The organism is Aneurinibacillus sp. XH2, assembly GCF_001439585.2.
Classification (GTDB): Bacteria; Bacillota; Bacilli; order Aneurinibacillales; family Aneurinibacillaceae; genus Aneurinibacillus; species Aneurinibacillus thermoaerophilus.
This window is the reverse complement of sequence record NZ_CP014140.1, coordinates 1793340-1851010: the sequence shown is the minus strand read 5'-3', so window position 1 is coordinate 1851010 and position 57671 is coordinate 1793340. Positions and strand designations below refer to the sequence as shown.

Genomic DNA, 57671 nt, shown 5'->3' with positions numbered 1-57671 from the left:
GCTCCATATTCTTCAATAAATACCCCTGTGCACCGAATTGAATAGCCGTAAACAAATCCTTTACATCATCCGAAACCGTCAGCATGACAACATGGATTCTTGGATAAGCCATTCTGATCTTCCGAACCACTTCCAGCCCATTTAACCGCGGCATATTAATATCGAGCAAAAGTAAATGAGGCTGAAGCTCACCACAAAGCTTAAGAGCTTCCTGTCCGTCGGCAGCTTCTCCAACAATAAAAAAGACTTCGTCGCTCTCCAATACACTGCGGATGCCTGCTCGTGCTAGCGGATGATCATCTGCAATAACTACTCGATATTGCTTCATTTTTTACTTCTCCTTTGTCACAATTAGTTCTGTTCCCCGCGTCTCTCGCTTAAAGAGACGAAAGCTTGCTCCTAGCTGTTCTGCTCGTTCCTTCATCATGAAAACACCATAGTTCTTTACAGATATTGCAGCGCTATCAAACCCACACCCATCATCGATAATTTTCAATTGCCATCCCCCATCTCCCCCTTTAAATTCAATGATTACATGAGAAGCTCCAGAGTGCTTCCGAATATTAGCAAATGCTTCTTGAATAATAGCAAAAAGCTGTATTTCTTCTTTTGGCGTAAATAATTTATGAGGAAGCTCAATGTCTTCCTTTACATCAATTCCTGTTAACGCACTCCACTCCGAAAGCCACTTTGCCAGTCGAGAGGTAAGTACATCTCCCTCCTCAGGTAAAGAACGCAGATTAAAAATCGCCTGTCGCACATGATTATCGATCATTGAGACAGCATGCATTGCCTCAGCAATGTGTCCTTGCTTGAGCTTAATATTGAGAAAGAAAAGAGTTTGCGCAATTCCATCATGAAGTTCAGAAGCGAGCCTTTCTCTTTCCTCATACACAGCCCTTTTCGCTTGTTCCTGTGCTAATCGTTCATTTGTTGCACGAATAATACGAAACATCCATACAGAAAATAAAAGGGAAAGAATAAATGTAAGAATTGTGATATATAGATTTCCCGTTTCCATAGATAAATACTCCAAAAGAAATTCATGACGTATATATTCAAATCCACCTATCAGCAACGTAGGCAAAACAACGGCAAGTACTTGTAAAAGACGATAAGACATAAAGCGTATTCTCCTTTTAACGTTAATCTTAAGTATCCATTTTTATAATAACTTAGTCCTTCACAGATTAAGATAGCTCATCTGGGCTATCACTTTTACTGTAAGAGATGCTATCATTTGCTGCCCGCCAAAGTAAAAACTTCAGGTATCTCCAAAACAAAAAAACACCATCCTTCGTCCCGTTGATTAGAAAAAGAATCGTGTTTTAATATGCGGCCTTTCATCAACCCATCAAAAGACCTTGTTTCTTGGTTCTGTATCTTGGACAAAAAATAACATGGTTATCCAACAGGAACCCCCTTCTATTTCATCATCATATAATACGCACGAAATGATGAAGGATAAAAAAATGTGAACACTTCATAGATAAATTACGTTTATTTAAAGGAGGAGCTTTATGCAACGACTTATCATTTTTGCCATCATTGGATTTTTTGCCCAGTTAGTGGATGGCTCATTAGGGATGGCATATGGAGTCACTTCCAGTTCATTGTTACTTCTATTCGGCATTTCCCCTGCGGTTGCATCTGCTTCTGTTCACATGGCCGAAGTGGTCACTACTGCCGCTTCAGGTGTTTCCCACATTCGTTTTGGCAACGTGGATAAGCGAACCGTTTATCGCCTTATTCTTCCTGGCTCCCTTGGTGCGTTCATCGGTGCTTGCTTTTTAAGTAACTTGCCTGGAAATATGGTTAAGCCTTATATCGCGATTTTCTTGTTTTCTCTGGGTGTTTATGTTCTCTTTCGATTTTTGCTCGCCGGGGTTAAGAAGATTCCCGCCGCTCAAACTAATCGCACTCCAAGTAAAAAATTACTGGTTCCGCTCGGCTTCATTGCGGGATTTGCTGATTCTACAGGAGGAGGTGGCTGGGGGCCTCTTGCTACGCCTGTCTTGCTGTCACGCAATGAACTTGAACCTCGCAAAGTAATCGGTTCTGTAGACACCAGTGAATTTGTTATCGCCTCTTCTGCTACTCTTGGCTTCCTCATATCATTAGGCTTGGAGCAATTCCATTTGGGATGGGTATTCGCATTGATGATTGGAGGGGTGGTAGCTGCTCCAATCGCTGCTTGGCTAGTCCGCAAGATTCCATCTGCTATTCTTGGAGTATTAGTCGGGGGACTCATCATGATTACCAACCTCAAAACATTATTCGAAACCTTTGGTATAAGTTCCAATCATGTTCAAAATTTGATTTATCTTTTTTTCACCTTCATTTGGGCAGGTACTGTAGCATATAACATTTTACGCCACCGAAAACAGATTCAGCAATCAGAGCAAACGGAATGTTTGGCAACCTGTGAGAAGTAATGGAACAAAAAACCGGAATAAGGATTACACGTAAAGAAAGCATTGACAGATAATGAATAACCTGTTATGCTACGAGTAATTTCATAAGAAAAGAATGTCCACTAGGGGTGCCGTTTACGGCTGAGATAAGGTTTTCCTTGATCCCTTTGAACCTGATCTGGATAATACCAGCGTAGGGAAGTGGCAGCGACGAATCATAAGCCGGAATATGCCTTCCGGTTTGTCTGTCTTTGTCTCGCGTGCCGCTCTGCTACCAGGGCGGCTTTTTTAGTCGAGAAATGGCGTCCACAGTTGGGCTTTCTACATTTTTCATATTGTTCAGGGAGGAATGATTATGTCATTTACACAACAATTACGCGAGGCGGCCGATCCGATTTTTGAAGCGATTTTCCAGCACCCGTTCGTACAAGGACTAGCAAACGGCGATCTCAAAAAAGAAGCGCTCATTCATTACGTTAAACAAGACTTTGAATATTTGAACGCGTTTGCCAGAATTTATGGTATCGCCATTTCCAAATGCGAATCGCGCGAAGATATGCAGATGTTCTGCGACCAGCTTCCTGTCGTACTGCACGGAGAAGCGCATCCGCACAACAATCTCTGCCGCGTCGCTGGCGTGCGTTACGAAGATTTGCAAGGGTATCCACTTGCGCCAACGGCCAGCCACTACATCCGTCATATGCTCACGGTAGCGCATGAGGGGACGCTCGGCGAAATTTTGGCCGTGCTGCTTCCCTGCCCGTGGACATACTTAGAAATCGGGCAAAAACTGATGCGCGAAGTAAATCCAGACTCTTCCCATCCATTCTACGAATGGATTACGTTTTACGGCAAGTCAGTTGAAATGACCGTAACCGACAAATTTCGAGCACGACTTGATGAATGGGCATTGAATGCATCCGATAAAGAAAAAGAAAAAATGAAACAGCATTTCCTGACCAGTTGTCAACTGGAATACGCGTTTTGGGAAATGGCATACACGGAAGAAGCATGGCCGGTGAAAATCGGGGAGGCAGCGCGCCGATGAACTGGAAGATGCGTGAAATTGTGCTGGCCGTCGTTCTCTCGATCGCCTGTGGTGTATTATATCTTGGCTGGTCCACCCTCTGGTTGCCCATCTCGGCGCTGGTAGGCCCGGTCGGTGCGGAATTTATGTTCGGCGTATGGGTCGTGGCCAGCCCTCTTGTCGCTTTTATCGTACGCAAACCGGGAGCCGCACTCATCGCCGAAGTGGCCGCAGCTGCTGTTGAAGTGTTCACCGGCAGCCACTTCGGCCTCTCTTCCCTGCTTATCGGCATCCTGCAGGGGCTTGGCGCCGAAATCGCGTTTTTCATGTTCCGTTATAAAAAATATTCGGTGCCTGTGTTAATGCTGTCCGGGGTATTGGCCGCGATCGGAAGCATGGTATATAGCTTACTGGCTAACGGGTTTGCCTATTATACAACCGGTGTGCTGCTCGCCACATTCGGCCTCCGCGTCATAAGCGGTGCCATTCTCGGAGGCCTGCTTGCAAAGATCATTGCCGAATCGCTCGCAAAAACCGGCATTCTTTCTTCCTATGAAATGATGAAACAACGCAGACACCACGGTGGTGACCCGTATGACTCCGCATCTGGCGTGTAAGGATGTCTCCGTCCGATTCTTTGATTCTCGCTTTTTTACGTTAAAGGATGTTACCCTCTCCATTGAGAAGGGAGAAAAAGTTCTCTTCCTCGGACCGAGCGGTTGCGGCAAGTCGACGCTTCTTGCCGCGCTGGCCGGCCTTATTCCTGGCTCTATCGAGGCGGAAATAACAGGCGAAATCGTCCGTCCGGACAGAATTGGCATCATGTTTCAGGACCCTGACGCACAGTTTTGCATGCTAACGGTCGGAGACGAAATCGCATTTAGTTTGGAAAACCGCTGTGTGCCCCGGAACCAGATGGATTCACTCATCGAAAAGGCGATGGCACAAGCTGGGCTATCTTTGCCGAAAGATACTCCCATCGCCACGCTATCTGGCGGAATGAAACAGCGGCTCGCGCTCGCCTGCCTGCTCGCTTTGGACGCGGACACGTTATTTTTCGACGAACCAACCGCCCAGCTCGATCCGCAAGGAAGACAGGAGATTTTCGAGTTATTGCGATCTTTTTCCGATAGCGACGTTACAATGGTATTTGTTGAACACGTGCTGGACGGATTAATTGACTGGATGGATCGCGTCGTTCTGTTCGATGCTGGCGGCCGCCTTATCGGCGAAGGTACGCCAGAGGACGTGCTGTCCTTATATGGGAAAGAAATGGAAGAGGCCGGAATTTGGAAGCCGCGCCTCTTTCCTCATACAATGGAAGAAGTATGCGCCGACCCTTCCCACCCTTTACAAACAGAGTGGTCGTCCCAACTCCAGCGAAGCAAGGCGAAGCATACAACTTCCTCTCTGAGAACGAATGAACCGGTTTATACGGTGCATGATCTGTCGATTTCCTATGGAAAAAAACAAGTGCTCACTTCCATCAACTTCTCGCTGCATGCGGGGGAATGGGTGGCCATCGTCGGAAAAAATGGGGCCGGAAAGAGCACATTGCTCAAAGTGTTGGTTGGCTTGGAAAAATGGAAGCAGGGCGACATTCTGTTTGCAGGCCGGTCGCTAAAAAAATGGCCAACTAAGGCATTGTTCGAACAAGTCGGCTTTGTTTTTCAAAATCCAGAGTTGCAGTTTGTAACCGATCGGGTATATGACGAAGTAGCATTCGGCGGGAAAGTAAGGGGCTGGAATGAAACAGCGCTGCATGAGAAAACGATACGGTTGCTTCAGGAGTTTGCGCTTGAACCGTTCAGCGAAAAACATCCATTTACATTAAGCCAGGGACAAAAGCGCCGGTTAAGCGTGGCTACTATGCTTTTGTTTGACCAAAAAGTACTATTGCTGGACGAGCCTACGTTTGGTCAGGATGCAGGCACGTGTGCGCAGCTTCTTTCCCGCCTCCAACAACGCAAGGAACAGGGTACATCGATTATCATGGTTACCCATGATATGGATCTGGTAGATCAGTATGCGGATCGGGTGCTGTTGCTTGACAATGGAACCATACAATTCGACGGTACACCGTACGAGTTGTTTTCTTCTCAGCTTCCCCTTCCCGGCCTGATTCGTCCGCTGCCGTACGAATGGGAAAGGAGGATAAAAGATGACACACGATTCGGGCTCGTTTCTTACGCGCGTGAATCCATCCGTTAAGCTAACCGCACATCTTCTAATTATGATGTTTCTAATGACCATCGGCGATCCAGGTACATCTGCCTTACTCTGGCTACTTTCGCTTATCATCGGTGTCGCGCTCGGAGGCTGGACATGGCAGTATATAAAACGACGCATCCTGCCATATCTCGGCTTCTTTGTTCTCGTATTCTGGATGCTGGCTGCTTTCGGCAAAGGCGAGGCAGTACTGTGGCAGTTCGCCTGGTTTCGGATCACGGAAGAGGGCGTCTATCATGGTTTGGTCATCGCGTTCCGAATGCTCGGTTTCGTAACATACGGTCTACTATTTACATCCACGACCGATACAACGCAACTTGTCATGAGCCTAATTCAACAGTACAAACTTTCTCCAAAATGGGGATACGGACTGATGGCAGGGATGCGGTTCATTCCGCTATTTGAAAGCGAGCTGAAACAAATGAAAGCCGCGCATAAAATCCGCGGTTTTCATACGCAGGGAAAGCTGAAGGCTTTTGCACGCTATACGCTACCTTTATTCGCGCAAGGCATCCGTAAAGCAGAACGGGTGGCTGTGGCAATGGAAGCAAGAGGATTCAACGGTTCCCGCAAGCGGACGTATTATCATACGCCGATCGTGGCGAACCTGGACTATCTGTATTGTACTTTTCTCTTTTTGGCCGTATTGGTTATTACATTTTCCTCTTATTTATTTGGATGGTTCACCTGGGTATGGGATTCATAACATGCACACAAACCAGCTCGATCATTGGGCTGGTTTGTGTGCTCAGCTTCCTTTCTTTTGTAAAAGATAAAACCGTTTATCTTTGTACGTTCTCATAGACAAAATCCCCGAATCCGGCAGACAATAGTAGAATTCGAGGATTTTTGCTTTATAGTTGGCGAAAAAAATGAGGCAGGCTACCCTATTAGAGAAAAATCAAACGTTAATAGTTTCTTAATCTCCCGTGACGAACGAAGCGCATACTTTTCCATCCACTTGGCGATAAATCCGGTCATATGAGCGGCAGCGAAGCTATGCCCCTGCAAATTAAATTTTTGCAGGGGTCCTTCCAGACGCTTGGGAAGTCCAAGAGCGGAAAATGACACCGGCTCATCTGCATGATAATAAAACTCATCGGCCCGGCAATCTTCACTTGCTTGCACCGCGAATACAGACGGATAATAACCGGGCCACAACAATCCCCGCCCTTTATCACAAGCGGAAACAATCACGATTCCCGCCCGCTCTGCTTTCTCGCACACATCCCGCAACTCCTTAACATCGCGGCGGACACCAAGACTCAAGTTAATGATATGCATTCGCGCGTCGATACACCATTCGATCGCGGCACATAGTACCTCAATGTGCGCGCTCAGTGTCTCGTGAAAAATTTTGACCGCCCAAATCTCAGCATCCGGTACATGTTCGTACAACACACCAGCCACCGCCGTTCCATGTCCTAGCCGATCGTGATAAGCATCCGATATTCGGATCATCCCTTCGTCCGACACATGGAACGCAAGACCACCGGCGACCTTTCCGATATGGGAATGATGCGCGTTCACTCCGCTGTCAATCTGGGCAATACGTATGTTTTCGCCTCTTCCCCAAACCTGTTTAGCCATGTCGCCTTTCCAACGCCGCATTCTCATTCCCCCCTATAGACGAATGAACACGTTCAAGCAAACCCCCATCCTCCATGAACCAAATCCGATCCGCCCATCCAATATGTTGCATACGATGGGTAATCATCAACACCGTCTTGTGCCATAAATGCCGGCGAATAAATGAAACAATGTCCTGTTCCATCTTCTCGTCAAGATGGCACATCGCCTCATCGAAAATAAAAATATCGGGGTCTCGCAAAAATGCCCGGGCCAGCGCCAGACGCTGCTTCTGTCCCGTCGACAATGCCCTGCCGCGTTCTCCTAATTTGCTATTCAGTCCCTCCGGCATCTCCATGATTTCCTGCCATAATCCTACCGCCACAAGCGCCTGCTTGATTTCTTGTTGTGAAAACGAATATGCGCCCATTTGCAAATAATCGACTACCGTTTCATGCCATACCGGCGTGTCATGTGTGACAAGACATACGCGACGATTCCAGGAGTCGCGCGTAAAGGTTCGGATATCGATACCGTCGCAATAAATCGCGCCGGACACCGGAGTATACAGTCGCGCCAGCAAATCAGCAAGCGTGCTTTTTCCAGCCCCGTTCGGCCCGACAATCGCTACCTTCTCTCCTTTTTTTACGGAACAAGTAATCTCTTGTAAAATATCGCGTTCCTCTTCATGGCGAAAACGCACCCGGCGAAACTCTAAAACGGAGCGAAATTCAGGCATGACTTGCGTCCCATCTTCTTGCACAGGCAAATTCAGAAGCTCCTGAACCCGCACGATCGCGGCTTTTCCTTTTTGAAAACGAATGTACAATTGGGCAAACCCCTGAACAGAACTGAAAAATTTCGCCTGGTATGCGCTAAACGCCAGCAACGCGCCAAGAGTCGTCTCGCCCGCCAGCACTTTTCCCCCCAGTACACTGACCGTACCGATGGTCGAAAGCAAAATCACCAACTGTGGAATGCCCTGCGCGCAACCGGAAAAAAACGTAAGCTTCATATGTTGGCGGTTTATCGTTTGCAACTCGTTCCTGTATTTTTCGGCGCACCACATTTCCAAACTTCCGGCCTGGATAAAGCGCAGCGAAGACAGCGTATCGAATAAAAAGCTTTGATTGCCGGCGGACAGCTTGCGCAACTGTAAATTCTCCATATACAATAAATGGCGAAATTTTTGTAAGCCGACCAGCAAAACGGGCAAGAGCAAAAAACAGCACAGCGCCATCGACCAGTCAAGATAAAGCAGGAAACCAACTTCCAAAACAACATTCAGGCTGACAATCACCGTCTGCAATATCCAATCGGTATACATACGCTGCGCTTCTCCCGCATCTTCATTCAACCGGGAAATGGCATCTCCCGCTCTTTTTTTGGAAAAAGCGCATAAAGTCGTACTCAACAGCCGCTCATACAATGCGCCTCTTATGTTTGCTGCCATATGCAAATGAACGCGCAGATGATAATACTTCGTCGCCAGGAAAAAGACATACATTAGCAAAATACACCCGATCCCCCACGCCAGCGCAAGCGAAAACGGATACGCGCGCTGGATAAACACCCGGTCAACGATAAACTTTCCTATCATTGGCTGCAACGCCAATAAGACGGTGGCGATCATATTCAGCCATAACATCAACAACAGCGATTTCCAATATGGAACAATAAAAGCGGACAGCTTTTGCGGCATCCTGCACCTCCTATCTGTAGTAGCACATCAGCCCTGACTCGCAGAAAGAAGGCTGGTTTCTCACCTTTTTGGCAAAGCGCTGCACGTCTTCCGCTTCTTCCTGCGCCCGCACGCGGTCTACTACCGCTTTTACCAGCTGTACGCTCGCCAGTTTCCGATAAGGAGAGCCTTCCCTTCCGACAATTTTCAACGAATCCACTCCGGCCCGATACAAAGCGGGAAGCGCGCACAGACCGCACGGGCCGAGGGGAAGCCCGTCTTCCGCGAGCTGGCAGCCGCAATCATTCACAAACCAGACAAACTCACGGTAATCCTGCACTTGTCTTGTCAGCATCTCTACCTCGGCGGGTTCCAGTATCCGATCGCCGTCCGTCGGTATGCCGATATATTCCCACTGGCTCTGGGAGCAAAAGGCGCCGACCCGGTTATGGGTTGTATGGCAAAAACTTTCTTCATATACACACCCATCGTTTAAAATAAACATTTCGAGCTCGATCTCACCGGCGGCCTGCTTCAGTCTTAAAACTTCATCTACCTGTACCGTACGCGGCAGTACAATCCTGCTTGCTCCAAGCTCTCTGTACAGTTCGATACTTCCGACATTCAGCGGCGCTGCCAGGCTGCTCACATGAAGATTGGCCCGCGGCACATGATGCTTGATGGCCATCATGAAACCAATATCGCTTACAATGAAAGCATCCACCCCGATGCTCTCCGCGCAATGCGTAACCAAATCCAGCAACATCGGGTATTGTTCCTCTACGTAATATGGGGCGTTCAGCGTAATATAAACCGGAATCCCGTACCGATGCGAAACATCAACAATACGTCGCAATTCCTGAAAAGACAGGACGCCCGCAAACGGATTCCGCCGATTTATCCACACGCCGGCTGAATATTTCTCCATCCATTCCAGCGGAGTAATTCCACAATAAAATTCTTCGGCACCGTTTTCCGCCAGCATTTCCACTTCCTGCGCCGAGCCTAATGGAGCTAGTATTTTCATATGTCTGTCCCCTTCCTCCATCTTTTGGATTTCACACGGGAATCCGCGGGCTGTATACCACTCTCCCACTCTCCACTTTGGCCATGTTCGCTAATCCCCGCTTTACGATATCCCGGTTATGGGTATAAAAAGCGGTGTTGCCTTTTTGGAAAATGCGATGCCTCATATCCGGGATGTGCCTGTTTTTCAGCTCAAACGTATAGCGTTGACATTGCTGTCGGCAGTTCGGATCACCGCGAAACTTATCTTTTTTTTCCGCTTCCATAAATCCCACCATACAGGCGCTCCCGCTGGCCACGCAGCCGAACGGAAAATGAAAGGACAGCATGTACGGCGATGAATATTCAAGCAGCGCATGTTCCTGAATCAGTTCATCAAACTCAAGTCCTGCCACATTCCCCTCCTGCAAAAAACGTCCAAACCATTCCGACAACAACCCGCTCCCTGCAAACACACGGCGAGCGTCTGTTGGCGCGTTCTCATCCGCATAATAATCCGCTACCCGCGGATCCCGAATCGTCCTGTTTAACAATCGTCCTATCACAATACGCAAAACGGGAAAATGCTTGCGGATATGGTGATATACCCCCCAGTCATTAACTACAACTTCAAGCGGCCGCTCTTCCTTTACAGCCATTGTCTGCAAGTAAACAAGAATTTCAGGCAGCGCCTCAAATTTCACGGTATGGACATACGGGATGACAAACGTAAACGCCAGACCGTGCTCCTGACTATATGCAAGTGCTTGCTTTACAGCAGTGAGAGAAGGAAGGCGATACTGGCAAAATTCAGATCCAAAGTACAAGCGATCAGGCTGCCGCCTAGCCCCGCACATTTGCTCCCATACCGAAAAAAACATCGTCTGCATATTTCTCTCTATTTCATTTAAATGCGTGCAAGCCGACCACGGTTGCCTCGAAAGCTCCAAATCCCGCAGCGATTGGATCGCGACCGCAAATTCTTTCATGATATATGCACCTTCCTTCCGTTTCATCGGCGGCGCCGCCATATGAACCGTAAACAAAACAGTTAGTTACGAATCGCCTTTACTTTAATATCCATTCCGTCTGTTGGTGTTTTTAAAATTTTCTCTACATTCAAATCTGTATCCGCGATAATAAAGTCATTACCGCCACCGCCTAAATAAATCTTCTTTCCATCTGTGCTCATGTTAATGCCGTAAATCGTACCTGTAGGTGCTTTTACGTCTTTTATCACATGCCCGGTTTTTGCGTCTACTTTATACCAATGGTTCATAATGGAATATCCGTAACGTTCGTCCGGATCGATAATGGCAGAAAACATACCGACAGGCTCTTTGTCAAAGTCTTTCTTTTTGACTTCTCCGGTTTCCAAATTAGTCCAGCTCATTCCTTCTTTCACCGTTCCATCCGGATAGGTGGTCACCGTCGGGAAAGAATTAAACTTGCTGTTATCCCCCCGCGGAAAAAGCAGCAAAACATTCGTAGAACCATCCTTGCCGTTTTTGATTCCTTCCTTTTCTTTTAGCTGCCATTGCTTCGTATCCAACGTGTAAAGATCATATCCCCATACAAACAATGTGTGCGGATCATTCTTTTTAAATACCATGGCGTGAATGCCGTAAGGAGCTTCCAAATCGCGCGTAACCTTTTTGGTTTGCAAATCGATCTCGATAATTTTGCTTGGAAGCGCCTTGAAAATATTGGTTCGTTTTTCCCCTTGTGTCACAAACGCATACGCTTTAGAGCCATCCGGAGATATCGCCGAACCCCATACCCGGCGATCCAGCATGCCCTGATCCGTTCTTCCTGTCAGATTGATTTCATCCATCACTTTGTTTTGCAATGTGTCAATCACATACAACGTCGTTCGCCCATTTGCGAGCAACAACGCCTTTGTCCCATCTTCCGTAAAACTCAAATCCCGGGTCGGTCCTTTGACTTTAACACTGGCGATAACTTTCGGAATCGCAGGATCGATCACCGTCAGTTCGCCGTATCCTGTCACAAATACCCGTTCGGTGTACCCCTGAGCTGTTGTTGTATGTGCGCCGGAAAAGCTGAACATAAGCAATGTCAACCATATGCTAAGAACAGCGATTACTTTTTTCATCACGAATGACTCACGCACCCTTCTTTCCCGATGCCGGAAATCCGATCAAGAAACGCTGGATTTGCCTTGGCAATTTTGACATATGCTTTCAATCCGATCACCATCCATTCGTGCATCCATTCACAGTAGTGTGCGTTCGGGCGACGAAAATCCCCCTGCCGCTCCATCGCTTCATAATAACAGCCTCCTGAGCAAATATGCTTCAGGGCACACATCGTACATGATTCTTTCCGCTCTACATGCAGCTGCTCCAACATCTCCCGTTGACGTTCGCGCTGAATGCCCGAATAAATATCGCCCATTTTAAAACGTTCATCCTCATTAAAACGATGGCACAAATACAGTCCCCCGTCGGGACTAACAGCAAAAAAGCCCAGCCCTGCCCCGCACCCGTACGCTTTATTTGTTCCGATATGGAGTTCTTTTAGCAAATTGGTTAAGTTGGAAAATCCGAGGTAACGTCCGTTGACCGCATGCTCCACATATAAGTCGGCAATGTCTGCGAATTGCCGGAGCAATTCTCGCAACTCTTCACCGTTTAATAGCAGGTTTGCATCTGTTTCGGTAACAGGAGCGAATCCTACTTCATAAAACCCTTTGGCCAGCAAATGTGAAAGCGACGTTTCCACCGCCTCAAATCCTCTGGATACGGTCACCCGCGCACCAACCGGAGCGGTGCGGTGGCCTTCCACCAGCCGCTCCACATTTTGGCTCACTCGCTCATACGATCCTTGTCCTCCAGCGAAGAGACGATGCTTGTCATGCGCTTCTTGCGTACCGTCCATGCTGACCGACACCCCTATGGAATACCTATTTAAAAACGCAATGCGCTCAGGTGAAAGCAGCGTCCCGTTCGTGGTCAACGAATAACTAATTTTTTTGCCATAGAGTTCGGCTTGTTCCGTGCCGTACTCAACCAAATGCTGTAGTACATCCCAGTTTAGAAAAGGTTCGCCGCCAAACAATACAATGGTCACTTCCTGTTCATGAAAACTGTTTTCCATCAGAAAATGAACAGCCTGCTCGGCTACTTCTTTGGATAAATATTTTTTCGGGGCACCGTATTCCCCATCTCCTGCATAGCAATACGTACACCGCAAATTGCATTCATTGACCAGATGAACGACAAGCGTTTTTACAGGCATATTATCTGTTTGGCGGGGAGCAGAAGGGGTGCGGGAAAACACCCCCTCACCCTCCGCGCCTTCATCGTGCACGATTTCCATTTTTGCCAGCTCTCTTATGGCTTCCTGCCATTTTTCGTCCCTTTGCATTTGAACGGCATACACATCTTCTGCCAGAACCGTACAATCCCCTATGGGTTGCCCATGCTGTTTAGCGAAGGAAAGAAATGAAGAGGCCGCCTCATCCAATTCCATAATATTCCCTGTTAAACCATGAAATAAGTAATGATGTCCATCAACGAAAAAGTCAATATAATTGCGAATCTGCATCGTTCCCATAATATCCCCCCTTTTTTCGTTAATTTACAATATTATTGTAGTCAGGCACCGTTACGATAAGGTGCGTTTTTCCGATGAGTGTTTTTCCACCGCTTTCATATTTTGCGATAACGGTTGCACTTCCTACATTTTCTGCGGTAAACACCCGTTTCGCATTGGTTCCTTCCGTTCCCGGAGTAAACAAGCCGCTTTGATCTATCTTTCCGATATAAGTCAGATCCTCGCCCTTGTTTCCTTCCGGATACGGAGCAAGCGACCATTTAGCTTTGACCGGCATCAGTTGCATATCATCCGCCGTTCCTTTCTTTCTGTCCGGGCCATTGCTATAAGCGTATGCCACGAATTGGGTGCTTACTTTATGCATCGGTCCAGCCCCTCCTACCCGCGAAACGGCGTATGAAGGCGTCACCTTGACATAATCCACACGGTGATACACCGTAAGCTTTTTATGGCTGATTACCTGTCCAGATCCGATAGCAAACGAGCCTTCGGCAACGTTTTTGCCCACCGCTACCGTGACTTTTATTTCTTCATTTGATACGGGCGTTATTTTTTGCACGGAAACACCCGCCGGAAGCCGCATATCTTTTGCCGTAAGTTGCTGCAAATTCATCCCGTATAATGTAATGTCCTGCGTTTTTCCCCGCTCGATCGCCTGCGGTTCCATATGAATAATCTCCGGCTTTTCCGTCTGCACCTTATAATATATCTCTTCCCCCGTAATGCCCGGATCACTTGCATCAGACCAATCTCCCTTAATGACCGTTCCACCTTCCAGCACATTAAACGTACCGGTGAGCTTCTTTTTGTCCTGCTGATACTGCGTCCTTAGCGCATAACCTGTATACAGGCGCGCCTGTCCGCGCATAGTAAGTGAACCCGGTTCATGAAGATATCGGATGGTTTTTGTTTCCACAAAACCGTCTTTGTCTTTCACGAATTCACTATCCCCAATGTATGTCCCTTTTGTGCCTCTAAATCCGACGACTTTCCATTTTCCCTGCACATCATAACCTTTTCCTTTCCACTGCCTCCACTCTTCTGTTTCCAGCGGATATTGCTCAGCAAGATAGCGAATGGCCGCATCCGCCACCACCGGCCAGTCCATATGACGATGGTTCAAATAAATAGAAGGAAGCATGACGAGATGGAAATCTTTCAAATTTTTCCATTCTTCTTCGGTCCGTCGCTGGGCCATGAAACGCCCACCCGCATGACAGGTCATACATGCGTTTTGTACATTTTCATTCTTTACAGATTCCGTATAGGATGGTTTATTTGCCGTCCAATACTGCACAGCTTCGGCTTCCTCAGGAGCAAGGCCACGCTCCGCGCTTAAATCTTGAATCAATTGCCGCCGCTGCTCATCGGTCAACTTCAACCCGTGAATCCGTTCCATTCTGGCGATCGTTTGCGACCATCCTTCCGGCGTTTTCCGCATGTACTCGATGCGTGCCAGCTTTCCGTTTTCATCTACCGCATGGCAGCCCATACACGACGCTTCGACTTGTTTACTGACATGGACGGCGCCTTCAACCTTCATAACTGAAGCGCTTTCTTTTACGTCCGACTGATTTTGAAACCAAATAAAAAGAATTCCTAGGCAACCTACCACAAGTAACAGTAAAATCACGCGCATGCTTGTTTTCTTCATCGCCTCTCCCCTCGCACTACGGCTTTACATACTGCAATTTTCGCCAATCGTTCGCCGCAACCGGGCAAACATCAGAGTATGTGCTATAATTTGTAAGACCATCAGGCACTTGCGCCGCCCACCAGCAATCGCCATAACATCCGTAAATATCGCGATAATGCGGCTGGCAAAGGCCATCAAGCACCATCCCCGAGAAATCCGTCTCCCATCCCGGGTCAAACAACGTGGAGCATCCCATCGGCAGCAAAGCCAGCCCTTCCACTTCCGGCTCTTTTTTGAGATCAATACGTTTTTCCAGTTGTTTTCCTTTCCAGTTCAACGGTTTGATATGTTTCACTTTACACTCCCCTTCCAGTTTAAACTTTTTAAATAGTTTAAACTTTATAAGACAAATTAGCGTCACACTTTCATCAAAAAACGATAAACTTTTTATCAACTTCTTTTGATAGTTCTCCTATAAAACCTTTATATTTTTCAAAAAAATTTAAGCAATAGTTGACTTATGAGGTATAATTATAAGAAAATTTCGATAAAGAGATGTACATCTCAGAAAGCGATGTCGCTATATGGATACATCAAGTCAAATGTATAAAGAGGTGAACGAAATGGAGCCTATACTCATTGTAGAAGACGATAAGGATATTCAAAAACTGCTCTCTACTTGCTTTGAACAAGAAGCCTTGCCGTACTCCATTACTTCGTCAGGCCTCGAAGCGGTGGAAAAAGTTAAAAAAAGCTCCCCTTCCCTTATCCTTCTTGATATTATGCTGCCGGATTCGGATGGTATTGAAATCTGCCAGCAACTCCGTATGCTCACTTCTTGCCCGATTATTTTTTTAAGCTGCAAGAATAAGGATACCGATAAAGTGTTGGGATTAAGCATCGGCGCGGACGATTATGTGGAAAAGCCTTTTAACATTAGCGTACTAATGGCCCGTGTGCGCGCCCATCTTAGGCGAAACCGCATTTTGCAAAAGTTTCAAAAACAACAGACAAAACAGCATATTCAATTCGATAATATTTGCATTAATCTTCACGCAAGAGAAGTTTACCGCGACGGAAAAAGCATTCCTCTTACCGCTAAAGAATTCGATTTGCTCGCATTTCTGGCGCAACATCCGAATCGGGTCTTCTCTGCTGAGCAACTGCTTGATCATGTGTGGGGAATGAATACGTTAAGCGAGAAACGAACCGTCGTCGTCCATATCTCAAGTCTCAGGAAAAATATTGAAGAAAACGCTCTTCAGCCAAGATATATTCTGACGGTCAGAGGAGTTGGATATAAATTTGCGGCTTTTTAACATCATACGTAAATCTTTTTTTCTTAAAATCGTCTGTTTTACGACCTTGCTTTCCTTTATTCCGTATGTCCTGCTCGGTTGTTATAGTTTGATCCAGGTTCATTCGCTGTCGAGCACAATGGCAAACGAACAAATTCAGAAAACGATTACCAATGTGCTCATGCAAAAATTGGCGTTACTAGAAAAGGAAACAGAGATCAATAATGCTGAATTTACCAAAATCGAACACAATTTAAAACTGATTCGCAAGCAAGCCGAATATTTATTTGCGAAAAAGTCCGATTTTATAGCTTTGCGCAAGCCAACGATCACGTTACAACGGGATCCGAAAGGGTATTTCTTTTATCCTGATAGGCAAAACTCCCGTTTTTTTCTCAGCGCTTTGACCCCTATAACGAAAAATGTGCAAAGCGATTTGGAGATCGTATCTCAGTTGGAACCATTATTAAAAGAAACGGTGCAAAACGAACCAGGATTAAAAGCCGCCTTTTTCGGCTTTGCTGAATTCGGATTTTTTATCTATCCACCGATAAACGCTGAATATGAAGTGTCCACGGGCCGACTTCCTCCTGATATTCGGATCCAACAGTATGAGTTTTATTATATTGCGGATGCCGAGCATAATCCGGAACGGGCGGTAAAATGGACCCGCCCGTATGAAGATGTTACGCATTGGAAATGGGTAGTAACAGCTGTCATTCCTGTATATTCGCCAAACGGAGTATTACAAGGAGTTATTGGGGTGGACTTTCCGCTTGACCGTATGGTACGCAAATTTCTCGATTTCACTTTCACTGAACCGAATGCTTTCGCCTTTATCGTAGACGAGAATGGCCATATGATCGCCAGCAATCAGCCATCCGGGCGGAAGTTGTCCACCCCTCTTCCCGGTTTTGGAAGCTCTTCGGACGCCTTCAAACCATACATAGAAAAGATGAAACAAAAGAAAAAAGGCATCGTGAAGATGGCTACAGCAGAGGGAAACGCGTATCTTTTGTTTGCCAACATTCCCAGCAGCAGATGGATGATGAGCTTTTATATCCCCGAAGCGGATATTGCGAATCCTATTATCGCCGAAACGAAAGTGCAAATATCTTCGCAAATGAAACAATTCGTCATTCCGTTTTTGTTCTTTTTGTTCGTCGGCGCGTTCCTTCTCATTTTCTTTTCTTATCGTTTTTCGCGAACGGTAACCGAGCCTGTGAAAAATTTGGCCATAGCGCTAAAACAAAGCGGGAAAGGTCATTATCATCAGGAAATACCGATTACCTCACAGGATGAAATCGGCAATTTGACGAAAACGTTCAACAGGATGAGCCAAACGATTGAACAGCTCATCGCAGAACTGAAGAAGCGGGCAAATGAACTTGAAGAAAAAGTAGGGGAACGAACAAAAGAGTTGCAGGAAGCGAATACAAAACTAACGGAAATGTATGAGAAGTTGAAGGGAGCAGAACAGGCGCGGGCGGAACTTATTGCACAGGTATCCCATGATTTAAAAACGCCGCTGACAACCATTAAGGGATATTTGCAAGCTTTGCATAAGTACGAATTTCCGCCGGAGAAAGAACGAGAATTTATTCGCACGATTCTCACCCGAATTAATCATACGATTCAATTGATTGACGATTTGTTTGAACTTTCTGCTTTGCACATGGATCAGCTGTCTTTTCAAAAAGAATGGATAAACCTCGATTTCTTAATCGACTATGCCCTGGAAATGGTCATCGCAGAGTTCGCGGAACCGAACATCGACGTTTATACTTCATACGAACCTGAATTGCCGCTCGTATTTGTTGATCCTGCGAAAATCAACCGCGCGCTCGTAAACATTTTGAGCAATGCGGTGAAATATTCGCGGGAAAAAGAAAAAATCCGCATCGAGATTGCGTGCTATCAAAAAGGAGAGTTTATTATAACGGAAATTAAAGACAATGGCATGGGGATATCAGAAGAAAACATGGAAAAAATTTTTACGATGTTTTATCGCGAACCGAAAGTGAAAGAAGCGAAAATAACCGGGAGCGGGCTGGGAACCAGCATCGCGAAAGGTATCATCGAAAAGCATAACGGTACCATTTCGATTACGACAAATTCCGATGTTGGCACTACAATTATTATCTCTCTTCCAGTTATGCATATGGAGAAGGAAGATAGCAGGAGTTAAGAAAAACTTGCGGGCAATGCCCGCAAGTTTTTCTTAAACTATTAATAATTAATGTACTGATCGCGTTCCCACGAGTGAACAGTGGTACGGAACATATCCCATTCGATCTCTTTTGCTTCAATGAAGTGCTCAAGTGCGTGTTCACCGAGCGCCTTGCAAATCACTTCGTCGGCTTTCAGTTCTTCAATCGCTTCTTTCAACGTAGCCGGCAGACTTGCGATGCCCGCTTCTTGGCGTTCCGTTTCATTCATTACATAGATATTGCGGTCAATCGCCGGAGGTGCCTGCAATTTGTTTTTAATGCCATCCAGACCGGCAGCCAGCAATGCCGTTAATGCCAGATACGGATTTGCGGCCGGGTCCGGATTGCGTACTTCAATCCGGGTACTCAAGCCACGGGAAGCCGGAATACGAATTAACGGGCTGCGGTTTTTTGCAGACCATGCTACATAGCAAGGTGCTTCATAACCAGGAACAAGACGTTTATAGGAGTTTACAGTCGGGTTTGTGATGGCTGCAAAGCCACGGGCATGCTTGATGATGCCAGCCAAGAAATGCATAGCTGTTTCGCTTAGTCCCAGTTCAGTTGACGGATCTTCAAACGCGTTCTTGTTGCCTGCGAATAGAGACAGGTTGCAATGCATACCGGAACCGTTAATACCGAACAACGGTTTCGGCATGAAGGTCGCGTGCAGACCGTGTTTACGTGCGATCGTTTTGACTACCAGCTTAAATGTTTGGATCTGGTCAGCCGCCTCTACAGCATTCGCATATTTGAAGTCGATTTCGTGCTGACCAGGTGCTACTTCATGATGAGACGCTTCAACTTGGAAGCCCATTTGCTCGAGCGTCAGCACGATGTCACGCCGACAGTTTTCACCAAGATCCAGCGGGGCAAAGTCAAAATATCCGCCTTGGTCGTTCAACTCGTTTGTCGGCTGACCGTGTTCATCCAGCTTGAATAGAAAGAACTCCGGCTCCGGTCCGAGATTAAACGAAGTGAAGCCGAATGATTCCATTTCTTGCAGCGCCGCTTTCAGGATTTGGCGCGGATCCCCCATGAACGGTTTGCCATCTGGTGTGTATACATCGCAAATGAAGCGAGCCACTTTGCCATCTTCCGTCGTCCACGGAAAGACAACGAATGTGTCAAGATCCGGATACAGGTACATGTCGGATTCTTCGATGCGTACAAAACCTTCGATGGAAGAACCGTCAAACATCATCTTGTTATTGAGCGCCTTTTCGAGCTGGCTTACCGGAATTTCTACGTTTTTAATCGTTCCAAGTAGATCCGTGAACTGCAAGCGGATATATTTTACATTCTCTTCCTTGACTAAGCGATAAATATCCTCTTTCGTGTACTTTGCTGCCATCTCAAACTACCTCCTTAAAAATCTCTCCTCATAAGCAAGGAGACTCCCTTATTTTTGCTTTTATTTTTTTTAATGGAAGAAGCGGGAAAGCTCCCCCCAGTTAAGCGGCGTCTGTCCCGGCCGATTCGCGTGCATAATCTGCTGCTTGAGCAGTTCATGCAGCTCGCGGTCGGTAAGTTCCCTGCGTTTCTGCTCTGTTTTTTCATCAATCATGTTCTCGTTGCGCTTTTCCTCGTGTTTCATTTCCAGCACTTGTTTGATGCCAGCAATGTTTAATCCTTTCTCCAGCAACGCTTTAATCTCCAGCAGGCGGTCGACATCGTTGAATGAAAACAGGCGTTGGTTTCCTTTCGTCCGCGCCGGGGAAATAAGCTGTTGCTGTTCATAATAACGGATTTGACGGGCCGATAATTCAGTCAGCTGCATCACAATCCCTATCGGAAAAAGAGCCATATTACGGCGAATTTTGTCTTTCACGTTTTTATCTCCTTTCGCCGGCGAATCTCCTTGCTTCCTTAGTTCTTATTCTACACATGTCAGGTTTTATCGTCAATACATGTAAGATAATTTTACATATATTTTTTGAAAGATACCGCCTCTTTTTAAATTTGTAACAAATTCTTTTTTAACATTTCGTCGAGCGCGGTCAGTACACCAACTTTAACATGGGAAGCAGTCAGGCCACCCTGGACGAACCCCAGGTACGGCGAGCGGATCGGGCCATCCGCGGACAACTCGATGCTGGCACCTTGAATAAACGTGCCGGCCGCCATAATGACCGGATCGGCGTATCCCGGCATCGCACCCGGCTGCGGTACAACGTGCGAATCGACTGGCGAGGCTTTCTGGATTCCTTGGCAGAATGTCACCAGCCCTTCTGCCGTGCCGAATTCGACAGATTGGATCAAATCGGTACGTGGCGCGTCCCAGCGCGGGTTCGTTTTGAATCCGAGCTTTTCCAAAAGGCCTGCGGTAAATACCGCTCCCTTCAGCGCTTCACCAACGACATGCGGCGCTAAGAAAAAGCCCTGGAACATTTCCAGCGTCCCATACTGCGTCGAACCGACCTCGGCGCCGAGCCCCGGTGCGGTCATCCGGTAGGACGCCATCTCCACAAGATCCGCCCGACCAACGATATATCCCCCACTCTTGGCAAGACCGCCGCCAGGGTTCTTAATAAGCGACCCGGCCATAATGTCAGCACCAACTTCCAACGGCTCCTTGCTCTCGGTGAACTCTCCGTAACAATTATCCACAAAGACAATGATGTCCGGACGAATTGCTTTTACGAAATCAATCATTTCCTTTATTTTTTCGATCGTAAAAGAAGGACGGTCAGCATAGCCGCGAGAGCGCTGAATGCCGATCACTTTTGTCCGACTGTTGATGGCACGAGCCACCGCTTCTTTGTCGATCTCTCCCGCTTCCGTCAGCGGTACGGCGGCATAGCTCACCCCGAACTCTTTGAGCGAACCTTTGCCGTGACCTCTTACGCCGACGATTTCTTCCAGCGTATCATACGGTGCGCCGGTAATATACAAAAGCTCATCTCCCGGACGAAGAAGGCCGAACAAGGTGATCGCAATGGCATGTGTACCGCTCAAAATATGCGTGCGCACGAGCGCCGTTTCCCCGCCGAATACTTCGGCATACACTTTTTCCAATGTTTCCCGTCCCATATCGTCGTATCCATATCCGGTCGACGGAGCAAAGTGAAAATCGCTGACTTGGTGTTTTTGAAACGCCCTCAGCACTTTGAACTGGTTGTAATCTGCTATTTTTTCAATCTCGCGCAGGCGTGGATAAATCTCCGCTTCTACCTGCTCTACATAAGGGGCCAGTTTATCTCCATGCATCAAGTACGAAAACACGCTATCTTCCCTCTCTACCTCTACTTTTTTATATGATAAACTGCAAAAGTTCCGGGGAAAGTTGTGTAACATTTCGACCTTCCACTTGCAGTTCATAGTACATGCCGTCCTCGCTAATATTTTCGTGGACGATATGCAAGTTACGGCGCACAAGCGCGTATAAATCGCCACGTATGGTCGGCAGGCGCAGCGTATACCGGGCATACCGACTCTTTATGTGTGCTTCGATGACCATAAGTAGACGCTTTATATCCTCCGGACGGTGTGCGGATATGTACAAGACTTCGCCTGTTACCGGCGCAATCGGTGCTTCGGCAACCACATCCATCTTATTGAATACTGTCAAGCGCGGGATCATGCCCGCCCCAAGTTCGGTAAGCACGCTGTCTACCACTTCCATGTGGATTTGGTGGTCTGGATGGGATGCATCGACGATCTGAACGATAACATCCGCTTCTGCCGCTTCTTCCAGCGTGGAACGGAACGCGGCTACCAACTGGTGCGGCAAGTCCTGAATAAATCCCACCGTGTCGGTCATGATAATTTCTTCGCCTCCAGGCAACCGTACGCGGCGCGATGTCGGATCAAGCGTAGCGAATAGCTTGTCCTCTTCCAGAACGCCCGCCCCGGTGAGACGGTTCAAAATGGTCGATTTTCCTGCGTTCGTGTAACCGACAAGTGCTGCCTGAAACACTTCGTTCTTTTTACGACGTTCACGGTACAACAGACGGTGCCTTTTTACTTCTGCCAACTGGTGTTCGATTTCGCTGATACGGCGGCGGATGTGGCGCCGATCCGTCTCCAGCTTGGTTTCCCCCGGCCCCCGGGTTCCGATGCCGGCTCCAAGTCGCGACAGCCCCGCCCCTTTCCCTGTCAAACGCGGTAATCTATACTGTAATTGGGCCAGCTCAACCTGCAATTTTCCTTCGCGCGAATGGGCACGTTGGGCAAAAATGTCGAGGATGAGCTGGGTGCGGTCAATCACTTTGCATTCAATGGCCTGCTCAAGGTTGCGGATTTGCATCGGAGTCAGCTCATCATTGAAAATGACGAGATCGGCTTTCAGCTCAAGCGCAAGCTGATTGATTTCTTCGACTTTGCCCTTGCCTACATACAAGCGTGCATCTATTTGATTCCGCTCTTGTGTCAGCGAAGCGATAACCTCCGCCTGCGCCGTCCGGGTTAGCTCCGCCAATTCCTCCATAGACAGCTCGAATCGGCGCTGGTCACCGTGTTTCTTATAGCAGCCGATGAGGATCGCCTGCTCGGTTTTTTGTTCATCGACAATGTGTATAAAAAACGCCTCCTTTCACACACGTAATATGCAAGCTTCTATGTTAGCCACAGAACGTGCTTGCGTTGTAGAAGTTTCTTTATTATCTTACCAAATCTCTATCACATAAACACGAAGATTCCAGCAGAAAGGAGGAAGAAGATGGCTTTCGGCGTGAAACGTGCAGAGCTTGAAGCATGGAAAGAACAAGTTCGCAGAGGAGAAGTGGCGTTCATTACCCATTTCTGGCTCCATCCGCGCTGCCCCGATATTACGACGGTCACAAAAGCAGGATGCGCCGATCTCGCTGCTTTACTCGCATGGGGGGAAAAATATGGCCTGGGCAGCCAACATCTTCATCACCGCGAAGAATTCCCTCATTTTGACTTGATTGGCGACAAGCAAAAAGAAGTGTTGGTAGGCGAAGCGCTCTGGGACCAGATCAAACGTTTTCGTATTAAAATATAGGGAAAGGTAAACATTCCTTCCCTCTAAACGCAACCTATTTTATAAAAGAATCGTCTATACAGTAAAACATGGACATAGGAGAGATAAATATGAAGAATATACCTACTGTTAGAACATTATCTTGTGCTCTACTTCTCGGGATGTCTATTATTTCCGGATGGGTGCCTGCCGCCTATGCCCAAACATCCGTGCAAAGTTCAGAAGTTGTTGCCCCCGCCGCGCTGCGCACAATCACCGTGACCGGTCATGGAGAAGTTACGGTACAACCAGATATCGCCTACATTCAGCTCGGGTTATATACAACAGGAAAAACAGCCCGGGAAGCACAGGAAAAGAATGCCCAGCAATTCAAGACGATTCATAACGCGCTCATCCGCCTGCAAATCGCCGAAAAAGACATACAAACCGTGCGTTTTTCCACCATGCCGGAGTATACGTGGGAAAACAACAAGCAGCAATTTAAAGGGTATCAAGTCGAACAAATCGTCCAGATCAAATACCGTAATCTGGAGAAGATCGGACAGGTGATGGATACCGCTGTCGCTGTCGGAGCCAACCGGATTGAAAATGTCTGGTTTAGTTCGGAAAAAATCGAGGAGCACAAACTCGCAGCCATGGATAAAGCGATGGATAATGCCCGTCTAAAGGCGGAACGCATAGCGAAACATGCCGGCGTGAAAATTAAAGACATCGTGCAGATCACTGACAACATTACCCCTCAGCCTATTCCTATGTACCGCCAGTCAGTGGTTGCCGACTATAGCGCACAAGAAAAGAGCAACGCGAGCAGCCAGGTGTATCCGGGCGAATTGAAGATCGAAAGCACTGTAACAGCAACCTATTCATACTAACTTCACGTTCTTCACAAAAGGAGCTAGAAAGACGAAGAAAATGCCCCGCAGGTTTACTTGTGGGGCATTTTCTCCTATTCCTCTTCTCTTTCGGCTTCCGTCATAGAAATGAACCGCGGCGGCTCCTGCCCAGTAATCGGAATTTGTCCGTCCCGGCCAAACTGATCCAAACGCGACGGGTGGCTGCGCGGATGTACCCGCTCCATCGCCTGGCGTTTATTTTCGTCAGTCATGAAAGCTCCCCCTTTTTATAAACGCTATTTTTAGTATGGCCGAATCGCAAAAAATTATCGAAGACAAAAGCCAAGTTACAAAATTAAACCGTCAATCACTTTCACAAGATTTACAATTTCCGGCTTACTTACCTGTGCATCTGCACCCACTTTCTCTCCTTTATGGCGCAAATCATCCGTAATCAGCGACGAAAAAATGACAACCGGTAGCTTCTGCAACTCCGGATGTTCTTTAATGCGTTTTGTCAGATGATGCCCGTCCATTCCCGGCATTTCGATATCTGTAATTACCAGTTGAATATGCTCGGTTACATCCTGCCCTGTGCCGACAAGGTGTTCAAGATAGCGCCATGCCTCGTTTCCGTCCTCGCATGCTTCAACGTGCGTATATCCTGCCTTATGAAGCGTCTCTTCGATCAGCTTGCGCAGAATGGCAGAATCTTCCGCCAGCAAAATGCGCTTGGCCGAAATGGGCCGCTCGCCAAGCTCCCGCATCTGTCCGCTTTGGAATCCCGCTTCCGGGCTAATGTCCACCACGATCTTTTCAAAATCAAGCAACAAAATAAAGCGATCTTCCATTTTCACCACACCGGTTGTACTGCTTTCAAGGCCGCGTGTGAGCTCGGATGGTTTCTCGATTTGTTCCCAAGAAATCCGATGAATGCGCGAAACTGAATGCACATGAAAGGCCACCTTCATCTGATTGAGTTCCGCAATGATAAATTTGTCCTGTTCCGGATGCTCAGATGGCGGAAAGCCGAGCGCTTTTGCCAAATCAATGACTGGAAGCACTTCTCCACGCAACTGAATAATGCCCATTACATGAGGATGGGATTTCGGCGTGCGCGTCACCGGCAGTGGATTAATGACTTCACGTACTTTAATGACGTTAATGCCAAACACTTCCCCAGCAATGCCAAACTCGATAATCTCCAGTTCATTTGTACCACTTTCCAGAAGAATTCCTTTGTTATTTTCTATGTCCATGTTCCTGTCTCCTTTCGACTTGCTCCATAAGCAAACTATGATTTATAAGACATTATTTCTAGTAATAGAGTACCTTATAAATTTAGGTTTTTTCTACATAAATATTGATATATTTTTAGAAATTTGTTTGTTTTTTCTTGTTGTACGCAGTATTTTAATACTATTCCTGGCCTTTCCATACTGCGACATTTACGACATTGACATTGTGGACAAAAATAACGATAGTCCGGTACCCTGTCATGGGGCCCGGACTGTCTGCCATTTAAGATTGCCTTCTAACCGCATTCAGCACGTATAGTATTCCGTCTTATTTTATTTATCTTAAGGATTGTAATCGCTCCGTTTTCTCTCTCGTCAGAATCCCTTTTTGTCATTTTTTAATATCCAGAAGACTGGGCAATAAATTTCCTTCGCCCAATCATCATAACAGCGCTGTTCAAATTCACTCAAATGCATACAATCTTTATTGAATCACACCATGAGCTTTGATTTGTATCATTGGTGCTACTCTAACAGTCGCCCTTGAAAATTCATCCATCCAGTGAGTATCAATCTTTTTCCATTGCTGATATTGGTAAGCACGTGCATACCATCCAAATCCAAACGGATCGAGATGGTGCTTCTGCACTTTTTTAACCAACCTATTTAATTCTTTTTCGAGTTGATCCGTGATGAGAAGAGTTAATTGTTCTTTCTCCTTCTCATTTTCCATATCGATATGAAACGTACGTTCCACTAATGTAACATCAAGTTTCATCTTTACATCAAATGAAAAATGGTTTTTTCTATAATTTGTCGAAATACGACGGTTAATTTTATTTACATTTATTGTTACAAAGTTAGTCCCTTTTACGTTTTCACGAAAATTCAGGGTTTTAAATGATCCTGGAGGCATACGGATTGTAAGGGATACCGGCAACTTTGCTTCGTCCTGCAAAATAAGAAGTAACGCACTTTCTCGACGAGTTAGCGACAGTTTATACATTCCTCTATCATTTAAAAGCGCAGACCCAGTGACAACAATCCCCGTCTTATCTGCTTTTATTTCTGAAATCGCAGGCGTAATCCCTTTATCAAAAAACATTTTATGGAATTTTTGCAGCGTGGTAAAAACCGTTTCATTGGACTGATTTGCCACATCAATTACATTATTTATATACACAGGAAAGCGAGGCTTATCGCTAAACTTACTGTTCAAAACAGAAGAAACTGGCCCCTTCACAGCAACCATACGCATATTTCCCGTGTTTTTCGGATCTCGATAAGCCACGTCCAGATAAGGTACGCTGCCCTCTTTTTTCAATATTTTGTCACCCAATAGAAATACTTGCACTTTTCCGGTAGCAATTTGACCGTTCGCTGTACTGTTAAACCTCTCCCTTGCCTGCCTGACTGTGTTCACTTTGGATCCATACACTTCGTATTTCTTTTTTGTATCTTTACTAAAAACCGGACTTATTTGATAAACCATTAGCTCATTATCTTTATCTAAATCAATCCCATACGCTAAAGATAGCGTTAAGTCCTCCACATCAAGCCGATCGCCACAGCCCGACATAAAAAATAGCCATAAACATACCACAATAAATTTTGCCCGCTTTCTCATCGATCTTCTCTTCCTTCCAATAACGTATAACCCATTACATCTAAAAACACACAACGAGAAAAGCAGAGAAGTTCTGAAGCATACAATAACTACAAAAAGCAGAAATGAAAAACACGATAGTTGCCAGTCTTTTTACTATACAGGCAAGAAAGGTTATACGTCACAAAAAGTGTAAGGGATACCCGATGTTAAGAAATAAAAATATAAATTGACTTCTTTGGCGTAGTATATTCTTAGGAGTAGTATGGACAAGATCTCCGTCAATTACCCAAAGATTACAGAAGAAAAATCCTCTTCGTTGCTATTTTAAGTTAGCACTTGGTAACAGCTTCGCTGATACGACTCCGAATACTAGCGAAGAAACGGAAGATCATGGTTAGCCAGCGCATCTTCCAGCCATTTTGGATGCATTGGCAAAAGCTCTGAAGGCAGACGATCGTGCGGAAAATAAGCCAGTTCAAGCGTCTCGGCGCAGCGGGGAGATAATTTTCCCCCTATAACCTGCGCTTGAAAACATGTGGTAACAAACTGTACGACGCGACCATCCGGATAATAAAACGTTTGCGAAACAGGATCAGAATAAATCCCAATTAACCGTGTTATCGCAACTCGTAAGCCTGTCTCCTCCCATGCTTCACGGACAGCAGCCTGCAACACCGTCTCACCAGGTTCTACATGTCCTGATGGAATTCCCCACAACCCGACATCCGCCCTTTTTTGAAGTAACACCCGATTTTGTTCGTCGAAAATAATAATGGCCACCCCGGGACGAATTTGTGTCGCTTTTTTCATTACGTATTCAACCTCCTTAAAAAATAAAAAAGCCCAAAGAAGGAAAGCAGCGCAAATACGCTGAACTTTCCCCCTCGGGCTTTTTGTGCCAATAGGTGCCTCTTGCACAAAGCAAGATCTGTAGCGCTCGGTCGCAGTCCTTCATATCAAATATAAAGCGGAACCCTAGCTACCTATTCCCAGTTCAGTCAAAGGAAACCCATCGCTTTTTTATTTTTTATTATACCTGCACAAGATCAATCATTTCAATAAAAACTTACGCTTTATAATCATCATTCAAAATTCAATGCAAAAAAAATAGCAAAATATACGCCATTTTTTTTGCATTTGCTATTTTTCTTGCAGGAAAAATTCCCCTTCCATCCTGCTTCTTGCACCGGACACAACGAATAAAGCTTGTTCTTCTCTATTGTTTTGTCAATAAAAGAGCTTAAGCCTGAAATTTTTTCTACGAGCTTCCCATTTTTGTGCCCAAATTGGCGAAATAATTGCAATAAAATTTAGTAAATTGAAAAACAAATTATATACTTTATTCTTTTTATTTTGTGCGAAGGTGAATGCTAAAAATTCGCATATCGGTTCATCTCCAAAACTTTTCTTCTCTATACTACAAATCAAAAAATGAGGTGGTTACATGAGCCAATCTCCATTGCAAGTAAACGAAATGATCGAACCGGTAACCGATACTTCCAGCCAGTTGCATCGCGGATTAAGAGCGCGGCATTTGACCATGATTGCCATCGGTGGTTCAATCGGAACCGGCCTCTTCTTGGCAAGCGGTGCAACCATTCACTCAGCCGGCCCCGGCGGCGCGCTCGTCGCGTACCTAGCTATTAGCATTATGGTCTACTTTTTAATGACAAGCCTTGGTGAGATGGCTACATTTTTACCAGTATCTGGTTCTTTTAGCAGCTATGCATCCAGATTTGTCGATCCGGCGCTTGGCTTCGCACTTGGTTGGAACTACTGGTATAACTGGGCCGTGACCATCGCGGTAGAAATCTCGGCCGGGGCTCTTATCATGAAGTTCTGGTTTCCTGATAGCTCTTCGCTTCTCTGGAGCGTCCTCTTCCTCGGTATCATGTTTGGCCTTAACTATTTATCGGTCAAAGGATACGGGGAAGGCGAATACTGGTTCGCATTAATCAAAGTTATTTCCATTCTCGCTTTTATTATTGTCGGTATCAGTATGATTTTCGGCATTATGGGAGGGGAAGCGGTCGGATTCAAAAACTTCACCGTAGGGGACGCCCCGTTCCACGGCGGATTTATGGCCATATTCAGCGTCTTTATAATCGCGGGCTTCTCTTTCCAGGGCACCGAGCTGGTCGGCATCGCGGCAGGGGAAAGCGAAAAACCAGGGAAAAACGTACCAAGAGCCATCAAACAAGTATTTTGGCGAATTCTTTTATTTTACATTTTGGCTATTCTGATCATTGGCCTGATGATTCCATACACGGATGAACGTCTCATCAATTCTGATATTGAAAATATTGCTGTAAGCCCTTTCACTCTAGTGTTTGAAAAGGCGGGACTGGCATTTGCGGCTTCAGTTATGAACGCCATTATTCTGACCGCCGTCCTTTCAGCGGGCAACTCCGGCATGTACGCCTGTACGAGGATGCTATGGATGCTGGCCAAGGAAGGAAAGGCACCGAAATTCCTTGGCAAAGTAAATAAACGCGGCATTCCTGTCAATGCTCTCTACATAACGTCGCTTGTGGGCATGTTAGCGTTCTTGTCCTCGCTGTTTGGTGACGGTACCGTGTACATCTGGTTGCTGAACGCGAGCGGTATGTCCGGATTTATCGCCTGGGTTGGCATCGCAATCTGTCATTACCGCTTTCGCAGGGCATACGTGGCTCAGGGAGGAGATATAAACGCGCTTCCTTACAAAGCGAAATGGTTCCCGTTCGGTCCGCTCTTCGCCCTTGTGCTCTGTATTATCATCATTCTCGGCCAGAACTACGGCGCGTTTATGGAGGAGAAAATCGACTGGAATGGCGTGCTCGTTTCCTATATCGGTCTGCCATTGTTTCTCATTCTCTGGCTGGGATATAAGTTTATTAAGAAAACAAAAGTCATTCCTTTGCATGAGTGCGATTTTAGCCGCGATCAATAAGCTTGACGTACAAAAAGATAGCCCGGCACATAGCCGGGCTTTGTACTAGCGCAAAAAAGCGACAATATGCCTCTTCCTCCTGTGTGGTCTCGCGGAAAGTCAACATAAGCACAGGAAGAAGAGGGATATTTGTCAACAGACCGAAGTTATGTAGCCGGAGCATTCGGCCCCTCCAGCTTCTTATCCCCGTAACCCGGTGCTCTTTCCGTATCCTTTTCTTTATCCGCCTGCTTCATTCTCTGTTCTGTGCTTTGATTTTTCGTTTCTTGATCCTTCATAACTTTGTAACCCTTTCCTTATTATCAATTATGATTTGCATGTATATTTTTTGTTAGAAGCAGAGAAAGAAACACGGAAAATTTTTACGTTAGATTGTACAACGCGGGAAAACACTTCTTAAATTATGCTATTACAACATCGGCCTCCACAAGCACTTCCACATTTCCTTGGACAGCTTTGGAAACCATGCACGCTTTTTCGGCGCGTTCAGCCAGCACAACTACGGTCTCGATCTGCTCTTCTGCAGCTTCCGCTTCCAACGTAATGCGGGGACGGTGGATAATTTTTTGAAAACGCGGGCTGCTGCCCTCCATGATCACGATTCCTTCTGACTCCAAATGCAAATCCGATACGCCAATTCCCCTGTTTTGGAGAATGGCTGCCAGCGTAATCAAATAGCAGGTCGCCGCCGCGCCGATCAGCATCTCATCAGGATTCGTGCCAACGCCTGGACCGTTCATCTCTTTTGGAACGGAAATCGGCGCTTGCAGGTTGCCCACGGAAATGCGCCCTTCTCCGTCCCGTCCTCCTTTCCAATCTGCCGTCAAATAAAAATGGTGTTCCGCCATAGTCCCATCCCCCCTTTAAAAATAAACCAGCGATTTTTTTTGCCTATTCGCTTTCACATCCACAATCCGCATATAAAAAGTATTAATTATGATATTCATTCGCTGTGGTAGTCAAAATTCCTTTTTCTTTCTATTTTTTATTTATGTGGCCTGGCGCTGTAAAATAAAAGCCTCATCAGCGGATCAACCGTAAAATCCAATCCTTCATATCCACAATCCGCAAATGTTTTGGGGAAAGATCCGTACCGCTGACAATAAGGGGCACAAGGGAATCCTGTTCGTGCAACGAACCATGCCCGGCCCCATTAATGTGCGTATGAATACTCGGCCCCGTCAATTCGCACCCTGGTCTAGCTGTTAGTATAAGATAGCGCCCCGGATGTGAATGCAGGGCACCATATAATCTAGCCAGGCCATCAGGATAGCTGCCATATGCGATTCGGTTTCCTGTTACAGATAGATCCAGAACGGAAGCATCTCCTTGCATAGACCACGTCTGTCCATACGTATCAATGTACCGACCGTTCCGCCGGTAGAAAAAATCCCCTTCTTTTCCTCCGTTTACGATCCGAATGAAAGAACCTTCTTTCCAGGCAATCACATCGATCCGTTTATCCTTTTGCAGGGAACGGGCAATTTCGGACAGGGACAACCGCTCATCCAGCGCATAAACATACGCCATTCTCTCATTAAAACCAAGCACGATTTGATCCGTTTTCCGAGCTGGCTTCCCTTCCTCTGCAATCCGATAAGAAGACAAAAGGGAAGGCAAATCGATCAATGCCTCTTTCCGTTCGCCGCCGATCGACGTTTGTCCACTGTCGCCCATAACAATCCAAATCGCCTCTTTGAGCGCTGTCTCCCACGATCCATACGCCGCAAATATCTCCTGTATCTGTCGATCAGCCCTCTCAATCTCTCTGGTAACTGTGATTCCCTTTTTATGGATGGCCTGATCCAACTCAGGAAAATAAGCGATGGTAAAAGCGGGAAGCTTTCTCTTTTGAATTAGGTACTTGATCTCATCAGCAGCGAATTTGTTATTAAATCCGAACTTTTTCCAAGCATGATGGTAGCGACTATCCGGCTCAATTTGCGATAGCACGCCTAGCGAGAACCATTCCGGCCCAAACGTTTTCAAACGGGCAGGAAATGTTTTATCTACCGGAATCATTGCAGATGTATGTAATATATGAGGCGTCTTGCCTCTATAAATAAGCGCATTAACAGAGGCGGACGCTTTTCCTTTGGCAGCCAGCTCTTCATGGATCGTTTTAACATTGCGGCTTAGATGAACATTATTTAAATTATACAGGCTGTCATACAACATTTGTCCAAGCCCCGTCTTCAACGTTTCCCTTATTCCCCCGCTACCGTAATTGACGATACGGTTCTCGGCTGCGTCATACCAGACAAGTCCGGGCACGCGATGCAGGTCAGGATATGTTCCGGTTAAAAGCGTCGCGTCAATCGTAACGGACATGGTGGGAAAAGAACTTACCATTTTGGGAAAATACCGTCCATGCTTGAGCAAAAACGCGAGCGCAGGAGCGCGTCCGTCCCTGATCACTTCCTGTAGCGGCTTGTGCATCAATGAATCAATCATGAGCAGAATGACAGGTTTCTCCACAGGCGAAGAGGATTTCATTTTTATATCGATTGGGTTCGGAAGACGAAAAAAAAGATTCCATCCTCCTGCAAGCGCAGTCAGCATGACAACAATAGCAATGGTCAAATATCGTTTACCCTTCATTGCTTATCCCCTATTCCAGCGCCGCCTCGGTTTGAGGAAACCGTCCAGCCGTTCATATTCCGGTTTTGCTGTCGCGGCATTTCTTTATTCCTTTGGTTCGCTTCTGGCAATGGATAATCTTAAGCTTCCACAGAAAAACGATATTATACATTCACCCGCTCATCGCCAGCTGAATGACTTTGTATTACATCTTCGTTCCTCTCGTTCCGAATTCGCTGATTTGCACTTTCACGTTAATATCTACAGGTATTTTGCTAAAATGTTTATCCCAGTCTTTTTTGACTTCCTTCCAAACTTTGGGGTAGTAGATACTGAGCTGTTTGCCAAATCCGGCCACATCAACTTTAAACTTCTTCTGTGTTTTTGTCAGCGCCTTCTGAGTTAAACGTTTAATTTCCATCTCTGCTGCCTTCTCGGCTCTTTTTATTAAGTTTTCTTTGAAAGCATTTCCCGGCTCCAACCAGTCTTCACGAAGTGACCCTTCCGTCTCGATGTCTACGGTGAAAGAGATGTTATTTCCCTGCACTTTCGGCTTAATCCTGCTTCTCATTTTTCCTACTTCATACACCATGGTTTTTCCTGTTTTTTGGTCTGTTCCTTTCACAATGCCTGCTTTTCCTTTTCCGCTCATCCAGTTTAGCCCTTCCATTTCGTCCTCACCCAGCCAACCGACCATTTTGTGGGTTTTTCCGTTTATTACGGTGGCTCCGGCTACTTTTGTTCCCGTTTTGGAGGTGACTACACGCTGCATAACAAAGCTGGTTTCCGACGTTAGTTTTTCCGACATGTCACCCAGTGTCATTTCGGGTGCCATCCGCAGGGTTTTCTTGGTGTTTTCAATCATTTTCGCCATTTTTAAGGCTGGATTAGCCATAATCGGTGGCTTTTTTTCGAACGTTTCCCGTGCTTTTCCTTTCGCGATAAGCATTTTGATCGTCCGTCTTGATTCAGGATTGCGAAGGAAAAAATTGATAATATCGCGTAAATCAGTAGAACGAGCTATCTCTTCGCTAATGACGATCACTTTTAGATGCTCATAGTTTGGGGGACGTGCTACGCGGGTTGACAGCTCTCGGACAATTTCAAAGATGGTTTCGCCTTCATTGACAACGTTGGAATACGGCTTATTCTTTCCCGTTATGGTTTTTCCTTCCACTTCTTGTGGTATGATAAAATGGTGAACCATCAAAATATGCTTACGTTCCTTTGCTTGTCCCTTTAACTCTTCCTTTTCCTGTTTTTTCGCTGCTTTCGTTGCAGATTCGTCAATAGCGACTCCAAGCACGATACCAATGTCTTCAAGTTCTACCCGATCCCAGCAACCTGTTATCATGATGAGGGAGAGGAGAAGAGAGAACATGAATGTCCTTTTAGTTTTTTTCATGATTCCCCCTCCTTGCTTTAGCCACAAGCCATAAGAAGATTGGAATAATCATAGTAAAGAATATTGCTAAATATCCCATAAACTCGCCCAGTTTAAAAGTGGCGTTTAAATCTTTCGGATACATAGCGATAATGTAGATGGCCGGTAACACTCCAAAAACAAAATAATACATGTTTTTTTGGAAAAGTTGTCCCAAACCCAGACTGGCTGCATAATGATAAGGGACAAAAGTTGTATAGATGGCCATAATCCAGACAATCACCAGAAAAGAGTCAAAACGTTCGAAAAAAGCGCCGGGAAACTCGATATCTTTCGCCAGCGTCATGGTCGGCCATGTCAGCGTCTTCAGCTCCTCTACCGTAAAGATACCAATGGCCACCACGACCACCGATATATATAAAACGATTATCGTACTAATTGCCGTAATAGTTGATCTTACGGCCTTGTTTGGCTCTGTCATGAATGCGGTCACAATGAACATGATTTCAAATCCCGTGAAAGAAAAGGCGGTATTTTTTACCCCTTCCCATACAGGCGTGAACCCTTCACTTAGCAGTGGACGAAGATTGTCCAGTTCAAAATGGCTAAAACTTAACGTCAAAGTTAAAAAAAGAATCAGGACGATAGGGAGGGTAAACAATTCGCACAGCCGTGCGATCGGATTGATGCCCCCCACTGTTAGATAAGTGGCTACACTCATAAATACAATGATTACCACTTCAATCGGTGTTTTTTCTAACACAAAGACATGGATGACTTCCCCTAAAATCCGCACTACGTATCCACAGACAAAAATACAATAGACAATCAGGAGCACGTTAAGAATCGTACCAATAAACTTTCCGGTAAGAGCTTGACTGTACTGATAGAAAGTGTACTCGGGAAATAGGAGGCTTACTTTTGTGATCATATACCCGGCAAACAAGGAAATAAGGCCACCTAAAAGCAGAGAAATCCAGGCATCCGCTGTTCCGGCAGCATCCAATACTCTGCGGGGCAGCGTAAGAATGCCTGTTGCTAACATGGTATTGGCTACGACGATAGTAGCCTGTGTCTGCGTGATTCGATCTTTCGGATGGCTAATCATGAAAGGCCTCCTTCTCCTGTTTATTGCCGTTTGCGATCTTGCGTTTTGTTCATTTCCGGTCGCTGCTTCATCATCATCAGAGGGGCTCTAATCACCATATCTTTCCAATCCTTTGGCCGATAAGGGGTAAAAGAAGCCGTGTAATGAACGCCAAAGCTTTTCAATTTTACAAGATGAGCATTAATCAGAATGAAAAACAAAATAACACCGTACAGACCAAGCACAGCAGCCGACATCATCATTCCGAAGCGGAGCATCCGAATCGCAATCCCAGCCCCATATTGGGGAAAAGCGAAGGATGAGATGGCGGTTAAGGCAACGACAATAACCATGATCGGGCTTACAATTCCGGCTTCCACCGCTGCTTGACCAATAACGAGCCCTCCTACGATGCCGACAGCCTGTCCTACCGGTTTGGGTAGGCGAACCCCGGCTTCCCGCAAAATTTCAATGATAACTTCCATCATCAACGCTTCAATAAGAGAAGGAAAGGGAACCCCCTCTCTTGTTGCAGCAATGGAGATCGCTAACTTTGTTGGAATAAGCCCCTGGTTATATGAAATTAAAGAAATGTATAAGGCAGGGAGAAACAAGGCAGTAAAAGTGGCACCATATCGCATAGCCCGAATTAAAGAGCCAGGCAACCAGCGCTCATAGTAATCTTCTGGTGAACTCATAAGCATAGAAAATGTAACTGGTACGATAAGAGCGAAGGGAGTACCGTCCAATAGAAGAGCTACACGTCCTTCCATTAATGCACTCATCACCCGATCGGGTCTTTCCGTGTTTTGTACTTGAGGAAAAGGGGAAAGGTAATTATCCTCAATTAATTGTTCAACATACCCTGATTCCGGAACATCATCAATATTGATCCTTTCCACCCTTCTTTTTACTTCCGCTACTAACTCCTCATTAGCGATTCCTTTTATATAAACAATCGCTAAATCTTTTTTTGCACGTTGGCCTACTTTGTAAACAACCATTGTGAAATTTGGATCTTTGATTCGCCGCCGAAGCATCGCCGTATTGTTGCGAAGCGTTTCCACAAAACCGTCCCGCGGTCCCCGTACAAGCGATTCGGTAACCGGTTCATCGATGGAACGACCCTCCCAGCCGGTTATGCCGAGAATGAAACCACTGTCTATTCCATCAATGAACAAAAGCGCATTTCCGGAAAGTACCTCAAGAATACAATCGTTCAGGTTATGTGCCTCTTTTATTTCCGCTATCGGAATGCCAGAATTTATCACCCAATTTTTTATGTGTGCTGCTCCATCAGAAAGTTGTTTTGCCTTTTCTGCTGCTGTAGGCTCTTGCATTAAAGGTTTCATGATTTGTTCGTGCAAAGCTGTCTTATCTACTAAACCATCAATATAAACAATAGCTGATTTCCATAATGTGCCACAAAAGGAAAACTGGCGAAAAATTACATCAGGACTATGTCCAATTTGCTCTCTTACTACTTGTAGGTTGCGCTGTAAACTGCTTGTCAACGGACGTACCTCGCTCGGATGACTGGCAGCAGAAGAAGTTTGGCTTTTTTTTTACGTGAATTCAACCACTTAAACATAACAAAATCCTCCGTTTTTTATCCGCGTAGCCACTTAAATAGGCTAAAGATACCGAATGGGACAAGAAAAGATACCAGGGCTCCGATCAATATATCCCAAGTTGGTAAATAAGAAAGAATGGTTTTTAACACTGTTGATAATCCTTTACCACTTTTTTTGTATTTTGCTGTATTTATGATTTTTTTATTCTTCAAACAATCAATCCCACAAAAAAAGACTGCCACCCCCGTACAGCTGACAGTCCTCATTTGTTTCTATCGGTTTTCTACCACGATATATGTGGCTTTTATCGGTCCGTGTACGCCGACAATCAAATTCATCTCAATATCCGCACTGTTGCTCGGACCGGAAATGAAATTGATGCATGAAGGAAACGTGCCTTTTTCTTGCGCCATCTCATGGATGCGCCGGGTCGCCTGCGTCATGCGCGGCACAATCGTACTCTTCGGAATAACCGCGATATAATACTTGGGCAAAAGGCTTACGACCCGCCCTTTCTCCCCGCTGTCAAATAGTACGACCGTTCCCGACTCGGCCAGTGTCATATCACTAAACGTAATTCCGATATCCGCTTTTTCCGCGGCGCGTATATTTTCCTCTCCTCGTTCCGGATTCCATACATACACATCAAGGTTTTTGTCTGCTTTCTGGCGATCGAAACATACATCGAGTCCGTACTCTGCAAACCGTTGATCTTCCCATCTGATGATGGATTTCGCCCTGTAAAACGCAATCGTTTCTTCCATCACACGCGGAAGCGTTGCGCTTGTCGCCAGCTTCAGATCCGTGTGGATCCGAAGACACTGCTCTTTAAGTACATCAACAAGTTCTTCCATGGAACGATCCTTATATTTGCGCAACTGCGGACCATGCGTCCGGTCGGGCCGCACGACGCCGTCCGTCCGTCGTTCGCGTCCGAGTCTTACCGCAATCTGATTCAAAAACGCTTCACGGTTTCGGATGGTCATAACTTTTTCCCTTCTTTCTGCCGTTTTTCAAACCACTCTCTGAACGATTCGCGCGCCGGTGCCGGGAAATCCCGGATATCCGTCCATGGTTTGACCGGTTTCGGGCCTTCTTTGATAGTATCACCGTTCATGAACGGCCCCAAGACGAACGGCGCCGCTTTTTCGCCCATTGCAAACAACTTTGGCGAGCGCGCCGCCAGCCCGAATCCTTTCATGGCCAACTTTTCTCCAAACGATGAACGCCCCTCGTCCTCTACAATTTTGCGACGGTGTTTAATCAACAGTTCATGAAGTGGAATCCGCACCGGACATGCTTCCGTACAAGCCACGCACAAACTGGACGCATACGGAAGTTCCTTGTAATCATCGTATCCACCCAGCAAAGGGGAAAGCACGGCACCGATCGGGCCTGGGTAGATCGAACCGTACGAATGACCACCGATATGCCGGTATACGGGACAAACGTTAATGCAGGCAGCGCAGCGGATACAATGCAACACGCTCTGAAACTCCGTGCCCAAAATGTTAGAACGGCCATTATCAATAATGACCAAATGAAATTCCTCCGGACCGTCCACCGCTTTTTCGCTTCGTGGGCCAGTTAATCCCGTCACATAGCTCGTTAATTTCTGTCCGACAGCGCTACGGCACAGAAGCGATACGAGAATGTCAAGCTCTTCCCATGTCGGTACGATACGTTCCATGCCCATTACGGTAATTTGCGTCTTCGGTAGCGCTGTCACAAGCCGGGCATTGCCTTCATTCGTCACAAGCGTAATCGAACCTGACTCCGCCACCGCGAAATTACATCCGGTAATCCCAATATCTGCTGTCAAAAACTCTTTGCGCAACTGTTCGCGCGCAAACCAGGCAAGCTCCTCCGGTTTCTCCGTCCGATCGTAGCCCCGCTTTTTCGCAAAAACATCCCGGATTTGTTCTTTGTTTTTATGAAGGGACGGAACGACGATATGAGACGGAGCATCATGGTCGTCCAACTGCAAAATGTATTCCGCTAGATCAGTCTCGATCACCTCGCAACCGATCGCCTCCAATGCAGCATTCATACTGATTTCTTCCGTCACCATCGATTTTGCTTTGACAACTTTTTTGCCGTTGCGCTTTTTGACCACATCAGTAATGTATTCGTTCGCTTCTTCAGCTGTCTGGGCGAAAAACACGTGGCCACCAGCCTTCTCGACGTTTTCGCTGAGCTGGTACAAATAATAATCCAGATTCTCCAGCGTATGGCGGCGAATATCTTCACCAAGCTTTCGCCACTCTTCCCAATCTCCCAATTCTTCGGCCGCCGTTAACCTCCGGCCGCGCAGCCGTTCCTGCGCGGAACTGACCGCACCACGCATGAATCCGTTTTCAATCCCCTGAGCAACCCGGCTAAAAAATTTGTCATTCCCGATTTTCATCGGCATAGCTTCCGCCCCCTTCACGTTTTGAATGGTTTAACACCTGAGCAATGTGCATCACTTTAATCGGCTTTCCTTTGCGGTTGATTCGGCCGCCTATATTCATCAGGCATCCGCAATCGGCTCCGATCAGTACCTCCGCATCCGTTTCCTCGATATGTCGTATTTTTTCATCCACCATTTGTTCGGATATTGGCACCATCTTAACGGAGAACGTACCACCGAACCCACAGCAGTCATGAGCGTTCGGCAACGGAGTAACACGAAGACCTTCCACATGCTCCAGAAGCTTCATCGGCGCTTCCTTTACACCCAACAGACGAGTCATATGGCAGGAACGGTGATAAGTGGCGTTTGCCCGAAAGGCGGCGCCCACATCCTCCACGCGTAACACTTCGACGATAAATTGGGTAAACTCATACGTTTTTGCCGCCAATACCCGCGCTTTCTCCAGCCATTCCGGCTCATCTTCAAACAATTTGACGTAATCGTGAAGCATTGCGGCGCATGAACCGGACGGTGTCACCACATATTCGGCACCGGCAAACGTTTCGATCATGTGCCTCGCAATGTTTTTCGTTTCTTTATGGTATCCGCTATTGTACGCAGGCTGTCCGCAACATGTTTGCGCCTGCGGAAACTCCACTTCGCAGCCAAGTCGCTCCAACACTTCTACCGCATCCTTTGCCACACCCGGATAAAATACATCAGCGAGACATGTAACAAAAAACGAAATTTTCATAAATTCATCATCCTTTCTGATGATCGAGTCATCTGATGATATGATATTAAAAAACGCACCTACTACTCGTTCCATTTCAGTATACAAACATCTCGCCAAATGTTCAACGTGTTATATTGCTTTTCACGTGTGTCACACAACAACCGAATGTGGCATGTGGAGGAAGAAGACTTCTCGCGTGTTGTGAAAGAGGCGGTAAACAAACAAGTTTCATCCATATAGCGCCGGCTATATAATAAACAGCCGACGCTTTCAACTTAGTACTTTTCTCACTCTTATTGATTTTCCACAGAAATAATCAGGCTATCTATCTTAGACAAGATGTTGCTTTGTATCACCTTCACCTTTCCGAAATCCGTCGCTTCTGCATAAATGTTTTTACGTTCATCATGAATCGCTTTCGCTTCCGCAAGATAAGCGGTGCCTTCTTTCATAACAGCAGAATATTTTGCTTTGATTTCTTGCAATTCAGCAGCATACTTTTCATCCGTTCCCGGAGCGATAAGCCGAGTATACATGTCAATGATCTCATCACTGTCTCTAGTCGGGAAATGTTCGTGAGGTGCGGTACTATCAAAAATGGCAATGCTTTTTTCAGGGATGATCACCATATCAAGGCTGTGCGGATCTAAGCCGCAATGGTATATTTCCACATTATATCCGCGCTGTTCCGCTACAGCCGCCAGTTTTTTCAGCATTGTCGATTTGCCTGAACCCGGACGACCCTTAATGAAATATCTCTTCGCTATGTCTTCGGTAAGATTTTGAATATGATCGACCGGCCCTTCCGGTGTAGCTGCTCCTAAAAACATTCGGCGCACCGTTGCCGCCTTCGGGAGTACCTGCTCTCCGATAATACGTTCAATCACCTCATCCGTAACCTTATTCGCCTCAACAACATTCATGTTTTCAATATAAAACCGCTCCCACTCGTCATGTATGCGCAAAGCTTGAGCAAAAGCATCATACGCTTTCTGAAAGGCGCGCCCTACCGCATCATTCAACTGCATAATATTCACCTTATGCGCACGCAAATAACTGACATCCCACGCTGTTCCTATATCAACGTACTCTTCAACCGCCCCCGGAGCGTTCGACTTAATGACCCGGGGAGCCGTTCCATCTACGATACCTACTTTCAATCCTGCAATGATGACGCCATCAACGGAATGATTGTCAGAGGGGCAATGGATCCACTCAATCTCATAGCCCCGTTCCATCATTTCTTCACCTATGGCTTTTATCAAAGACGATTTACCTGTTCCCGGCCCTCCTTGAAGAATGAAGAGACGCTCAAGGTTCTGGAGGACGGATTCATAAAAATGATAATAACCTCGAGCAGTATTTCCCGCAGCGTAAATATTTCGCACCTTTCCCATCTACAATCACCTCTTAGAGTAAGTGGATAACTTTAGTATATTCACCACGTGACTCTGAGATGTTTGCCTACTTTGTATTCGTTTCTATTCGCATATTTATCTTTTTGCGAAATAAGCTATATAGTATGACTATCATATCCTCACTCTTTGCCGGTTCAAAAGACTTAAAGAAACGGGAGATAAACGCACCTTTTATGTTGGTGTGTGTAAATTATCATCCGTGCCCAGAATCCCTCTAATTTCGTTAACAGCCGATATGACTTCATGATTCTGCGTATTTTGAACGTTTTTTTCTATCTCGGGAAAAACTTCGTTTAATAAGAACCGAACACTCTGATCAGGATAAGGATGTTCTCCTGCTGGTGAAGTGGTCGCCATACTCATATTGCTTTCGAACTGTTCATCTGACATCCCCACTACTTTTTCTTTTATATTTCTTATTCTACTGGAAAGCTCGGCGGCAGATGGAAGAAATGTGTTCTCTAATGTTTCAAGCGCCTGAGTCAGAATGGATTGTTTATTATTCATAAAACCAATTTCTCTCCTTTTACGATTTCTTTTATTTACGCTTTCCCCCATCATGATTTTTCATACATCCCGTTTGCTGATTCACTGGCGTTTCTCTTCATTCTTGCTTACAGTACGCATGAATTCCGAGCATTTCGCTCCCGAATCACTTGGCCATACATATGAGAGGGAGGAAACAGAATGGAGATTCAAACCGTACAAACCGTTGCGGCCATTCGCCCCGAGCAAATGGCCGGACGAACGGTAATTGTGATTGATGTGCTCAGGGCGTCAAGTACGATTGTAACTGCCTTCAACTGCGGCTTTGCCTCTGTGATTCCGGTTGAAACAAGCGAGCAGGCGTATGCTTTACGCTCTTCTGATACTGTTTTGGCCGGAGAACGGCATTGTAAAAAGATCGCCGATTTTGATTACAATAACTCTCCTGCTGCCGTGCGTGCAGGCAAGCATACAGGAAAGCACCTCGTTCTAACAACGACAAATGGCACAAGAGCTATTCAAAAGACAAAAAAAGCAAAACATGTATTAATTGGATGTTTTCTTAATGCCCTCGCATGCATCGAAGAAGCGCTGAATAAAAATTGTAATATTACGCTGTACTGCGCGGGTACTCGTGGAGAATTTGCTTTGGAGGACGGCCTTGCCGCGGGATTGATGGTTCATTTGGCCAAAAAGCGTGCCGCTGCCATCCATACCTGTGATGTATCCGAGGCACTGGAAGCCTGTTACCTTCAAATGGCTCCCCAGCTTCCCGAGCGCCTCCTTACCACTACCACAGGCAGGCGTTTGGTTCAGCATCAATACACAGAGGACATTCTATACTGTGGCCAAATCGATCTTTTAAAAATTGTCCCTATTGTCCGAGAAAAAAGAATACTTTCCTCCGTTTCTTCATAGAAGTGAAGAAAAGGACAGGGGTTGGATGCGGATGCACGTATCTTCAGGCGAAGCAGCACTTGTTATTCTGATTATTGTCGGCCTAATCGGTCGCTCGCCGATCATCGCTACGGCGGCAAGCATGCTGTTAATGCTCAAGCTTACCTCTCTGGAGCGCTTTTTTCCGGCGGTAGAACGGCGTGGAATGGAACTGGGTCTCCTCTTTTTAACCATATCCGTTTTAGTGCCGTTTGCCAGCGAACGAATCACCGCCAAGGATCTTCTCCCGCTCTTTACTACGCTTATGGGGGTTATCGCGCTGACAGGAGGGGCGCTCGCCACTTATTTGAATGGAAAAGGATTGGATATGCTCCGAGCTCAACCGCACCTAATCGTCGGTCTTGTCGTCGGCTCCATTATCGGCATTGTCTTTCTGCGCGGTATTCCGGTTGGCCCGTTGATGGCGGCCGCGATTACCGCCCTCTTATTGAAATTTATTTATTTTGTTTCAAAATTTTTCTAGACCATTACGTAGGCGCTTTTTCTCTTTTTCTGAAAAGGGTGGTTGGGCCATGCTCTTCCGTTGTATCCCCCTTGTTTTTTATGCCGGGTTTAATGAAAAAAAGAGACAGCATCAACGTTGCAAGGCTTACTCCCGTCATGCTCAAAAAAACTGTCTTATGCGAAATTTTCATTAACCAACTGAAAAGAGGAGGGCCAAACGCGACACCAAGAAAACGAACGCTCCCGTATAAGGATGTAATCATGCCTCTTTCCGCCTTTTCCACAGCTCCTGTGATCAGCGTATTTAAACAAGGCAACAAAAGACCCGTTCCGATGCTTCCTAACGTCAGCAATCCAATCATAAGATAAATCTGTTTAAAAAAAGCGACACCAAACATAGAACCGGTTAAAATCACAAGCCCGGCTACCATTACTTTTCGAATAAGCGGCTTATTCTGCTTAATTTTTGCTCCCGTAATGTATGCGGTAACAACCATTCCGAACAACGGAATCGCAAGAATACTTCCTTTAAGAACCCCATCGATTTTAAAGGTTTCTTCCAATACATCGGACAGATAAAATAAAACGCCGAAAAGAATAAATAGCCCAGCAGAACCAACAAAAAAAGCGGGAATAAGCCATCTTCCTTTATTTTTAAAAATTTGCTTTAATGCTTTAAGATATTGAAAAAAAGACTTTTCTTCCATCTTTTTCTTTTCCTTCACTCCAAACCATACATAGGCAGCCACAGCAAAGCAGAGGACGGGAAACGTAAAAAATACGGCATACCACGTAACGAGAGCAATCAGCGAGCCAATAATTGGCGATAAAATTTTCCCTAATCCGTTAGATGATTCAATAATCCCCAGCGCTTTGCTTTCCTGAGCTCCCGAATACAAGTCGCCGATAAGCGCCATAGCGACATACGCTGTTCCTGCTGCTCCGATTCCCTGAACGATCCGCCCGATCAGAATCATCGTATAGGAATTTTCCATCAGCCAAGCGGCCAGTCCCGACATAATTCCTCCGATTCCATACAAGATTAATGAGGGAACAATCACCCACTTACGGCTAAAGCGATCAGACAAATAACCGACCACAGGAATAATGATACCTGCCGCAAGGGAGAACAGCGTAATCATGAGACTTGTCTGAAACTGGGATAAACCCAGTTTTGCCTTCATCGTGGGAAGAACGGGTACTAACATCGAGTTCCCCAATACCATTACTAAAGGGATAAAGGCAATCGCAATCATGGCTGATGTCCCTTGTTTTGCCTCCATTCGACTTCCTCCAATTTTTTGCTTCTTTAATTTCGGCTCTTTATTTACCCTTTCCTTTACGATTATTTTTGATACCAATCCACTTTATCCAAATTGCCCAGAAGCCTCCTCCCTCAACGCCTGTCGCGTAAGGAGAGGACAAATCGACTCAGGACAAGACGTGTCTTCTGAATATGTTCATTGTCCGCCTGTTCTCTTTAGATTTTGAAAAAGATACGTAATCGAAGCGAAGGAGGTGAAAAACGAAAGAAACGGCACAAAGCATTCATCATAAGATGTTAAATGGTGGGAGTGTTCAAGCCAATTTGCTTATCATCCGCAAGATAGGTTGCCTGCAAACCGGAACTCGTATGCCCTAAAATAAACGTGTCAAACCTTAGGCCACGACGCAGGCATTCAAGGTTGTAAGCATCCTCGAACTGGATGTTTCCCATATTTACATTTCGTCCCCAAAAATGAATCAGTCCTATCTGCTGGTTTTTCTGCGGCGCTTCCCATATAAGGTGTTTTCTTACATCAACCGGAATCTTTTTTTCAACAGCGCTCAAAAACTCTGTATCAAGCTTTCCTTCTTTATCGTATATGCCTACATTTTTTCCTGATTCCCTGCCCTCAACAATAACGTACGAAGCCCCGCACTCCAGATCAGAATAAAGGGTTTGTTGCAGGTCTTCTACGCTAAGATGGCTGCCGCTTGCTTTCTTGCCGCATTCCGTAATAACAGTGAATCCTCTTGCTACTATTTTTCGTATCACAGTACGCCGCTCACTGGCAGGCAACTCAATGGTTCCATCAGAAATTTCCAAATGACTAAACCCCATCTGTTCCATATAATCCAAATGTTCTTTGAGCACACCTTGATGGTATGCGACTTCGAACATTGTCCCCCCTGGATATAGGAAAACGCCGGCTTTTTTGGCTAACAAAAGCTTCTTTTGCAAAATTTCGGACGGATACAGGGCTACAGTGCCGAACCCGAGTTTAATATAATCAACATATTGACCGGCAAGCTGTAAAAATTCTTCAAATGAAGCCAAGCCAACTCCTTTATCAATTAACATGGTCAAACCAACATCTTTCGGCTTTCCTGCTCTTTCTCCCGACGGATCAACAAGCCGTGGATGATAAACGCTGTCTGGATGGTTCACAGCTACGAGTTCCTCCTTATGGGCGGGTGTCTTCTGCAAACCATCCTATGCGTAACAACCTATACAGGTTCTTCTTTTATTTCTCTTCACCGTTATCCTCATTGTCCAGTTGAAGCAACTGGCCTCCCAAATGAATGTATATATTCGGTTCTTTCTCGCCATCTCCAAGAATCGCCTTTTTTAGGCCATCAATAAAGCTGGCTGTCATGTCAATAAAATTCTGTTTCTCCCCTTCCTCATTCAACTGTCCCATAATGTAAAGCTCCTTGTCCTCTTTATATAGATAAGCAATATAACCAATCGCCCTGCCTTTTGCATTCACTACATTTACGATCTCTCCCTGCTGATTCCGAAATTCTGGTTTAAAAAATATCAATAGTCTCCCCCCTTTCATGTATGTACATGCAAAACAACGATTCTATGCGATGGCCTGTATACCTGTATATAGGGTGGCTAAATCTTGTTCTTCTTAACCTTAAAACAGGTAAAAAAGAACAATTAAAATTGAGCTTTCCACTCTTTTTTTTGTTACAATAAATGTAGTTTTATATTCTTTAAATCTTATGAAAGAGTTGGAGCTTACTTATGAGTAATGTTACGAATAGTTTGGATGCTACTTCACAAATAGCCACACGATCACGTCGACTATGGATGGCTGTTGTGTTAGGTTCGCTGTCTGCTTTCGGACCACTGTCTCTAGATATGTATCTACCTTCTCTCCCTATACTGGCCAGAGATTTGCATACGAGTACATCACTGGCCCAGTTCAGCTTAACATTTTGCTTACTCGGGCTTGCGCTTGGACAATTACTTGCCGGACCGTTTAGTGATGTACGAGGACGCCGTCTGCCTCTTCTTGCTAGTCTCATTATTTACGCCGTCACATCACTGTTATGCGCTTTTGCGCCTTCTATTTTGGCATTGATCTTGTTGCGGTTTGTTCAGGGATTAGCAGGAGCTGCCGGGATTGTCATTTCGCGTGCTATCGTACGGGACTTATACTCCGGTTCAGAATTGACAAAATTTTATTCTCTTTTAATGCTAGTCAACGGGGTTGCTCCAATCGTTGCTCCTATCGCAGGCGGGCAACTATTGCGGGTGACAGCCTGGCCGGGAGTATTCATCGTACTTGGAATCATTGGTATACTTATGTTTCTTGCTGTTCTTTTCGGTTTACCGGAAACACTGTCCTCTCAAAATCGCTCAGCGGGTGGTATCAAGAACACGCTATCTACATTTCGAGGGCTCGTTAGCGATCGTGTCTTTATGGGATATGCGCTGGCCCAAGGGCTGGTCGTAGCCGCTATGTTTGCATACATATCCGGTTCGCCGTTCGTCCTTCAGAATATATACGGTGTTTCACCTCAGATGTTCAGCATGTTCTTTGCTATTAACGGACTTGGTATTATTATCGCTACTCAAATCACTGGCAGATTAGTGGATCGGGTGGGTGAAACAAAGCTGTTCATCAGCGGGCTTGGTCTTGCTTTTCTGGGTGGCATTATGCTCCTTGTCATGATTCTTATCGGAGCCCGGCTTTCTGCTGTCCTACTACCATTGTTCGTCGTTGTGTCAAGCGTCGGAATCGTAACGACTACCGGTTTTTCTCTGGCAATGCAAAATCAAGGACAATCGGCAGGCAGCGCATCTGCATTGCTTGGATTGCTATCATTTATCTTTGGAGGAATGGTGGCCCCTCTCGTCGGCCTTGGCGGAAGCTACACGGCTGTACCAATGGGCATTGTAATCGCCGTCGCTGAAGCCAGCGCTATATTATGCTATGCCACCCTTACACGGCATAAATCATTCAAATGCTAAAATATTAAGACATGTGTAAATGCGAAGAAGCCAATCTTGAAAGCAGTCAAGATTGGCTTCTTCTTATTTCCGCAATAAGCATGGCTATTTTTATTCTTCATGCTGCATCGTTTTTACGAAAATAAAAGAATGGACAGAATGTATAAATAGTTGATATTTTATAGACTAAATTTTATAATGTCTATTATATTACAAACTAAAAAGGAGTTTGTTTGCTTATGAATAATTCAGAACGATTTTGGAATGCATCGTTGGAGGAACTTAAATGTGGGTATATTCTAGAAAATGAGCATTATATATGTCTTCTCTGTGGTGCAAAGTTTGAAAAAGGCATTATTTACCCTGATGAAGGCACTCTATATGAAGCTGAAAGGTACATACGGCTCCATATTGAGAAAAACCATCAATCAGTGTTCGATTACCTGATCCAGCTGGACAAGAAACTCACAGGTTTAACAGACCGTCAGAACCTTCTTCTTCGGCTACTTTATCAGGGAAAAAGCGATGCCGAAGTCCAAAAAGAAATGAATATCGGAAGTGCTTCCACGATTCGAAATTACCGCTTTGTACTAAAAGAGAAGGAACGTCAATCCAAAGTGTTTTTAGCCATAATGGAACTGTTAAAAGAAAAGGACAAACATGTGCCGGCTTTTATGAGCCTTCATAAAACATTCGAGATTTTGGATGAACGTTACAATGTTACCGAGCAAGAAAGAGAGAAGATTTTGAAAAAGTATTTTCCTGAAGGCACGGATGGACCATTGGATACTTTTCCTAAAAAGGAAAAAAATAAACTGGTTGTCCTTTATGAAATCGCAAAGCGCTTTGATAGTGAACGAACCTATAATGAAAAAGAAATCAATCAGATTTTAAAGGAAGTTTATCATGATTATGTAATGGTAAGAAGGTACTTAATTGATTACGGATTTTTAGATAGAAAGTCAGATGGAAGCCAGTATTGGTTAAAAAGTGATTCTAAAAGAAAGGAAGAGGAACACATGGAGCGTAAAAAAGAATTGAAACGACTATACAAAGAATGGAAACCCCAGGCTGGAGTTTATCAGATTAAGAATACTAAAAATCAGAAGATTTTTATAGATAGTACTATGAATTTGAAGACAATAAATGGAAAGAAGTTTGCGTTGAACCTGGGTGGTCACGTAAACAAATCGCTTCAAGAGGATTGGAATCGATTCGGAGAAGAAGCCTTCGTCTTTGAAGTATTAGAGACCTTAAAAGTGAAAGAGAACGGATATTTTGACGCAAAAGATGCGTTAAAAAAACTGAAACAAAAATGGCTGGATACACTACAACCTTATGGTGAACGTGGATATAATCAAAAGAAATCCTAACAAAAAGGAGAAATAAAAGTTGAAACCACCCCAAAATATAAACAAAGAAGATACGAGTTCACAGAGTAAGGAAACGAGCAACCACCCAGTGTGGTACTCTATGTTCATGTTTCTTATCCCTCTGATTATTAGCAATGCTCTGCAATCGATTGGTCAATTAGCTGGCAGTGTTGTTGTCGGTCGTTGGCTTGGCGTAGACGCCCTGGCTGCTATTTCTGCCTTTTTTCCATTATTTTTTCTACTTATTTCATTCACTATCGGAATAGGTTCAGGCAGTTCCATCTTGATCGGTCAGGCATATGGTGCACGTAATGAAGAGCGTGTTAAAGCAATCGTTGGTACCACACTCACCTTTACTTTCATTCTTGGAGTGGTGTTAGCGGTGGTTGGGGGTCTATTCACTTGGGATATCCTGCAACTAATAGGCACACCAGAAAATATCATTGCCGTAAGTGTCCATTATGCGCGAATTTTATTTTGGTTTATGCCGGTTATGTTTTTATATATTGCCTATACCACTTTTATACGTGGTATAGGTGACTCCAAGACACCGTTTTACTTTCTTATTATTAGCACGGTACTCGATGTAGGATTGTTACCCCTTCTGATTTTTGGTTGGCTGGGTCTGCCAAAACTCGGTATATACGGGGCAGCGTACGCGTCCATAGTATCAACGGTTCTAACATTTGTCATCATGCTTATCTACCTAGACAAAATAAAGCATCCACTTCGATTCGATGCATCCGTTCGGAAGCACCTACGGATGGATGTAGGATTGCTCAAGTTGCTACTGCGTCTTGGCATTCCATCCAGCATCAATATGATACTCGTATCCCTGGCTGAAGTTGCCGTCATCACATTCGTGAATCGTTTTGGTTCCGATGCTACCGCAGCGTATGGTGCAGTAAATCAAGTGGTCAGTTACGTATCAATGCCAGCAATAAGTCTAAGCATTGCCGTCTCCATATTTGCCGCACAGTCTATAGGAGGGAATCAGTTCGATCGACTAAAGAAAGTGATTCGGGCAGGTGTGCTGCTTAATTATGTAATCGGTGGGATTTTAATCATACTTGTCTATGTGTTCTCGCAGGATATTTTGTCATGGTTCTTAACAAGCAAGCATACGCTTGATATCGCACATAGTTTGCTAATGATCACTCTGTGGAGTTATTTGATTTTTGGCCATGCACTGGTCATTGCCGCTACAATGCGTGCGAGTGGAACTGTACTGTGGCCAACTGTGTTCAGCATAATATCGATCTGGTGTGTTGAAGTGCCTGTTGCTTACCTGCTTTCACACTTTAGCAGCCTTGGCATTAAAGGAATATGGGTTGGATATCCAGCTGCATTCATCATCAGTCTCGCTTTACAATATTCCTACTATCGATGGTCATGGAAGAAGAAGCGGATCGTGCGTCTCATCCATTAAGAAAGTAACATGCCAATGGATTGCGTATCATCGAACTAAAAAGTATAGATATGGATACAGACATTATGATTGGCTATGATTGACGTAGAAAAACTGTAAAGATGAAGAAGCGGGGGAGGCTGGAGAGCTTGGCACCATTCCCTACCCTTTCTCTCTGCCTCCCCATTTCTTTGTAGTTATCCCCCCTTTTCATATAGTGACTGACCAATCGCATTCGAAATAACAAATAAATCGTTCAATATCGCTATTTTTTCACCATAGTAGTGCTAGCAGTTCCGCCACCATTTTTGCGCTCCCACCTTTGACGCAAACAACAATCTCGGGATCCTTTTCTAATCAGCAACCAGCCATTCCGCTCCTGTAGCTCTAACTGCCTTTTCCCACTCAACGGGTATGGAAACATTGCTAATCAGAACATCCGTATCTTCAAGATCAGCCAGCTTATAAAAATTGCTTACACCAATTTTTGAGCCATCAAACATGACAATGGTTTGTGTAGCTTGTTCCATAAACTTTCGGGACAGCATCGCTCGCTCAACATCATAACTTGTGATGCCTCTTTCCGGAGAAATTCCATCAATCGCAATAAACGCTTTATCTACATAAAAGTTTTCCATCATTTTTTCCGCTAACGAACCGGATGTACGGGAATAGCGCGGATTTACCTTGCCACCAATAAAAAAAATTTCCCCGGAAAACAACCCTTGATTTTCATACTGCAACAGAAGCGATAAAACAGGTACAGACGCGGTAATCACCGTAAGGTTCTCTTTTCCCGTAAGATAATGCACAAGTTGAATCGTCGTCGTGCCGTCATCAATTGCGATAATTTCATTATCCTGAATCAAGCTGGCAGCAGCTCTTCCTATCCGCTTCTTCTCTTCCGCATAAAGAATCTCGCGCGTGTAGATAGAAGGCTCTTCTTTGCCGTAGTTTACTTTTACAGCCCCACCATATACCCGTTTCAGTTTCTTTTCATTTTCAAGCTCTTCCAGGTAACGCCGGATCGTTTCAGACGACACTTCCAGCTTCTCTACGAGCTCCGTCGTTCTTACTTTTCCGGATTCATGCAATAGATGCAAAATAAACTGTTTTCTTTCTTCTCCAATGAGTGACACGTCACCAAAGCCCCCTGTTTTATTGCTTAATCCTTTTTGATTAGCGTGACATAGACTCTACTATCGCCTGCGTTTCCGCACCAATCTCCGTAATTTCCTCATGAACAAAAATTTGACGCTTCTCCAACTCTTTGAAAATAGCAGCCGGATCAAACGCTTCTTCCGGTGTAATGACACCTGTCGCCTTTACCATCCCTTTTGCCAGCATTTCCGTTGCAATGGCCATCGGGATACCGACGTTACGTGTATACGCACGCAGTTTTTCCCATCCTTCTACCGAGCCATCTGAAGCCGGGTGCGTATGATACAACGTATGGCACATCCGTTTTCCATCCTTCATGCCTACGACTTCCACATGCAGTGAATATCCGTACAGCTCGGTTTCCGTTCCTTCTTTGGAATTGAACAAATATTCGCTAATGCAATCAAGAATGCCAACTTCTACGCCTTTAACATTAATTTTTTCATTGCGCAAAAAGCCCCATTCGTACAGCGCGCGAACTAATTGCATGTTTTTCTTCGGCCATGTGCCGCGCACTTCGATCAATTTTATACCTTTATGCGCCAACGCTTTCGCTAGGGTCTTTGTTTCCGCATGCGGAATGATATACTGCACCGTTGTGCCATATGGCTCCGGCAGGCGAATTTCACGGGGTCTTGCAAACGGCGGAACTTGTACAAATTCGCCATTCTCATATATAACACGGTCTGGCAAATTCGGATCATATTCATAGGTGGTCGTCTCCGCAATCGAACGCGAAAAAGCAATCGGACGAAACGCGCCATGGCTTACACGAATGCTTTCCACTTCATCTAATTGGTTAGCAGCATGCATCGCCATCATTTGCGTTACGCCTGGTGTCATCCCGAAGCCCGGTACGCATGTTTTTCCATTCTTTTTGAACACTTTATCAGACGCACTCTCTTCACCGAATCCGTTCAGGTTAATACCGTGGCACCCCGCTTCCGCAATGCATGCCGTAGACAACCCATTCAGTGTAATGGTCGTACCATCCATTACGACATCGTATCCTTTCATTTGCTGTACCGTCGCCTCGCGGTTCCGCACATCAACTTTTTGGAAATCGACACGTGGGTCGTTCAGCCACTTTACCACTTTGTGACCTTCCTCTTCGTTAAAATCGGCCACTGTAATTTTTTCAAACGAAGAATGCTGCACCAAATCCAGAATCGCTTCCCGACAAATTCGTCCTGCCCCACCTAAGCAAAATACTTTCATGTTCATTCTCCTTTACTATATATCATCTCATCTTTTTACCAAAATATGTTTTTCTCGATAGCCTCTACCAGTCGTTTCATATCATCCGGGTACACTTCTCCAATATTTCCGATGCGGAACGTATCCATCGTCGTAATTTTTCCTGGATAAATCACAAATCCTTCCCTCTTCAACCGGGCATAAAACTCTTTAAACGTAAACAATGAGCTTTCTGGATAATAGAAGGATGTAATGATCGGCGATTGATGCTGCTCATCCAACAACGGCATAAATCCAAGGCGCTTCATCCCTTCTATCAACGTGCGCTGATTCTGCCGGTAGCGCGCTTCCCGTACCGCAATACCGCCTTCTTCCTCCAATTCTTGCAATGCAACGTAAAAAGCATGTACAACATGCGTCGGAGAAGTAAAACGCCATTTTCCATTTTGCTTCTCCATTGTGTTCCACTGGTCATATAAATCAAGCGATAATGAGCGGGCCTGTCCTTTACACCCAGCAAGCACTTCTTTTTTTGCCAGAATAAATCCGAAGCCCGGAACACCTTGAATGCACTTGTTCGCACTGCTGATTAAAAAGTCGATATCCAGTGCCGCTACGTCGAGCGCAATGCCGCCGAAGCTGCTCATCGCATCGACAATAAAGCATTTGCCATACGCTTTAGCTACCTTCCCAACATCCGCGATCGGATTCAGCATCCCAGTGGTCGTCTCCGTATGTACCACTGCAATATGCGTAATATCCGGATCGTGCTTTAGTTCTTCTTCCAGGCGCGCGACATCTACCGGCGCAACTTCTCCTGCATCGAGAACCATCGTTTCAATGCGCAGCATGCGGGCCATCTGTGCAATCCGCTGGCCGTACGCACCGTTGGTCAGCACAAGCAGCTTGCCGTTTTCCGGAATCGCTGTGCCAATAACGGACTCAACGCAAAACGTTCCGCTTCCCTGCATGAGCACAGCCGTATAGTCTTCCATATTCGAACCAGCCAATTGCACCAGCTTCCGGCGAATGGCTTGTACGAGTTCTTTGTAATCGTCATCCCATGTGCACCAATCACGCAACATTGCTGCTTTGACCCGCTTCGTTGTTGAAAGCGGTCCAGGCGTTAATAACAAATAAGAATTGTCTGGCAATTGATGGAGCATCACTTTGGACATTTTCTTCTTCCTTTCTTTCTCTGATTACGGGCGTTCGCCTTGCCGCATGCGCTCATTTATCTCGGCAATCACTTCTTCCAGTTCACCGATCGTTTCAATGACAAAATGGGCCCCGGCGTGGAGGAATCTATCACGGACATCCGTCATTTTTCTGCTGAGTACATCTGTATCACATGCATGTACTTCCTCCTCTGTCATACCAAGCTCGCTGCTTCCTTTAATTACACCTACCGTCCATGCTCCAGCGTTTCTTCCTTCCTGAATGTCGCTCAGCGTATCGCCTACCTTTACAATCCGCCACATTGGATATACACCTAAGCGCATCGCGTTCGTATAGCACATCCAGGGGAATGGACGGCCTGCCGGCACTTCATCCGGTGTCACAAGCGTATCCGGCTCATACCCGTGCTTCTTCGCTTTCGGTACGATAACATGCATCATATCTGTCGTGTATCCTGTCGTAGAGCCGATTTTCATCCCTTGTTCACGCAAACGATTGACCAACTGGACGGCTCCCGGAACCGGTTTCGCATGATTCGCAAGCACGGAAAACAATCTGGCTTCAAAATCGGCATATAACTCATCAATATCTGCATGATCCGGGCGTTTGCCATGCTTTTCCTCCCATGCACCGGCAACACGCTCCATAGCACAAATCGCCGCAATATGCTCACGCTTCAAAAGCCCCATCGGCTCCCGCGCTTCTTCCACGGTAATCTCCACACCTTTGTGTTTGAAAGCTTCCATAAATGCCGCCAGCGGGGCGAAGCATCCGTAATCAATCATTGTTCCTGCCCAGTCGAAAATCACAGCCTGTATCATTGTCTTCTCCTCCTCTATCATTTATCGTTTTTGCCATGCTTGCGTACGCTGACGCAATTTGACCGTCAGCCCTTCATATATGGTTCGCACAATAATATTTGTTAGCACAATCAGGATTGACATCGCTGCTGCCGGGGCAATATCGCCGGCGTCATCCATATTGACAATCGCCACCGATGCCAGTTTGAAATCCGCTGAATAAAGGAAGACTACAGCCGAAATCGTAACCATCGAATTCACAAAATAATAGACAGCTATTTCAAGAATCGCTGGCAATGTCAACGGTACGGTAACCCGGAAAAACGTTTTATAAAACGGCACCCTCATAGACTCAGAAACAAGTTCAAATTCCTTGTCCAGCTTTTTCAACGCACTTGTTGCCGTAATGAATGCCACCGGATAAAAATGCGTAATGTTCGCCAATATGATGATATATATCGTTCCATACATCCAATTCAGCGGATTGCCTGGCTGGTTAAAGAAAAAGATGTAGGCGAGACCAATCACCAACCCTGGAACCGCCATTGGCAAAATCGAGATAAAATAACCAAATTGACGCAGCATCGGCATAAATCTAGTTTTTTCAATCAAGTACGCATTTACAAACGTGATCACGGTTCCGACAACTGCACTTAACGCAGCTACCAGCACGCTATTCCAATAAGAAGTCATTCCATCGCCGCCAGCGACCGTTGTAAAATCAAAGTGTGCCAGCGTAAACGTTACATCATACGGCCATACTTTCACGAACGCCGCCAGCGCTACCGCGCCAAGCAGAACAAGAATGGCGCCTGCTACAAATGAGCAATACACAAAACAAAGACGATCACGCAGCGGCTTTTTGTCCACTCGGTAAGGAATGGACTTAGCCGTAATAAATGAGCCTTGCTTTCGTTCTACCAAGCGATCTACGATAAATGCGAGCACGGCCGGAATCAACAAGAGCATTCCCACAGTGGAACCCATGCCCATATCTTGCTGTCCAATCACATACTTATAAATGTCCGTTGCCAACACGTTATATTGTCCACCAACAATTTTCGGAGCACCGAAATCGGTAAAACACAGTGTAAATGTAACAAATGCGGAGCTAACAAGCCCATATTTAATGCTAGGCAATGTAATGGTGAAAAACTTGCGGATTTTGCCTGCACCTAGCGTATCCGCCGCCTCGTACAACGTATAATCCGCGACCGCCAGCGAAACGCTTACGATCAGAAACGCCTGCGGGAATGTGTACACAATTTCCGCCAGAATGATGCCAACCGGACCGTACAGATCAATATTAATACCCTTAGAGAAGTACCCGAACAGCCCTGTTGTTACCACTCCCTGATTGCCAAACAAATAGGTCAATCCAATGCCATACATCATCGTCGGTGCAAACAGCGGAAGCAAGGCCACATATTTGAAAAATCCTTTCCCCCTCATCGCCGTACGATGGAGCGCATAAGCATACAGGAACGCTAGCATGACGGATACAACTGTCGTAACAGTGGAAACGTATATCGTATTCACAAGAGACTGTGCCAGCGTTGAATTGGAAAAATACGAAATGAAATGGGCAAACCCGACAAACGCTCCTGTTTTATCGAATAATGCCTGGCGAAACAAAACACCAAGGGGTATGACTATACTGACAAAGAGCGAAACAAGCATTACAAGTAACAGCGCTTTTTGAATCCATTCATCTTTTCCGGTTTTCTGGCGAATCATCGGCGAATCCAGCAATCTCGCTTCCCCGCGCTCATTTTGCCACCATGCTTTCTTCAAATGAGATCAGCCTCTCCATTGGTAATTCAAGTGATAACCTTTTATCCTTTTCCAGGCGAATCCGCTCTGATACATGCGCCGATACATCAAGCATCACCATCTGATCCGTTAGTGTATTGCGCTCGTCTATCATTTGCAGCATGACCCGGTAAAACGGGCCACGAAATTCGACATCCCGAATCACAGCCTGCAAGCCAACTTCACTTTCCACTTCCATGATGCGAATATGTTCAGGACGTACGGCCATCAACGCTTCCTTTCCTGATGTAACGTCGCTCAACTGGGAAGCAGATAAGAAATTAATGGCTCCGATAAAGTCAGCCACAAACGGAGAGTTTGGATACTGATATACGTCCTCCGGTGTCCCGACTTGCACAATTTCTGCATGATTCATCACCATAATCCGATCTGCCATTGTTAATGCTTCTTCCTGATCATGTGTAACCATAATCGTTGTAATTCCTAATCTGTCTTGCAAGGCGCAAATTTCTCGCCGCAGTTTCATGCGTACTTTTGCATCGAGTGCCGACAATGGTTCATCCAAGAGTAGAAAATCAGGTGACAAAGCAATGGCACGCGCCAGTGCAATGCGCTGCTGCTGTCCTCCCGAAAGCTGAGACGGATACTTGTCTCGGATATGTTCTAAATCCACCATTGCCAGTGCTTCCCGCACTTTTTCATCAATCTCCCGTTTGGACAGCTTTCTGTTCTTCAAGCCATACGCAATATTTTGATAGGCCGTTAAATTCGGAAACAAAGCGTACGATTGGAATACCATCCCGAAATTACGCTGTGCAGGAGGAAGGGACGTTACTTCCTTCCCCCCGACGAAAATTCGCCCCTGATTCGGCTGTTCCAATCCGGCTAAAATTCGAAGAAGCGTCGTTTTTCCACACCCACTCGGACCAAGCAGGCAAACAAACTCACCCTTACGAATCTCAAAGCTAATATCACGTAACGCGGTAAATGTACCAAATTGCTTGGAAATGTTATGTACAGAAAGGTATGCATCGTTCATAAGCCCATCTCTTCTCCTTTCTACTTTTTCGGTTCGCTTTTTGCGCTATAGCGCTTGTCCCATTCCGCTAAAATCTTATCACGCTCAGTCGCTGCTTTATTAAAATCATAAGGAATGAGTTGCTTTAACGGATCTTGAGTATACCCTTCCGGAATGCCCTGTCCTTCATTTTTCACACTAACAATCGCAAAGTTCTTGTTGTATTCTTTCATCGCTTCACCGCTAATCGCCCAATCAAGAAATAGCT

54 protein-coding genes and 1 riboswitch (2 of these 55 cut by a window edge) are annotated in these 57671 nt (G+C 45.6%); of the genes, 15 read left to right on the top strand and 39 right to left on the bottom strand.

Annotated features, from left to right (window positions below):
* Together ACH33_RS09215 and ACH33_RS09210 are read right to left on the bottom strand one after the other, a co-directional pair.
* Positions 1 to 328 carry the 5' portion of a response regulator gene (locus tag ACH33_RS09215; RefSeq protein WP_057898756.1) on the bottom strand. It extends 320 nt beyond the left edge of the window, so the window shows 328 of its 648 coding nt (coding positions 1-328); it begins with the start codon at positions 326 to 328; its stop codon lies beyond the left edge, outside the window.
* Between the two features lie 3 nt (positions 329 to 331).
* Positions 332 to 1123 (bottom strand): sensor histidine kinase, encoded by a 792-nt coding sequence (locus ACH33_RS09210; protein ID WP_057898755.1) that lies wholly within the window; start codon positions 1121 to 1123, stop codon positions 332 to 334.
* A 397-nt stretch (positions 1124 to 1520) separates the two neighbouring features.
* On the opposite strand from ACH33_RS09210, the gene ACH33_RS09205 reads away from it, so the two are divergent.
* From ACH33_RS09205 to ACH33_RS09185, 5 genes are all read left to right on the top strand, one after another.
* Positions 1521 to 2435: a sulfite exporter TauE/SafE family protein gene (locus ACH33_RS09205; RefSeq protein ID WP_057898754.1), complete on the top strand. Its 915-nt coding sequence runs from the start codon at positions 1521 to 1523 to the stop codon at positions 2433 to 2435.
* 93 nt (positions 2436 to 2528) lie between these two features.
* Positions 2529 to 2631: riboswitch (TPP riboswitch) on the top strand.
* 138 nt (positions 2632 to 2769) lie between these two features.
* Complete coding sequence (gene tenA / locus ACH33_RS09200) at positions 2770 to 3462, top strand: thiaminase II (protein ID WP_057898753.1); 693 nt, start codon at positions 2770 to 2772, stop codon at positions 3460 to 3462.
* Positions 3459 to 4058 carry an ECF transporter S component gene (locus ACH33_RS09195; protein WP_057898752.1) on the top strand — a complete coding sequence of 200 codons (600 nt, stop codon included), beginning with the start codon at positions 3459 to 3461 and terminating at the stop codon, positions 4056 to 4058. Before tenA ends, ACH33_RS09195 begins: the two co-directional genes overlap by 4 nt.
* Positions 4036 to 5652, top strand: a complete 1617-nt coding sequence (locus ACH33_RS09190; RefSeq protein ID WP_057898751.1) for an ABC transporter ATP-binding protein — start codon at positions 4036 to 4038, stop codon at positions 5650 to 5652. Before ACH33_RS09195 ends, ACH33_RS09190 begins: the two co-directional genes overlap by 23 nt.
* On the top strand, positions 5603 to 6376 hold the full coding sequence (locus ACH33_RS09185) for an energy-coupling factor transporter transmembrane component T family protein (protein ID WP_057898750.1): 774 nt from the start codon (positions 5603 to 5605) through the stop codon (positions 6374 to 6376). Before ACH33_RS09190 ends, ACH33_RS09185 begins: the two co-directional genes overlap by 50 nt.
* Positions 6377 to 6552: 176 nt before the next feature.
* Here the strand turns inward: ACH33_RS09185 and qhpE are convergent, their stop codons facing one another.
* Genes qhpE through qhpC form a run of 8 tightly spaced genes read right to left on the bottom strand, consistent with a single transcriptional unit; the run spans position 6553 to position 15495 of the window.
* The gene (gene qhpE, locus ACH33_RS09180) at positions 6553 to 7281 is read right to left on the bottom strand and encodes a subtilisin-like serine protease QhpE (protein WP_057898749.1); all 729 of its coding nucleotides are present in this window, start codon (positions 7279 to 7281) and stop codon (positions 6553 to 6555) included.
* A complete protein-coding gene (locus ACH33_RS09175; protein ID WP_057898748.1) occupies positions 7253 to 8941 on the bottom strand; it encodes an ABC transporter ATP-binding protein in 1689 nt (562 codons plus the stop codon). Before ACH33_RS09175 ends, qhpE begins: the two co-directional genes overlap by 29 nt.
* A 10-nt stretch (positions 8942 to 8951) precedes the next feature.
* Positions 8952 to 9947 (bottom strand): peptidase U32 family protein, encoded by a 996-nt coding sequence (locus ACH33_RS09170; protein ID WP_057898747.1) that lies wholly within the window; start codon positions 9945 to 9947, stop codon positions 8952 to 8954.
* A 31-nt stretch (positions 9948 to 9978) separates the two neighbouring features.
* Entirely contained in the window at positions 9979 to 10941 is a 963-nt protein-coding gene (locus tag ACH33_RS09165; RefSeq protein WP_156424032.1) for a hypothetical protein, read from the bottom strand.
* 35 nt (positions 10942 to 10976) lie between these two features.
* Positions 10977 to 12041: a YncE family protein gene (locus ACH33_RS09160; RefSeq protein ID WP_057898745.1), complete on the bottom strand. Its 1065-nt coding sequence runs from the start codon at positions 12039 to 12041 to the stop codon at positions 10977 to 10979.
* Positions 12041 to 13504 carry a radical SAM/SPASM domain-containing protein gene (locus ACH33_RS09155; RefSeq protein ID WP_091260011.1) on the bottom strand — a complete coding sequence of 488 codons (1464 nt, stop codon included), beginning with the start codon at positions 13502 to 13504 and terminating at the stop codon, positions 12041 to 12043. Before ACH33_RS09155 ends, ACH33_RS09160 begins: the two co-directional genes overlap by 1 nt.
* 19 nt (positions 13505 to 13523) lie before the next feature.
* Positions 13524 to 15158 (bottom strand): quinohemoprotein amine dehydrogenase subunit alpha, encoded by a 1635-nt coding sequence (gene peaA / locus ACH33_RS09150; protein ID WP_057898744.1) that lies wholly within the window; start codon positions 15156 to 15158, stop codon positions 13524 to 13526.
* 16 nt (positions 15159 to 15174) lie between these two features.
* Positions 15175 to 15495 (bottom strand): quinohemoprotein amine dehydrogenase subunit gamma, encoded by a 321-nt coding sequence (gene qhpC / locus ACH33_RS09145; RefSeq protein ID WP_057900312.1) that lies wholly within the window; start codon positions 15493 to 15495, stop codon positions 15175 to 15177.
* 268 nt (positions 15496 to 15763) lie between these two features.
* Between qhpC and ACH33_RS09140 the strand changes: the two genes are divergently transcribed.
* Positions 15764 to 16459 carry a response regulator transcription factor gene (locus ACH33_RS09140; protein ID WP_057898743.1) on the top strand — a complete coding sequence of 232 codons (696 nt, stop codon included), beginning with the start codon at positions 15764 to 15766 and terminating at the stop codon, positions 16457 to 16459.
* A gap of 118 nt (positions 16460 to 16577) precedes the next feature.
* Complete coding sequence (locus ACH33_RS09135) at positions 16578 to 18626, top strand: sensor histidine kinase (RefSeq protein ID WP_156424031.1); 2049 nt, start codon at positions 16578 to 16580, stop codon at positions 18624 to 18626.
* Positions 18627 to 18667: 41 nt separating this feature from the next.
* On the opposite strand, the gene glnA is transcribed toward ACH33_RS09135, so the two are convergent.
* From glnA to hflX, 4 genes are all read right to left on the bottom strand, one after another.
* Positions 18668 to 20002: a type I glutamate--ammonia ligase gene (glnA, locus tag ACH33_RS09130; protein WP_057898741.1), complete on the bottom strand. Its 1335-nt coding sequence runs from the start codon at positions 20000 to 20002 to the stop codon at positions 18668 to 18670.
* Positions 20003 to 20071: 69 nt separating this feature from the next.
* The gene (locus ACH33_RS09125) at positions 20072 to 20479 is read right to left on the bottom strand and encodes a MerR family transcriptional regulator (RefSeq protein WP_057898740.1); all 408 of its coding nucleotides are present in this window, start codon (positions 20477 to 20479) and stop codon (positions 20072 to 20074) included.
* A 125-nt stretch (positions 20480 to 20604) separates the two neighbouring features.
* On the bottom strand, positions 20605 to 21873 hold the full coding sequence (locus ACH33_RS09120) for a methionine gamma-lyase family protein (RefSeq protein ID WP_057898739.1): 1269 nt from the start codon (positions 21871 to 21873) through the stop codon (positions 20605 to 20607).
* A 28-nt stretch (positions 21874 to 21901) separates the two neighbouring features.
* Positions 21902 to 23161 (bottom strand): GTPase HflX, encoded by a 1260-nt coding sequence (gene hflX, locus ACH33_RS09115; RefSeq protein ID WP_057898738.1) that lies wholly within the window; start codon positions 23159 to 23161, stop codon positions 21902 to 21904.
* A gap of 147 nt (positions 23162 to 23308) precedes the next feature.
* On the opposite strand from hflX, the gene ACH33_RS09110 reads away from it, so the two are divergent.
* Both ACH33_RS09110 and ACH33_RS09105 read left to right on the top strand, forming a co-directional pair.
* A complete protein-coding gene (locus tag ACH33_RS09110; protein ID WP_057898737.1) occupies positions 23309 to 23614 on the top strand; it encodes a hypothetical protein in 306 nt (101 codons plus the stop codon).
* 89 nt (positions 23615 to 23703) lie between these two features.
* On the top strand, positions 23704 to 24465 hold the full coding sequence (locus ACH33_RS09105) for an SIMPL domain-containing protein (RefSeq protein ID WP_057898736.1): 762 nt from the start codon (positions 23704 to 23706) through the stop codon (positions 24463 to 24465).
* A gap of 74 nt (positions 24466 to 24539) precedes the next feature.
* Here the strand turns inward: ACH33_RS09105 and ACH33_RS19210 are convergent, their stop codons facing one another.
* The 4 genes from ACH33_RS19210 to ACH33_RS09090 form a co-directional block, all read right to left on the bottom strand.
* Positions 24540 to 24698, bottom strand: a complete 159-nt coding sequence (locus ACH33_RS19210; protein WP_156424030.1) for a hypothetical protein — start codon at positions 24696 to 24698, stop codon at positions 24540 to 24542.
* Positions 24699 to 24773: 75 nt separating this feature from the next.
* Positions 24774 to 25679 carry a chemotaxis protein gene (locus ACH33_RS09100; protein ID WP_408863345.1) on the bottom strand — a complete coding sequence of 302 codons (906 nt, stop codon included), beginning with the start codon at positions 25677 to 25679 and terminating at the stop codon, positions 24774 to 24776.
* A gap of 469 nt (positions 25680 to 26148) precedes the next feature.
* The gene (locus tag ACH33_RS09095) at positions 26149 to 27291 is read right to left on the bottom strand and encodes a Ger(x)C family spore germination protein (protein WP_057898734.1); all 1143 of its coding nucleotides are present in this window, start codon (positions 27289 to 27291) and stop codon (positions 26149 to 26151) included.
* A 351-nt stretch (positions 27292 to 27642) separates the two neighbouring features.
* The gene (locus tag ACH33_RS09090) at positions 27643 to 28083 is read right to left on the bottom strand and encodes an NUDIX domain-containing protein (protein WP_057898733.1); all 441 of its coding nucleotides are present in this window, start codon (positions 28081 to 28083) and stop codon (positions 27643 to 27645) included.
* Positions 28084 to 28717: 634 nt separating this feature from the next.
* Between ACH33_RS09090 and ACH33_RS09080 the strand changes: the two genes are divergently transcribed.
* The gene (locus tag ACH33_RS09080) at positions 28718 to 30205 is read left to right on the top strand and encodes an amino acid permease (protein ID WP_082705965.1); all 1488 of its coding nucleotides are present in this window, start codon (positions 28718 to 28720) and stop codon (positions 30203 to 30205) included.
* A 146-nt stretch (positions 30206 to 30351) separates the two neighbouring features.
* Here the strand turns inward: ACH33_RS09080 and ACH33_RS20350 are convergent, their stop codons facing one another.
* The 11 genes from ACH33_RS20350 to ACH33_RS09025 form a co-directional block, all read right to left on the bottom strand.
* A complete protein-coding gene (locus ACH33_RS20350; protein ID WP_257721591.1) occupies positions 30352 to 30483 on the bottom strand; it encodes a hypothetical protein in 132 nt (43 codons plus the stop codon).
* Between the two features lie 123 nt (positions 30484 to 30606).
* The gene (locus ACH33_RS09070; RefSeq protein WP_057898730.1) at positions 30607 to 31053 is read right to left on the bottom strand and encodes an SACOL1771 family peroxiredoxin; all 447 of its coding nucleotides are present in this window, start codon (positions 31051 to 31053) and stop codon (positions 30607 to 30609) included.
* A 175-nt stretch (positions 31054 to 31228) separates the two neighbouring features.
* Positions 31229 to 32806, bottom strand: a complete 1578-nt coding sequence (locus ACH33_RS09065) for an alkaline phosphatase family protein (RefSeq protein ID WP_057898729.1) — start codon at positions 32804 to 32806, stop codon at positions 31229 to 31231.
* Between the two features lie 184 nt (positions 32807 to 32990).
* A complete protein-coding gene (locus ACH33_RS09060; RefSeq protein WP_057898728.1) occupies positions 32991 to 34190 on the bottom strand; it encodes a Ger(x)C family spore germination protein in 1200 nt (399 codons plus the stop codon).
* Positions 34177 to 35277: a GerAB/ArcD/ProY family transporter gene (locus ACH33_RS09055; RefSeq protein WP_057898727.1), complete on the bottom strand. Its 1101-nt coding sequence runs from the start codon at positions 35275 to 35277 to the stop codon at positions 34177 to 34179. Before ACH33_RS09055 ends, ACH33_RS09060 begins: the two co-directional genes overlap by 14 nt.
* Positions 35278 to 35297: 20 nt before the next feature.
* Entirely contained in the window at positions 35298 to 36770 is a 1473-nt protein-coding gene (locus ACH33_RS09050) for a spore germination protein (RefSeq protein WP_057898726.1), read from the bottom strand.
* Positions 36771 to 37102: 332 nt separating this feature from the next.
* Entirely contained in the window at positions 37103 to 37816 is a 714-nt protein-coding gene (locus ACH33_RS09045; protein WP_057898725.1) for a LutC/YkgG family protein, read from the bottom strand.
* On the bottom strand, positions 37813 to 39243 hold the full coding sequence (locus tag ACH33_RS09040) for a LutB/LldF family L-lactate oxidation iron-sulfur protein (protein ID WP_057898724.1): 1431 nt from the start codon (positions 39241 to 39243) through the stop codon (positions 37813 to 37815). Before ACH33_RS09040 ends, ACH33_RS09045 begins: the two co-directional genes overlap by 4 nt.
* Positions 39221 to 39979 (bottom strand): (Fe-S)-binding protein, encoded by a 759-nt coding sequence (locus ACH33_RS09035; protein WP_057898723.1) that lies wholly within the window; start codon positions 39977 to 39979, stop codon positions 39221 to 39223. The genes ACH33_RS09040 and ACH33_RS09035 overlap by 23 nt, the downstream gene beginning before the upstream one ends.
* A 275-nt stretch (positions 39980 to 40254) precedes the next feature.
* On the bottom strand, positions 40255 to 41358 hold the full coding sequence (locus ACH33_RS09030; protein ID WP_057898722.1) for a PRK06851 family protein: 1104 nt from the start codon (positions 41356 to 41358) through the stop codon (positions 40255 to 40257).
* A 192-nt stretch (positions 41359 to 41550) separates the two neighbouring features.
* The gene (locus ACH33_RS09025; RefSeq protein WP_057898721.1) at positions 41551 to 41940 is read right to left on the bottom strand and encodes a hypothetical protein; all 390 of its coding nucleotides are present in this window, start codon (positions 41938 to 41940) and stop codon (positions 41551 to 41553) included.
* Between the two features lie 126 nt (positions 41941 to 42066).
* Here ACH33_RS09025 and ACH33_RS09020 point away from each other — a divergent pair, with 126 nt between their 5' ends.
* Positions 42067 to 42783: a 2-phosphosulfolactate phosphatase gene (locus ACH33_RS09020; RefSeq protein WP_057898720.1), complete on the top strand. Its 717-nt coding sequence runs from the start codon at positions 42067 to 42069 to the stop codon at positions 42781 to 42783.
* Positions 42784 to 42814: 31 nt separating this feature from the next.
* Positions 42815 to 43285, top strand: a complete 471-nt coding sequence (locus ACH33_RS09015) for a DUF441 domain-containing protein (RefSeq protein ID WP_057898719.1) — start codon at positions 42815 to 42817, stop codon at positions 43283 to 43285.
* Between the two features lie 4 nt (positions 43286 to 43289).
* On the opposite strand, the gene ACH33_RS09010 is transcribed toward ACH33_RS09015, so the two are convergent.
* The 3 genes from ACH33_RS09010 to ACH33_RS09000 form a co-directional block, all read right to left on the bottom strand.
* Positions 43290 to 44549 carry an MFS transporter gene (locus tag ACH33_RS09010; protein WP_057900310.1) on the bottom strand — a complete coding sequence of 420 codons (1260 nt, stop codon included), beginning with the start codon at positions 44547 to 44549 and terminating at the stop codon, positions 43290 to 43292.
* Between the two features lie 278 nt (positions 44550 to 44827).
* Positions 44828 to 45697, bottom strand: a complete 870-nt coding sequence (locus tag ACH33_RS09005) for a phosphosulfolactate synthase (protein ID WP_057898718.1) — start codon at positions 45695 to 45697, stop codon at positions 44828 to 44830.
* A 76-nt stretch (positions 45698 to 45773) separates the two neighbouring features.
* The gene (locus ACH33_RS09000; RefSeq protein ID WP_057898717.1) at positions 45774 to 46073 is read right to left on the bottom strand and encodes a hypothetical protein; all 300 of its coding nucleotides are present in this window, start codon (positions 46071 to 46073) and stop codon (positions 45774 to 45776) included.
* Between the two features lie 209 nt (positions 46074 to 46282).
* On the opposite strand from ACH33_RS09000, the gene ACH33_RS08995 reads away from it, so the two are divergent.
* From ACH33_RS08995 to ACH33_RS08985, 3 genes are all read left to right on the top strand, one after another.
* Positions 46283 to 47515 carry a multidrug effflux MFS transporter gene (locus tag ACH33_RS08995; RefSeq protein WP_057898716.1) on the top strand — a complete coding sequence of 411 codons (1233 nt, stop codon included), beginning with the start codon at positions 46283 to 46285 and terminating at the stop codon, positions 47513 to 47515.
* Positions 47516 to 47733: 218 nt separating this feature from the next.
* Complete coding sequence (locus ACH33_RS08990; protein WP_057898715.1) at positions 47734 to 48867, top strand: DUF2087 domain-containing protein; 1134 nt, start codon at positions 47734 to 47736, stop codon at positions 48865 to 48867.
* 19 nt (positions 48868 to 48886) lie between these two features.
* Positions 48887 to 50296 (top strand): MATE family efflux transporter, encoded by a 1410-nt coding sequence (locus ACH33_RS08985; protein ID WP_057898714.1) that lies wholly within the window; start codon positions 48887 to 48889, stop codon positions 50294 to 50296.
* 332 nt (positions 50297 to 50628) lie between these two features.
* Here ACH33_RS08985 and ACH33_RS08980 read toward each other — a convergent pair whose 3' ends face one another.
* The 7 genes in view from ACH33_RS08980 to ACH33_RS08950 are tightly spaced (at most 48 nt apart) and all read right to left on the bottom strand, a layout consistent with a single transcriptional unit that may run on beyond the window.
* The gene (locus tag ACH33_RS08980) at positions 50629 to 51414 is read right to left on the bottom strand and encodes a DeoR/GlpR family DNA-binding transcription regulator (protein ID WP_057898713.1); all 786 of its coding nucleotides are present in this window, start codon (positions 51412 to 51414) and stop codon (positions 50629 to 50631) included.
* Between the two features lie 40 nt (positions 51415 to 51454).
* A complete protein-coding gene (locus tag ACH33_RS08975) occupies positions 51455 to 52654 on the bottom strand; it encodes a saccharopine dehydrogenase family protein (RefSeq protein ID WP_057898712.1) in 1200 nt (399 codons plus the stop codon).
* Positions 52655 to 52689: 35 nt separating this feature from the next.
* Positions 52690 to 53787, bottom strand: coding sequence for a 2-aminoethylphosphonate--pyruvate transaminase (phnW, locus tag ACH33_RS08970; protein ID WP_204244864.1), 1098 nt, complete (start codon positions 53785 to 53787; stop codon positions 52690 to 52692).
* 48 nt (positions 53788 to 53835) lie between these two features.
* The gene (gene phnX / locus ACH33_RS08965; protein ID WP_082705964.1) at positions 53836 to 54633 is read right to left on the bottom strand and encodes a phosphonoacetaldehyde hydrolase; all 798 of its coding nucleotides are present in this window, start codon (positions 54631 to 54633) and stop codon (positions 53836 to 53838) included.
* A gap of 21 nt (positions 54634 to 54654) precedes the next feature.
* Positions 54655 to 56349 (bottom strand): putative 2-aminoethylphosphonate ABC transporter permease subunit, encoded by a 1695-nt coding sequence (locus tag ACH33_RS08960; RefSeq protein WP_057900307.1) that lies wholly within the window; start codon positions 56347 to 56349, stop codon positions 54655 to 54657.
* 31 nt (positions 56350 to 56380) lie between these two features.
* The gene (locus ACH33_RS08955; RefSeq protein ID WP_057898711.1) at positions 56381 to 57424 is read right to left on the bottom strand and encodes a putative 2-aminoethylphosphonate ABC transporter ATP-binding protein; all 1044 of its coding nucleotides are present in this window, start codon (positions 57422 to 57424) and stop codon (positions 56381 to 56383) included.
* A 20-nt stretch (positions 57425 to 57444) separates the two neighbouring features.
* A protein-coding gene (locus ACH33_RS08950) for a putative 2-aminoethylphosphonate ABC transporter substrate-binding protein (RefSeq protein ID WP_057898710.1) crosses the window boundary here: on the bottom strand, positions 57445 to 57671 show its 3' portion. It continues 850 nt past the right edge of the window; only the last 227 of its 1077 coding nucleotides appear in the window; its start codon lies off the right edge, out of view — the gene reads right to left on this strand; the stop codon is at positions 57445 to 57447.

Excerpts from the sequence above, each read along its gene's own strand:
- ACH33_RS09210 (WP_057898755.1), bottom strand. The coding sequence starts at position 1,123 with ATGTCTTATCGTCTTTTACAAGTACTTGCCGTTGTTTTGCCTACGTTG.
- ACH33_RS09205 (WP_057898754.1), top strand. The coding sequence starts at position 1,521 with ATGCAACGACTTATCATTTTTGCCATCATTGGATTTTTTGCCCAGTTA.
- tenA (WP_057898753.1), top strand. The coding sequence starts at position 2,770 with ATGTCATTTACACAACAATTACGCGAGGCGGCCGATCCGATTTTTGAA.
- ACH33_RS09195 (WP_057898752.1), top strand. The coding sequence starts at position 3,459 with ATGAACTGGAAGATGCGTGAAATTGTGCTGGCCGTCGTTCTCTCGATC.
- ACH33_RS09190 (WP_057898751.1), top strand. The coding sequence starts at position 4,036 with ATGACTCCGCATCTGGCGTGTAAGGATGTCTCCGTCCGATTCTTTGAT.
- ACH33_RS09185 (WP_057898750.1), top strand. The coding sequence starts at position 5,603 with ATGACACACGATTCGGGCTCGTTTCTTACGCGCGTGAATCCATCCGTT.
- qhpE (WP_057898749.1), bottom strand. The coding sequence starts at position 7,281 with ATGCGGCGTTGGAAAGGCGACATGGCTAAACAGGTTTGGGGAAGAGGC.
- ACH33_RS09175 (WP_057898748.1), bottom strand. The coding sequence starts at position 8,941 with ATGCCGCAAAAGCTGTCCGCTTTTATTGTTCCATATTGGAAATCGCTG.
- ACH33_RS09170 (WP_057898747.1), bottom strand. The coding sequence starts at position 9,947 with ATGAAAATACTAGCTCCATTAGGCTCGGCGCAGGAAGTGGAAATGCTG.
- ACH33_RS09165 (WP_156424032.1), bottom strand. The coding sequence starts at position 10,941 with ATGAAACGGAAGGAAGGTGCATATATCATGAAAGAATTTGCGGTCGCG.
- ACH33_RS09160 (WP_057898745.1), bottom strand. The coding sequence starts at position 12,041 with ATGAAAAAAGTAATCGCTGTTCTTAGCATATGGTTGACATTGCTTATG.
- ACH33_RS09155 (WP_091260011.1), bottom strand. The coding sequence starts at position 13,504 with ATGGGAACGATGCAGATTCGCAATTATATTGACTTTTTCGTTGATGGA.
- peaA (WP_057898744.1), bottom strand. The coding sequence starts at position 15,158 with ATGAAGAAAACAAGCATGCGCGTGATTTTACTGTTACTTGTGGTAGGT.
- ACH33_RS09140 (WP_057898743.1), top strand. The coding sequence starts at position 15,764 with ATGGAGCCTATACTCATTGTAGAAGACGATAAGGATATTCAAAAACTG.
- ACH33_RS09135 (WP_156424031.1), top strand. The coding sequence starts at position 16,578 with ATGGCAAACGAACAAATTCAGAAAACGATTACCAATGTGCTCATGCAA.
- glnA (WP_057898741.1), bottom strand. The coding sequence starts at position 20,002 with ATGGCAGCAAAGTACACGAAAGAGGATATTTATCGCTTAGTCAAGGAA.
- ACH33_RS09110 (WP_057898737.1), top strand. The coding sequence starts at position 23,309 with ATGGCTTTCGGCGTGAAACGTGCAGAGCTTGAAGCATGGAAAGAACAA.
- ACH33_RS09105 (WP_057898736.1), top strand. The coding sequence starts at position 23,704 with ATGAAGAATATACCTACTGTTAGAACATTATCTTGTGCTCTACTTCTC.
- ACH33_RS19210 (WP_156424030.1), bottom strand. The coding sequence starts at position 24,698 with ATGACTGACGAAAATAAACGCCAGGCGATGGAGCGGGTACATCCGCGC.
- ACH33_RS09095 (WP_057898734.1), bottom strand. The coding sequence starts at position 27,291 with ATGAGAAAGCGGGCAAAATTTATTGTGGTATGTTTATGGCTATTTTTT.
- ACH33_RS09090 (WP_057898733.1), bottom strand. The coding sequence starts at position 28,083 with ATGAAAAAAGCGACACAAATTCGTCCCGGGGTGGCCATTATTATTTTC.
- ACH33_RS09080 (WP_082705965.1), top strand. The coding sequence starts at position 28,718 with ATGAGCCAATCTCCATTGCAAGTAAACGAAATGATCGAACCGGTAACC.
- ACH33_RS20350 (WP_257721591.1), bottom strand. The coding sequence starts at position 30,483 with ATGAAGGATCAAGAAACGAAAAATCAAAGCACAGAACAGAGAATGAAG.
- ACH33_RS09070 (WP_057898730.1), bottom strand. The coding sequence starts at position 31,053 with ATGGCGGAACACCATTTTTATTTGACGGCAGATTGGAAAGGAGGACGG.
- ACH33_RS09065 (WP_057898729.1), bottom strand. The coding sequence starts at position 32,806 with ATGAAGGGTAAACGATATTTGACCATTGCTATTGTTGTCATGCTGACT.
- ACH33_RS09060 (WP_057898728.1), bottom strand. The coding sequence starts at position 34,190 with ATGAAAAAAACTAAAAGGACATTCATGTTCTCTCTTCTCCTCTCCCTC.
- ACH33_RS09055 (WP_057898727.1), bottom strand. The coding sequence starts at position 35,277 with ATGATTAGCCATCCGAAAGATCGAATCACGCAGACACAGGCTACTATC.
- ACH33_RS09045 (WP_057898725.1), bottom strand. The coding sequence starts at position 37,816 with ATGACCATCCGAAACCGTGAAGCGTTTTTGAATCAGATTGCGGTAAGA.
- ACH33_RS09040 (WP_057898724.1), bottom strand. The coding sequence starts at position 39,243 with ATGCCGATGAAAATCGGGAATGACAAATTTTTTAGCCGGGTTGCTCAG.
- ACH33_RS09035 (WP_057898723.1), bottom strand. The coding sequence starts at position 39,979 with ATGAAAATTTCGTTTTTTGTTACATGTCTCGCTGATGTATTTTATCCG.
- ACH33_RS09030 (WP_057898722.1), bottom strand. The coding sequence starts at position 41,358 with ATGGGAAAGGTGCGAAATATTTACGCTGCGGGAAATACTGCTCGAGGT.
- ACH33_RS09025 (WP_057898721.1), bottom strand. The coding sequence starts at position 41,940 with ATGATGGGGGAAAGCGTAAATAAAAGAAATCGTAAAAGGAGAGAAATT.
- ACH33_RS09020 (WP_057898720.1), top strand. The coding sequence starts at position 42,067 with ATGGAGATTCAAACCGTACAAACCGTTGCGGCCATTCGCCCCGAGCAA.
- ACH33_RS09015 (WP_057898719.1), top strand. The coding sequence starts at position 42,815 with ATGCACGTATCTTCAGGCGAAGCAGCACTTGTTATTCTGATTATTGTC.
- ACH33_RS09010 (WP_057900310.1), bottom strand. The coding sequence starts at position 44,549 with ATGGAGGCAAAACAAGGGACATCAGCCATGATTGCGATTGCCTTTATC.
- ACH33_RS08995 (WP_057898716.1), top strand. The coding sequence starts at position 46,283 with ATGAGTAATGTTACGAATAGTTTGGATGCTACTTCACAAATAGCCACA.
- ACH33_RS08990 (WP_057898715.1), top strand. The coding sequence starts at position 47,734 with ATGAATAATTCAGAACGATTTTGGAATGCATCGTTGGAGGAACTTAAA.
- ACH33_RS08975 (WP_057898712.1), bottom strand. The coding sequence starts at position 52,654 with ATGAAAGTATTTTGCTTAGGTGGGGCAGGACGAATTTGTCGGGAAGCG.
- phnX (WP_082705964.1), bottom strand. The coding sequence starts at position 54,633 with ATGATACAGGCTGTGATTTTCGACTGGGCAGGAACAATGATTGATTAC.
- ACH33_RS08960 (WP_057900307.1), bottom strand. The coding sequence starts at position 56,349 with ATGATTCGCCAGAAAACCGGAAAAGATGAATGGATTCAAAAAGCGCTG.
- ACH33_RS08955 (WP_057898711.1), bottom strand. The coding sequence starts at position 57,424 with ATGAACGATGCATACCTTTCTGTACATAACATTTCCAAGCAATTTGGT.